The sequence below is a fragment of the Pseudomonas sp. yb_2 genome (assembly GCF_043103905.1).
In the GTDB taxonomy this organism is placed as follows: Bacteria; Pseudomonadota; Gammaproteobacteria; order Pseudomonadales; family Pseudomonadaceae; genus Aquipseudomonas; species Aquipseudomonas alloputida.
On the sequence record NZ_JBICKH010000066.1, the window covers coordinates 1 to 53,973 of the forward strand.

At 61.1% G+C, this 53,973-nt stretch carries 58 protein-coding genes, 6 tRNA genes and 3 pseudogenes (1 of these 67 only partly in view); 40 read left to right on the forward strand and 27 right to left on the reverse strand.

Annotated features, from left to right (window positions below; all coding sequences use genetic code 11):
* Positions 1–117 precede the first annotated feature (117 nt).
* Genes ACF8FB_RS16115 through ACF8FB_RS16125 form a run of 3 tightly spaced genes read left to right on the forward strand, consistent with a single transcriptional unit; the run spans position 118 to position 3,680 of the window.
* On the forward strand, positions 118–777 hold the full coding sequence (locus tag ACF8FB_RS16115; RefSeq protein WP_020190949.1) for a paraquat-inducible protein A: 660 nt from the start codon (positions 118–120) through the stop codon (positions 775–777).
* Positions 764–1,387 (forward strand): paraquat-inducible protein A, encoded by a 624-nt coding sequence (locus ACF8FB_RS16120; protein ID WP_049588113.1) that lies wholly within the window; start codon positions 764–766, stop codon positions 1,385–1,387. Before ACF8FB_RS16115 ends, ACF8FB_RS16120 begins: the two co-directional genes overlap by 14 nt.
* Entirely contained in the window at positions 1,380–3,680 is a 2,301-nt protein-coding gene (locus ACF8FB_RS16125; RefSeq protein ID WP_392510274.1) for an MlaD family protein, read from the forward strand. Before ACF8FB_RS16120 ends, ACF8FB_RS16125 begins: the two co-directional genes overlap by 8 nt.
* A gap of 245 nt (positions 3,681–3,925) precedes the next feature.
* On the opposite strand, the gene rpsT is transcribed toward ACF8FB_RS16125, so the two are convergent.
* A complete protein-coding gene (rpsT, locus tag ACF8FB_RS16130; protein ID WP_003247625.1) occupies positions 3,926–4,204 on the reverse strand; it encodes a 30S ribosomal protein S20 in 279 nt (92 codons plus the stop codon).
* Positions 4,205–4,454: 250 nt separating this feature from the next.
* Here rpsT and murJ point away from each other — a divergent pair, with 250 nt between their 5' ends.
* From murJ to ispH, 6 genes are all read left to right on the forward strand, one after another.
* Positions 4,455–5,993 carry a murein biosynthesis integral membrane protein MurJ gene (gene murJ / locus ACF8FB_RS16135; protein ID WP_004577288.1) on the forward strand — a complete coding sequence of 513 codons (1,539 nt, stop codon included), beginning with the start codon at positions 4,455–4,457 and terminating at the stop codon, positions 5,991–5,993.
* Between the two features lie 118 nt (positions 5,994–6,111).
* Positions 6,112–7,062, forward strand: a complete 951-nt coding sequence (ribF, locus tag ACF8FB_RS16140) for a bifunctional riboflavin kinase/FAD synthetase (protein WP_010951868.1) — start codon at positions 6,112–6,114, stop codon at positions 7,060–7,062.
* Positions 7,059–9,890, forward strand: coding sequence for an isoleucine--tRNA ligase (ileS, locus tag ACF8FB_RS16145; protein WP_392511556.1), 2,832 nt, complete (start codon positions 7,059–7,061; stop codon positions 9,888–9,890). Before ribF ends, ileS begins: the two co-directional genes overlap by 4 nt.
* Positions 9,883–10,398, forward strand: coding sequence for a signal peptidase II (lspA, locus tag ACF8FB_RS16150; RefSeq protein WP_003247609.1), 516 nt, complete (start codon positions 9,883–9,885; stop codon positions 10,396–10,398). The genes ileS and lspA overlap by 8 nt, the downstream gene beginning before the upstream one ends.
* The gene (fkpB, locus tag ACF8FB_RS16155; RefSeq protein ID WP_010951871.1) at positions 10,391–10,828 is read left to right on the forward strand and encodes an FKBP-type peptidyl-prolyl cis-trans isomerase; all 438 of its coding nucleotides are present in this window, start codon (positions 10,391–10,393) and stop codon (positions 10,826–10,828) included. Before lspA ends, fkpB begins: the two co-directional genes overlap by 8 nt.
* Before the next feature lie 14 nt (positions 10,829–10,842).
* Entirely contained in the window at positions 10,843–11,790 is a 948-nt protein-coding gene (gene ispH, locus ACF8FB_RS16160; RefSeq protein WP_010951872.1) for a 4-hydroxy-3-methylbut-2-enyl diphosphate reductase, read from the forward strand.
* Between the two features lie 76 nt (positions 11,791–11,866).
* Here ispH and ACF8FB_RS16165 read toward each other — a convergent pair whose 3' ends face one another.
* On the reverse strand, positions 11,867–12,349 hold the full coding sequence (locus ACF8FB_RS16165; protein WP_010951873.1) for a GspH/FimT family protein: 483 nt from the start codon (positions 12,347–12,349) through the stop codon (positions 11,867–11,869).
* Positions 12,350–12,458: 109 nt separating this feature from the next.
* On the opposite strand from ACF8FB_RS16165, the gene ACF8FB_RS16170 reads away from it, so the two are divergent.
* From ACF8FB_RS16170 to thiO, 5 genes are read left to right on the forward strand one after another with little or no spacing between them, the layout of a single operon-like run.
* Entirely contained in the window at positions 12,459–12,641 is a 183-nt protein-coding gene (locus tag ACF8FB_RS16170) for a prepilin-type N-terminal cleavage/methylation domain-containing protein (RefSeq protein ID WP_049588116.1), read from the forward strand.
* On the forward strand, positions 12,638–13,282 hold the full coding sequence (locus tag ACF8FB_RS16175) for a PilW family protein (RefSeq protein ID WP_392510271.1): 645 nt from the start codon (positions 12,638–12,640) through the stop codon (positions 13,280–13,282). The genes ACF8FB_RS16170 and ACF8FB_RS16175 overlap by 4 nt, the downstream gene beginning before the upstream one ends.
* Positions 13,279–13,743, forward strand: coding sequence for a hypothetical protein (locus ACF8FB_RS16180; protein ID WP_392511557.1), 465 nt, complete (start codon positions 13,279–13,281; stop codon positions 13,741–13,743). Before ACF8FB_RS16175 ends, ACF8FB_RS16180 begins: the two co-directional genes overlap by 4 nt.
* Position 13,744: 1 nt before the next feature.
* On the forward strand, positions 13,745–14,134 hold the full coding sequence (locus tag ACF8FB_RS16185; protein WP_010951877.1) for a type IV pilin protein: 390 nt from the start codon (positions 13,745–13,747) through the stop codon (positions 14,132–14,134).
* Positions 14,135–14,188: 54 nt separating this feature from the next.
* Positions 14,189–15,286, forward strand: coding sequence for a glycine oxidase ThiO (gene thiO / locus ACF8FB_RS16190; RefSeq protein WP_392511558.1), 1,098 nt, complete (start codon positions 14,189–14,191; stop codon positions 15,284–15,286).
* A 76-nt stretch (positions 15,287–15,362) separates the two neighbouring features.
* On the opposite strand, the gene ACF8FB_RS16195 is transcribed toward thiO, so the two are convergent.
* From ACF8FB_RS16195 to ACF8FB_RS16240, 10 genes are all read right to left on the reverse strand, one after another.
* The gene (locus tag ACF8FB_RS16195) at positions 15,363–16,772 is read right to left on the reverse strand and encodes an amidase (protein ID WP_392511559.1); all 1,410 of its coding nucleotides are present in this window, start codon (positions 16,770–16,772) and stop codon (positions 15,363–15,365) included.
* A gap of 1 nt (position 16,773) precedes the next feature.
* Positions 16,774–18,051, reverse strand: coding sequence for a Zn-dependent hydrolase (locus ACF8FB_RS16200; RefSeq protein WP_392511560.1), 1,278 nt, complete (start codon positions 18,049–18,051; stop codon positions 16,774–16,776).
* A gap of 106 nt (positions 18,052–18,157) precedes the next feature.
* On the reverse strand, positions 18,158–18,853 hold the full coding sequence (locus ACF8FB_RS16205; protein ID WP_012051120.1) for an ABC transporter ATP-binding protein: 696 nt from the start codon (positions 18,851–18,853) through the stop codon (positions 18,158–18,160).
* Positions 18,853–19,605 carry an ABC transporter ATP-binding protein gene (locus tag ACF8FB_RS16210; protein WP_010951882.1) on the reverse strand — a complete coding sequence of 251 codons (753 nt, stop codon included), beginning with the start codon at positions 19,603–19,605 and terminating at the stop codon, positions 18,853–18,855. The genes ACF8FB_RS16205 and ACF8FB_RS16210 overlap by 1 nt, the downstream gene beginning before the upstream one ends.
* A complete protein-coding gene (locus tag ACF8FB_RS16215; protein WP_198747350.1) occupies positions 19,605–20,624 on the reverse strand; it encodes a branched-chain amino acid ABC transporter permease in 1,020 nt (339 codons plus the stop codon). Before ACF8FB_RS16215 ends, ACF8FB_RS16210 begins: the two co-directional genes overlap by 1 nt.
* Position 20,625: 1 nt before the next feature.
* Positions 20,626–21,486, reverse strand: a complete 861-nt coding sequence (locus ACF8FB_RS16220; RefSeq protein WP_003247565.1) for a branched-chain amino acid ABC transporter permease — start codon at positions 21,484–21,486, stop codon at positions 20,626–20,628.
* A 65-nt stretch (positions 21,487–21,551) separates the two neighbouring features.
* Positions 21,552–22,754, reverse strand: coding sequence for an ABC transporter substrate-binding protein (locus ACF8FB_RS16225; RefSeq protein ID WP_003247562.1), 1,203 nt, complete (start codon positions 22,752–22,754; stop codon positions 21,552–21,554).
* Between the two features lie 90 nt (positions 22,755–22,844).
* Positions 22,845–23,609: a FadR/GntR family transcriptional regulator gene (locus tag ACF8FB_RS16230; RefSeq protein WP_010951884.1), complete on the reverse strand. Its 765-nt coding sequence runs from the start codon at positions 23,607–23,609 to the stop codon at positions 22,845–22,847.
* Between the two features lie 266 nt (positions 23,610–23,875).
* Positions 23,876–24,106 carry a PP0621 family protein gene (locus ACF8FB_RS16235; protein ID WP_014755231.1) on the reverse strand — a complete coding sequence of 77 codons (231 nt, stop codon included), beginning with the start codon at positions 24,104–24,106 and terminating at the stop codon, positions 23,876–23,878.
* A gap of 94 nt (positions 24,107–24,200) precedes the next feature.
* Positions 24,201–25,220 carry an outer membrane protein assembly factor BamD gene (locus tag ACF8FB_RS16240; RefSeq protein WP_004577276.1) on the reverse strand — a complete coding sequence of 340 codons (1,020 nt, stop codon included), beginning with the start codon at positions 25,218–25,220 and terminating at the stop codon, positions 24,201–24,203.
* Between the two features lie 147 nt (positions 25,221–25,367).
* On the opposite strand from ACF8FB_RS16240, the gene rluD reads away from it, so the two are divergent.
* The 8 genes from rluD to ACF8FB_RS16280 all read left to right on the forward strand — a co-directional run bounded on the left by rluD (position 25,368) and on the right by ACF8FB_RS16280 (position 30,686).
* Positions 25,368–26,330, forward strand: a complete 963-nt coding sequence (rluD, locus tag ACF8FB_RS16245) for a 23S rRNA pseudouridine(1911/1915/1917) synthase RluD (protein WP_049588123.1) — start codon at positions 25,368–25,370, stop codon at positions 26,328–26,330.
* Positions 26,327–27,067 carry a peptidoglycan editing factor PgeF gene (gene pgeF / locus ACF8FB_RS16250; RefSeq protein ID WP_010951886.1) on the forward strand — a complete coding sequence of 247 codons (741 nt, stop codon included), beginning with the start codon at positions 26,327–26,329 and terminating at the stop codon, positions 27,065–27,067. The genes rluD and pgeF overlap by 4 nt, the downstream gene beginning before the upstream one ends.
* Positions 27,068–27,316: 249 nt before the next feature.
* Positions 27,317–29,881, forward strand: coding sequence for an ATP-dependent chaperone ClpB (gene clpB / locus ACF8FB_RS16255; RefSeq protein ID WP_010951887.1), 2,565 nt, complete (start codon positions 27,317–27,319; stop codon positions 29,879–29,881).
* A 362-nt stretch (positions 29,882–30,243) separates the two neighbouring features.
* Positions 30,244–30,319 (forward strand) — tRNA-Asn (locus ACF8FB_RS16260).
* Positions 30,320–30,323: 4 nt separating this feature from the next.
* Positions 30,324–30,400 (forward strand) — tRNA-Pro (locus ACF8FB_RS16265).
* A gap of 6 nt (positions 30,401–30,406) precedes the next feature.
* Positions 30,407–30,482, forward strand: a tRNA-Lys gene (locus ACF8FB_RS16270).
* A 46-nt stretch (positions 30,483–30,528) separates the two neighbouring features.
* A tRNA-Pro gene (locus ACF8FB_RS16275) sits at positions 30,529–30,605 on the forward strand.
* Positions 30,606–30,610: 5 nt separating this feature from the next.
* A tRNA-Lys gene (locus ACF8FB_RS16280) sits at positions 30,611–30,686 on the forward strand.
* A 190-nt stretch (positions 30,687–30,876) separates the two neighbouring features.
* Here the strand turns inward: ACF8FB_RS16280 and ACF8FB_RS16285 are convergent.
* From ACF8FB_RS16285 to ACF8FB_RS16300, 4 genes are all read right to left on the reverse strand, one after another.
* Positions 30,877–32,172 carry an NAD(P)/FAD-dependent oxidoreductase gene (locus ACF8FB_RS16285; protein ID WP_392510267.1) on the reverse strand — a complete coding sequence of 432 codons (1,296 nt, stop codon included), beginning with the start codon at positions 32,170–32,172 and terminating at the stop codon, positions 30,877–30,879.
* A gap of 84 nt (positions 32,173–32,256) precedes the next feature.
* Positions 32,257–32,430, reverse strand: coding sequence for a DUF3094 domain-containing protein (locus ACF8FB_RS16290; protein WP_008091951.1), 174 nt, complete (start codon positions 32,428–32,430; stop codon positions 32,257–32,259).
* A 132-nt stretch (positions 32,431–32,562) separates the two neighbouring features.
* Positions 32,563–33,192, reverse strand: a complete 630-nt coding sequence (locus ACF8FB_RS16295) for a DUF1780 domain-containing protein (RefSeq protein WP_003247546.1) — start codon at positions 33,190–33,192, stop codon at positions 32,563–32,565.
* Between the two features lie 55 nt (positions 33,193–33,247).
* Positions 33,248–33,679, reverse strand: a complete 432-nt coding sequence (locus ACF8FB_RS16300; RefSeq protein ID WP_049588119.1) for a hypothetical protein — start codon at positions 33,677–33,679, stop codon at positions 33,248–33,250.
* A gap of 86 nt (positions 33,680–33,765) precedes the next feature.
* Here ACF8FB_RS16300 and ACF8FB_RS16305 point away from each other — a divergent pair, with 86 nt between their 5' ends.
* Positions 33,766–34,473 carry an energy-coupling factor ABC transporter permease gene (locus tag ACF8FB_RS16305; protein WP_049588121.1) on the forward strand — a complete coding sequence of 236 codons (708 nt, stop codon included), beginning with the start codon at positions 33,766–33,768 and terminating at the stop codon, positions 34,471–34,473.
* A gap of 111 nt (positions 34,474–34,584) precedes the next feature.
* On the opposite strand, the gene yacG is transcribed toward ACF8FB_RS16305, so the two are convergent.
* The 4 genes from yacG to ACF8FB_RS16325 are packed head-to-tail and all read right to left on the reverse strand — an operon-like array spanning position 34,585 to position 37,482.
* The gene (yacG, locus tag ACF8FB_RS16310; RefSeq protein WP_010951889.1) at positions 34,585–34,785 is read right to left on the reverse strand and encodes a DNA gyrase inhibitor YacG; all 201 of its coding nucleotides are present in this window, start codon (positions 34,783–34,785) and stop codon (positions 34,585–34,587) included.
* The gene (gene coaE, locus ACF8FB_RS16315; protein ID WP_004575721.1) at positions 34,782–35,405 is read right to left on the reverse strand and encodes a dephospho-CoA kinase; all 624 of its coding nucleotides are present in this window, start codon (positions 35,403–35,405) and stop codon (positions 34,782–34,784) included. The genes yacG and coaE overlap by 4 nt, the downstream gene beginning before the upstream one ends.
* Positions 35,405–36,271: an A24 family peptidase gene (locus ACF8FB_RS16320; protein ID WP_010951890.1), complete on the reverse strand. Its 867-nt coding sequence runs from the start codon at positions 36,269–36,271 to the stop codon at positions 35,405–35,407. Before ACF8FB_RS16320 ends, coaE begins: the two co-directional genes overlap by 1 nt.
* A gap of 2 nt (positions 36,272–36,273) precedes the next feature.
* A complete protein-coding gene (locus tag ACF8FB_RS16325; protein ID WP_392511561.1) occupies positions 36,274–37,482 on the reverse strand; it encodes a type II secretion system F family protein in 1,209 nt (402 codons plus the stop codon).
* A 216-nt stretch (positions 37,483–37,698) separates the two neighbouring features.
* On the opposite strand from ACF8FB_RS16325, the gene ACF8FB_RS16330 reads away from it, so the two are divergent.
* The 5 genes and pseudogenes from ACF8FB_RS16330 (at position 37,699) to ACF8FB_RS16350 (ending at position 41,337) form a co-directional block, all read left to right on the forward strand.
* Positions 37,699–38,109, forward strand: a complete 411-nt coding sequence (locus tag ACF8FB_RS16330; RefSeq protein ID WP_392510264.1) for a pilin — start codon at positions 37,699–37,701, stop codon at positions 38,107–38,109.
* A gap of 71 nt (positions 38,110–38,180) precedes the next feature.
* Positions 38,181–38,256: transfer RNA gene (locus tag ACF8FB_RS16335), tRNA-Thr, on the forward strand.
* A 251-nt stretch (positions 38,257–38,507) separates the two neighbouring features.
* Positions 38,508–39,663, forward strand: a pseudogene (locus tag ACF8FB_RS16340) (Fic family protein).
* 887 nt (positions 39,664–40,550) lie between these two features.
* Positions 40,551–40,733 carry a hypothetical protein gene (locus tag ACF8FB_RS16345; protein WP_049586345.1) on the forward strand — a complete coding sequence of 61 codons (183 nt, stop codon included), beginning with the start codon at positions 40,551–40,553 and terminating at the stop codon, positions 40,731–40,733.
* Positions 40,723–41,337 carry a YitT family protein gene (locus ACF8FB_RS16350; RefSeq protein ID WP_010951900.1) on the forward strand — a complete coding sequence of 205 codons (615 nt, stop codon included), beginning with the start codon at positions 40,723–40,725 and terminating at the stop codon, positions 41,335–41,337. Before ACF8FB_RS16345 ends, ACF8FB_RS16350 begins: the two co-directional genes overlap by 11 nt.
* 31 nt (positions 41,338–41,368) lie before the next feature.
* On the opposite strand, the gene ACF8FB_RS16355 is transcribed toward ACF8FB_RS16350, so the two are convergent.
* Positions 41,369–41,551, reverse strand: a complete 183-nt coding sequence (locus tag ACF8FB_RS16355; RefSeq protein WP_010951901.1) for a hypothetical protein — start codon at positions 41,549–41,551, stop codon at positions 41,369–41,371.
* A gap of 167 nt (positions 41,552–41,718) precedes the next feature.
* Positions 41,719–41,961 carry a hypothetical protein gene (locus ACF8FB_RS16360; RefSeq protein ID WP_051122507.1) on the reverse strand — a complete coding sequence of 81 codons (243 nt, stop codon included), beginning with the start codon at positions 41,959–41,961 and terminating at the stop codon, positions 41,719–41,721.
* A gap of 250 nt (positions 41,962–42,211) precedes the next feature.
* Here ACF8FB_RS16360 and ACF8FB_RS16365 point away from each other — a divergent pair.
* From ACF8FB_RS16365 to ACF8FB_RS16385, 5 genes and pseudogenes are all read left to right on the forward strand, one after another.
* A pseudogene (locus ACF8FB_RS16365) lies at positions 42,212–42,349 on the forward strand (PAAR domain-containing protein); the annotation flags it as partial.
* 697 nt (positions 42,350–43,046) lie between these two features.
* Complete coding sequence (locus tag ACF8FB_RS16370; protein WP_392511578.1) at positions 43,047–43,445, forward strand: HipA domain-containing protein; 399 nt, start codon at positions 43,047–43,049, stop codon at positions 43,443–43,445.
* Positions 43,442–43,912: a helix-turn-helix domain-containing protein gene (locus tag ACF8FB_RS16375; protein WP_392511562.1), complete on the forward strand. Its 471-nt coding sequence runs from the start codon at positions 43,442–43,444 to the stop codon at positions 43,910–43,912. The genes ACF8FB_RS16370 and ACF8FB_RS16375 overlap by 4 nt, the downstream gene beginning before the upstream one ends.
* Before the next feature lie 181 nt (positions 43,913–44,093).
* A complete protein-coding gene (locus ACF8FB_RS16380) occupies positions 44,094–44,549 on the forward strand; it encodes a GFA family protein (protein ID WP_010951906.1) in 456 nt (151 codons plus the stop codon).
* Positions 44,550–44,636: 87 nt separating this feature from the next.
* On the forward strand, positions 44,637–45,047 hold the full coding sequence (locus ACF8FB_RS16385; protein ID WP_010951907.1) for an NUDIX domain-containing protein: 411 nt from the start codon (positions 44,637–44,639) through the stop codon (positions 45,045–45,047).
* Positions 45,048–45,074: 27 nt separating this feature from the next.
* Here the strand turns inward: ACF8FB_RS16385 and ACF8FB_RS16390 are convergent.
* A pseudogene (locus ACF8FB_RS16390) lies at positions 45,075–45,227 on the reverse strand (transposase domain-containing protein); the annotation flags it as partial.
* A 66-nt stretch (positions 45,228–45,293) separates the two neighbouring features.
* Between ACF8FB_RS16390 and ACF8FB_RS16395 the strand changes: the two are divergent.
* Positions 45,294–45,743 (forward strand): GNAT family N-acetyltransferase, encoded by a 450-nt coding sequence (locus tag ACF8FB_RS16395; RefSeq protein ID WP_010951909.1) that lies wholly within the window; start codon positions 45,294–45,296, stop codon positions 45,741–45,743.
* Here the strand turns inward: ACF8FB_RS16395 and tnpB are convergent.
* Positions 45,724–46,029, reverse strand: coding sequence for an IS66 family insertion sequence element accessory protein TnpB (tnpB, locus tag ACF8FB_RS16400; protein WP_041167280.1), 306 nt, complete (start codon positions 46,027–46,029; stop codon positions 45,724–45,726). The genes ACF8FB_RS16395 and tnpB overlap by 20 nt on opposite strands.
* 152 nt (positions 46,030–46,181) lie before the next feature.
* Here tnpB and ACF8FB_RS16405 point away from each other — a divergent pair, with 152 nt between their 5' ends.
* On the forward strand, positions 46,182–46,544 hold the full coding sequence (locus tag ACF8FB_RS16405; protein WP_148661743.1) for a hypothetical protein: 363 nt from the start codon (positions 46,182–46,184) through the stop codon (positions 46,542–46,544).
* Between the two features lie 886 nt (positions 46,545–47,430).
* Entirely contained in the window at positions 47,431–47,658 is a 228-nt protein-coding gene (locus ACF8FB_RS16410) for a hypothetical protein (RefSeq protein ID WP_003247523.1), read from the forward strand.
* A 64-nt stretch (positions 47,659–47,722) separates the two neighbouring features.
* On the opposite strand, the gene ACF8FB_RS16415 is transcribed toward ACF8FB_RS16410, so the two are convergent.
* On the reverse strand, positions 47,723–49,108 hold the full coding sequence (locus tag ACF8FB_RS16415) for a GntP family permease (protein WP_392511563.1): 1,386 nt from the start codon (positions 49,106–49,108) through the stop codon (positions 47,723–47,725).
* A gap of 430 nt (positions 49,109–49,538) precedes the next feature.
* On the opposite strand from ACF8FB_RS16415, the gene ACF8FB_RS16420 reads away from it, so the two are divergent.
* From ACF8FB_RS16420 to ACF8FB_RS16435, 4 genes are all read left to right on the forward strand, one after another.
* A complete protein-coding gene (locus ACF8FB_RS16420) occupies positions 49,539–50,468 on the forward strand; it encodes a malate dehydrogenase (protein WP_392511564.1) in 930 nt (309 codons plus the stop codon).
* 118 nt (positions 50,469–50,586) lie between these two features.
* Positions 50,587–51,075, forward strand: coding sequence for a type VI secretion system tube protein Hcp (locus tag ACF8FB_RS16425; protein ID WP_047605116.1), 489 nt, complete (start codon positions 50,587–50,589; stop codon positions 51,073–51,075).
* A 9-nt stretch (positions 51,076–51,084) separates the two neighbouring features.
* Positions 51,085–52,062, forward strand: a complete 978-nt coding sequence (locus ACF8FB_RS16430; RefSeq protein ID WP_392511565.1) for a hypothetical protein — start codon at positions 51,085–51,087, stop codon at positions 52,060–52,062.
* On the forward strand, positions 52,059–52,418 hold the full coding sequence (locus tag ACF8FB_RS16435) for a hypothetical protein (RefSeq protein WP_392511566.1): 360 nt from the start codon (positions 52,059–52,061) through the stop codon (positions 52,416–52,418). The genes ACF8FB_RS16430 and ACF8FB_RS16435 overlap by 4 nt, the downstream gene beginning before the upstream one ends.
* A gap of 61 nt (positions 52,419–52,479) precedes the next feature.
* On the opposite strand, the gene ACF8FB_RS16440 is transcribed toward ACF8FB_RS16435, so the two are convergent.
* Positions 52,480–53,301 carry an amino acid ABC transporter permease gene (locus tag ACF8FB_RS16440; RefSeq protein WP_003247513.1) on the reverse strand — a complete coding sequence of 274 codons (822 nt, stop codon included), beginning with the start codon at positions 53,299–53,301 and terminating at the stop codon, positions 52,480–52,482.
* A protein-coding gene (locus tag ACF8FB_RS16445; protein ID WP_098089762.1) for an ABC transporter substrate-binding protein crosses the window boundary here: on the reverse strand, positions 53,298–53,973 show its 3' portion. It continues 146 nt past the right edge of the window; the window shows 676 of its 822 coding nt (coding positions 147–822); its start codon lies beyond the right edge, outside the window; it ends in the stop codon at positions 53,298–53,300. The genes ACF8FB_RS16440 and ACF8FB_RS16445 overlap by 4 nt, the downstream gene beginning before the upstream one ends.

A 53,973-nucleotide genomic window follows, 5' to 3' on the forward strand; every position in this document is an offset into this window, starting at 1 on the left:
GGATGGGTGCAACGCCAGGCAGGGGCGCACCCCCGCACACTCTTCAGGACAGCGTCGCCTCCCATAATTCGAGTCAGAACACTAGAATAGCCCCACGCACCTATACAGAAGCGCTCTATGTCCAATTCTGTCGAACCTGAAACCCTGGCCCAGCTGCCGTTGGACGAGCTTGTCGCCTGCCATGAATGCGACCTGCTGCTGCGCAAGCCCGTGCTGCAGCATGATGAGAAAGCCCAATGCCCGCGCTGCGGCTACGAGCTCTATGCCCACCGGCACAATGTGGTCAATCGCAGCCTGGCCTTGGTGCTGACGGCCCTTTTGCTGTTCGTGCCGGCCAATTTCCTGCCGATCATGCAGTTGCACCTGCTTGGCCAGACTTCGGACGATACGGTCTGGAGTGGCGTGCTAGGCCTGTACAACTCGGGAATGCGCGGTGTTGCCGTAGTGGTACTGCTCTGTAGCATGGTCATTCCGCTGGCGAAGCTGCTCTGTCAGCTGGCCGTGCTGTTGAGCATCCGCTTGAACTTCGGGCGTGACTACGGCCTGGTCTTCTACCGCATCTATCACCACCTGCGTGACTGGGGCATGCTCGAGGTCTATTTCATGGGGGTGCTGGTGGCCATCGTCAAACTGGTGGACCTGGCCGAACTGACCGTGGGCCTTGGGCTGTTCTGTTTCATCAGTCTGCTATTGATCCAGGTGTGGCTCGAAGTGGTGATGTCGCCCCACCAGATCTGGAGTGCGCTATCGGGGGAGGACCTGCATGCGGGCGATTGACGCAGGCATTGTTGTCTGCAATGAGTGTCACGAGCTGAACAGGCAGGAGCCAGACAGCACTTCGCAAACCTGCACACGTTGCGGCGCTATCGTGCATGCACGCCGGCCGAACAGTATCGTGCGCACCTGGGCGTTGCTGATTGCGGCGTCGATCCTCTACATCCCGGCCAACATACTGCCGATCATGACCGTGAGTACCCTCGGTCAGGGTAGCCCGGACACCATCATGTCCGGTGTCATCACCCTGCTCAAGCACGGCATGGTGCCCATTGCGGCTGTGGTGTTCATTGCCAGTATCCTGGTCCCCACGTTCAAGCTGGTGGGCATCGGCTTGCTGTTGTACTCCGTTCAGCGGCGGCAGCCGCTTTCGGCCCGGCAGCGGATATTGATGTACCGCTTCATCGAATTCATTGGGCGCTGGTCCATGCTGGACATCTTCGTCATTGCCATCCTGGTGGCAGTGGTGAATTTTGGCCGAATAGCCAGTGTCGAAGCCAACCTGGGCGCTGTCGCCTTCGCAACTGTGGTGATCCTGACAATGCTTGCCGCTTTAACTTTCGATCCCCGACTGATTTGGGATAACACGGAGTCGGAGGACGACCATGAGTGACCTGCCAACGGCTAAAACCCGCCCAGCCTCGAACTGGTCGGCCATCTGGATCCTGCCTTTGATTGCGCTGATGATCGGTGGCTGGCTCGCGTGGCAGGCCTACCGCGACGCTGGTGTGGAAATTGAAGTCCGCTTCGAGTCGGGAGAGGGTATCGTCGCCAACAAGACCGAGGTCATCTACAAAGGCATGCCGGTTGGCAAGGTGAAAAGCCTGGTGCTCGACGCCAAGGGCGACACGCAGGGGGTGATCGCTACCATCGAGATGAACAAGGCTGCCGAGCCCCATCTAACCAAAGGCACGCGTTTCTGGCTGGTGAAGCCGAGTGTCAGCCTGGCCGGTATATCTGGCCTTGAAACACTGGTGTCGGGTAACTACATCGCCGTTAGCCCGGGAGAGGGGGAACGTACCAAACGCTTTGTGGCATTGAAGGTGGCGCCACCGCTCTCGGATTCTGAACCAGGCCTGCACCTGACCCTCAAGGCCGACAGGCTGGGCTCGCTCAACCGTGACAGCCCGGTGTTCTACAAGCAGATTCAGGTAGGCCGGGTGAAAAGCTACCGCCTGTCCGAGGACCAGAGCACCGTAGAGGTGAAAGTCTTCATCGAGCCGGCCTACGCCAGCCTGGTGCGCAAGCACACGCGTTTCTGGAACGCCAGCGGTGTCAGCATCGATGCTTCGCTTTCGGGTGTGAAGGTGCGCAGTGAGTCGTTGTCGAGCATTGTGGCGGGTGGTATTGCCTTCGCCACGCCGGAGTACCGCAAGGACAGCCCTCCCACCGACCCGAGCCTGCCGTTCCGCCTGTACGAGGACTTCGATGCCGCCCAGGCGGGTATCCGGGTAAAAGTGAAGCTGAGCGATTATGAAGGCCTGCAGGCGGGTCGCACGCCGGTCATGTACAAGGGCATCCAGGTGGGTTCGCTGAAAGCCCTGAAGATGGAAGACAACCTGGCCAGCGCTTCGGCCGAGCTGACACTCGACCCACTGACCGAGGACTACCTGGTAGACGGGACACAGTTCTGGGTAGTCAAACCGTCGATTTCCCTGGCGGGAATCACTGGCCTGGAAGCCTTGGTCAAAGGTAACTACATTGCCATTCGTCCTGGTGAGAAGGGCGCACGGCCAGAGCGTGAGTTCGAGGCGCGTGCCAAGGCGCCGCCGCTCGACCTCAAAGCGCCGGGCCTGCACATGGTGTTGTTCGCCGACACCTTGGGTTCGCTGGAAATCGGCAGCCCGGTGACGTACCGCCAGGTGAAGGTGGGTAGCGTGCAGAGCTATCAGTTCGCCCGTAACAGCAACCGCATCCTGATCGGTGTGCATATCGAGAAGGAGTACGAGAAGCTGGTCAATGGTTCGTCGCGCTTCTGGAACGTCAGTGGGATCACCCTGACCGGCGGCCTGTCGGGCATCAAGATCAAGAGTGAGTCGCTGCAAACACTGATGGCCGGCGGTATTGCGTTCGATACGCCACGGCCCGATGTACCGCTGAAACGGCACATTCCACGCTTCCGCCTGCATGACAGCCAGGAAGCGGTGAACCGTGCGGGTACGTTGATCACCATCCGTGTAGAGCGTGCCGATGGCCTGAAACCGGGCACGGCCATCCGCTTCCGCGGCCTGGATGTGGGCAGCATCGAGAGCGTCGACCTCACCGATGACCTGCAGGCGGTGCTGCTAAGGGCGCGCATTACCGAATCGGCGGATCGCATTGCCCGTGCCGGTACGCAGTTCTGGGTGGTCAAGCCGGCCCTTGGCTTGGTGCGCACTGAAAACCTGGACACCTTGATAGGTGGGCAGTACCTGGAAGTGCAGCCAGCAGCCAAGAACCGTGGACCACAGCGCGATTTCATCGCCCTAACCGAGGCACCGGAGGTAGCAGGGCCAGAGGTCGGCCTGCCATTGACGCTCAGTGCGCCACGCCGCGGCTCGATCAAGCCGGGTGTGCCGGTTACCTATCGTGAGGTTACGGTGGGCAAGGTGACAGGCTTCGAGCTGGGCCAGAGCGCTGACCGCGTGCTGATTCATATCCTCATCGAGCCGCGCTATGCCGCCTTGGTGCGCAGCGGTAGCCGCTTCTGGAACAGCAGTGGTTTCGGTTTCGACTGGGGTCTGTTCAAGGGCGCTACAGTGCGTACCGAGTCGGTGGAAACCCTGATCGATGGCGGTATCGCCTTCGCAACGCCAGATGGCGAGCAGATGGGTAACCCGGCGCGGCCGCAGCAGACCTTTGCCTTGTTCGAAAAGGCCGAGGATGAATGGCTGCAGTGGGCACCGAAGATTCAGATCGCCAAGTGATGTAAAAGTAGGGCCGCCAAGCGCGGCCCTGCTTTTTTGTGGGAGCGGCCTTGCGTCGCGAAAGGGGCGCGTAGCGGCCCCTCGGTCTCAGCGCAGAAAGTGAGATTGCCGGGGCTGCCCCGCAGCCCTATCGCGACACAAGGCCGCTCCCACAGATCGAGTCCCGCATGGAACTGGGCCCGCAAGCATAAATCGCAGGCAACAAAAAACCGACCCTAGGGTCGGTTTTTCGACTAGCGCGTCGCTTAGGCAGCTGCAGCTTCTTTCAGCGCCTTGATGTGGCCATTCAGACGGCCTTTGTGACGAGCAGCCTTGTTCTTGTGGATGATACCCTTGTCGGCCATACGGTCGATTACAGGTACAGCCAGAACGTAAGCGGCTTGCGCTTTTTCGGCGTCTTTTGCGTCGATGGCTTTAACTACATTCTTGATGTAGGTGCGGACCATGGAACGCAGGCTGGCGTTGTGGCTGCGACGCTTCTCAGCCTGTTTTGCACGTTTCTTGGCGGAAGGTGTGTTGGCCACCGTCGAGCTCCTCGAAAGACTTTAGGTAAATAGCAAACAAAATAGGCCGCGAATCATGCCGATCAGTCGAGCGGATGTCAAGGCCACCTGCAAGGTTCCGCCGAGCGGTGCGCCAACAAGCGGGAAAGATTCCTTTATGCTGCGCGACCTGTACACTCGGGAATTTTTGGCTCCCCTGCGAAGGCGCGGGAGTATCGCACATTCGGACGCTGTCTGGCAGCGTCCTCTGTCATTGGCGTGAATCTTTTCGATGAACCTGCTCAAATCCCTGGCTGCAGTAAGCTCGATCACCATGATTTCGCGGGTGCTGGGCTTTGTTCGCGACACCATCCTGGCCCGCATCTTTGGTGCTGGTGTCGCTACCGATGCCTTCTTCATCGCGTTCAAACTGCCCAACCTGTTGCGGCGCATCTTCGCCGAAGGCGCATTCTCCCAGGCCTTCGTGCCGATTCTGGCCGAGTACAAGACCCAGCAGGGCGAGGAGGCGACGCGCACCTTCATTGCCTATGTCAGCGGCCTTCTGACCCTGGTGCTGGCCCTGGTGACCGCCATCGGCATCCTCGCTGCACCGTGGGTGGTGTGGGCCACGGCCCCGGGTTTTGTCGACAGCACCGAAAAATACGCGCTGACCACCGACCTGTTGCGGGTGACGTTTCCTTATATATTCCTGATCTCGCTGTCTTCCCTGGCCGGAGCGATCCTCAATACCTGGAACCGCTTTTCGGTGCCGGCCTTCACGCCTACCTTGCTGAACGTGGCGATGATCGCCTTCGCCGTGTTGCTGACGCCGTACTTCAACCCGCCAATCATGGCGTTGGCCTGGGGCGTGCTGGCGGGTGGCCTGGCGCAGTTGCTGTACCAGCTGCCAGCGCTGAAGAAGATCGGCATGCTCGTGTTGCCGCGCCTGAACCTCAAGGACGCGGGAGTGTGGCGGGTACTGAAACAGATGCTGCCGGCGATCCTGGGGGTGTCGGTGAGCCAGATCTCGCTGATCATCAACACCATCTTCGCTTCCTTCCTGGTGGCCGGCTCGGTGTCGTGGATGTACTACGCCGACCGCCTCATGGAGCTGCCTTCCGGTGTGCTGGGCGTTGCCCTGGGCACTATCCTGCTGCCGACACTGGCCAAGACCTACGCCAACAAGGACCGCGAGGAGTACTCGCGAATTCTCGACTGGGGCCTGCGCCTGTGCTTCCTGCTGGTACTGCCCTGCACCCTGGCGTTGGCCATTCTTGCCGAACCGCTGACCGTTGCTTTGTTTCAATATGGCAAGTTCAGCGCGTTTGATGCGGCGATGACCCAGCGAGCGTTGATCGCCTATTCCGTGGGCTTGCTGGCGATCATTCTGATCAAGGTACTGGCACCTGGCTTCTACGCGCAGCAGAATATCCGCACGCCGGTAAAGATCGCGGTCTTCACCCTGGTCTGCACTCAGCTGTTCAACCTTGCCCTGGTCGGCCCGCTTGCACATGCCGGCCTGGCATTGGCGATCAGCCTCGGTGCCTGCCTGAATGCCGGTTTGCTGTTCTGGAAGCTGCGCAGTCAGCAGCTGTTCGAGCCTCAGCCTGGCTGGGCAGTGTTCCTGCTCAAGCTTGTGTTGGCGGTGACGCTGATGTCGGCGGTACTGCTGGCGGGCATGCACTATATGCCGGCCTGGGAGCAGGGCATCATGCTTGAGCGCTTCCTGCGGCTTGGGGCGCTGATCCTGGCGGGCGTCGTGACGTATTTTGGCTGCCTGTACCTGTGTGGCTTCCGGCCCCGGCATTTCGCTCGCAAGGCCTTGCACTGAGGCTTTTGGCGGGTCAGGCGTCGGTTTTTCGCATTCCACGCCGCCCTTGGGCGCTGCTGCCTGTCACCAGCGCCCGGGTGTGGTTATAATCGGCCACTTTATGAGCAAGAAGCGCGTTATGCAGCTGGTTCGAGGTCTTCACAACCTGCGCCCCGAGCACCGGGGCTGTGTCGCCACCATTGGCAACTTCGACGGGGTTCACCGCGGCCACCAGGCAATCCTGGCGCGCCTGCGCGAGCGCGGTCAGGCCTTGGGCCTGCCGACCTGCGTGGTGATCTTCGAACCGCAACCACGCGAGTACTTCGCACCCGATACCGCGCCGGCACGTCTGGCCCGGCTGCGCGACAAGATCGAGCTGCTGGCGACCGAAGGCATCGACCGGGTGCTGTGCCTGGCGTTCAACCAGCGTCTGAGCAAGCTCAGTGCCGATGCCTTCGTCAAGGCCATCCTGGTCGACGGCCTGGGCGTGCGTCATCTCGAAGTGGGCGATGACTTCCGCTTCGGCTGCGACCGCGCTGGCGACTTCGCTTTCCTGGTCGAGGCCGGCAACGCGTACGGCTTTACCGTCGAGGCCGCCAACACGGTCATCCAGGACGGCCTGCGGGTCAGCAGCACCGAAGTGCGCAAGGCCTTGTCCGAGGGCGACTTCGAACTGGCCGAACACCTGCTGGGCCGCCCGTACCGCATTACAGGCCGCGTGCTGCACGGCCAGAAGCTGGCCCGCCAGCTCGGCACACCAACCGCCAACATCCAGCTCAAGCGCCGCCGCGTGCCGCTGTCCGGGGTATACCTGGCCAGCATCGTGATCGACGGCAAAGCTTGGCCGGGTGTCGGCAATATCGGCGTGCGCCCCACCGTTGCCGGTGATGGGCGCCCGCACCTGGAGATTCATCTTCTGGACTTTGCCGGCGATCTTTACGGCCGGCGCCTGACGGTGGAGTTCCACCACAAGCTGCGTGAAGAGCAGCGATTCGCCTCCCTGGAGGCGCTGAAGTCGGCGATCGATGCGGATATCGCCGCCGCACGTGCACATTGGCACGCTCAACCGCTAACGAAGAGCCTGAAATGACCGACTACAAAGCCACGCTTAACCTTCCGGACACCGCCTTCCCCATGAAGGCCGGCCTGCCTCAGCGCGAACCGCAGATCCTGCAGCGCTGGGACAGCATTGGCCTGTACCAGAAGCTGCGCGAAATTGGCAAGGATCGTCCCAAGTTCGTCCTGCACGACGGCCCGCCCTATGCCAACGGCAAGATTCACATCGGTCATGCGCTGAACAAGATCCTCAAGGACATGATCGTCCGTTCCAAGACCCTGGCCGGCTTCGATGCGCCGTACGTGCCAGGTTGGGACTGCCACGGCCTGCCGATCGAGCACAAGGTCGAGGTTACCCACGGCAAGCACCTCTCCGCCGACCGTACCCGCGAGCTGTGCCGCGAGTACGCTGCCGAGCAGATCGAAGGGCAGAAGACCGAGTTCATCCGCCTGGGCGTGCTGGGTGACTGGGACAACCCATACAAGACCATGAATTTCGCCAACGAGGCCGGTGAAATCCGCGCCCTGGCCGAGATGGTCAAGCAAGGCTTCGTGTTCAAGGGCCTGAAGCCGGTGAACTGGTGCTTTGATTGCGGTTCGGCGCTGGCTGAAGCGGAAGTCGAGTACGCCGACAAGAAGTCGCAGACCATCGACGTGGCCTTCCCGGTTGCCGATGAAGCCAAGCTGGCCGCCGCCTTCGGCCTGGCCTCTCTGGCCAAGCCGGCCGCCATCGTGATCTGGACCACCACCCCGTGGACCATCCCGGCCAACCAGGCCCTGAACATCCACCCGGAATTCAAGTACGCCCTGGTCGACACCGGCGAACGCCTGCTGGTGCTGGCTGAAGAGCTGGTCGAGTCGTGCCTGAAGCGCTACAACCTGGAAGGTTCGGTCGTTGCCACCGCCCAAGGTTCGGCGCTGGAGCTGATCAACTTCCGTCATCCGTTCTACGATCGCCTGTCGCCAATCTACCTGGCCGACTACGTCGAGCTGGGCGCCGGTACCGGCGTGGTGCATTCCTCGCCAGCCTACGGTGAAGACGACTTCGTCACCTGCAAGCGCTACGGCATGGTCAACGACGACATCCTTACCCCGGTGCAGAGCAACGGCGTGTATGTCGACTCGCTGCCATTCTTCGGCGGCCAGTTCATCTGGAAGGCCAACCCGGCCATCGTCGAGAAGCTGAGCGAAGTCGGTGCGCTGATGCACACCGAAACCATCAGCCACAGCTACATGCACTGCTGGCGCCACAAGACCCCGCTGATCTACCGCGCCACCGCGCAGTGGTTCGTGGGCATGGACAAGCAGCCGAGCACCGGCGAGCCGCTGCGTGAGCGTGCGCTGAAAGCCATCGAAGACACCAAGTTCGTCCCGGCCTGGGGCCAGGCGCGCCTGCACGCGATGATCGCCAACCGCCCGGACTGGTGCATCTCGCGTCAGCGCAACTGGGGTGTGCCGATCCCGTTCTTCCTGCACAAGCAGACCGGCGATCTGCATCCGCGCACTGTCGAACTGATGGAAGAAGTGGCCAAGCGTGTCGAGCAGCAAGGCATCGAGGCCTGGTTCAAGCTGGACGCCGCCGAACTGCTGGGCGCTGAAGCCGACCAGTACGACAAGATCGCCGACACCCTCGACGTGTGGTTCGACTCGGGCACCACTCACTGGCACGTACTGCGTGGCTCGCACGACATCGGCCACGCCACCGGCCCGCGCGCTGACCTGTACCTGGAAGGTTCCGACCAGCACCGCGGCTGGTTCCACTCGTCCTTGCTGACCGGTTGCGCCATCGATAACCATGCGCCATACCGCGAGCTGTTGACCCACGGCTTCACCGTGGACGAGAACGGCCGCAAGATGTCCAAGTCGCTGGGCAACACCATCGAACCGGAGAAGGTCAACAACACCCTGGGTGCCGATATCCTGCGCCTGTGGGTTTCGGCCACCGACTATTCCGGTGAAATGGCCGTTTCCGAGCAGATCCTGCAGCGCAGTGCCGACGCCTACCGGCGTATCCGCAATACCGCCCGCTTCCTGCTGTCCAACCTGTCCGGCTTCGACCCGGCCCGCGACCTGCTGGCACCGGAAGACATGCTGGCGCTGGACCGCTGGGCCGTGGACCGTACCCTGCTGCTGCAACGCGAACTGGAAGAGCACTACAGCGAGTACCGTTTCTGGAACGTCTACTCCAAGGTGCACAACTTCTGCGTACAGGAGCTGGGCGGCTTCTATCTCGACATCATCAAGGACCGCCAGTACACCACCGGCGCCAACAGTGTCGCCCGCCGTTCCTGCCAGACTGCGCTGTACCACATCAGCGAGGCGCTGGTGCGCTGGATCGCGCCGATCCTGGCATTCACCGCCGACGAAATCTGGCAGTACCTGCCGGGCGAGCGCAACGAGTCGGTAATGCTCAACGGCTGGTACCAAGGCCTGAGCGAGCTGCCGGAAGGCACCGAGTTGGACCGCGCCTACTGGGACCGCGTGATGGCAGTGAAGGCATCGGTCAACAAGGAGCTGGAAAACCAGCGCACCGCCAAGGTCATCGGCGGCAACCTGCAAGCCGAAGTGACCCTGTACGCCGACGAAGGCCTGAGTGCCGACCTGGGCAAGCTGGGTGACGAGTTGCGCTTCGTGCTGATCACCTCGGCCGCCAGCGTGGTGCCGTTCGCACAGGCGCCGGCCGAAGCGGTAGCCACCGAAGTCGAAGGCCTCAAGCTGCAAGTGGTCAAGTCCGGCCACACCAAGTGCGGCCGTTGCTGGCACTTCCGCGCCGACGTCGGCAGCCATCCGGAGCACCCGGAAATCTGCGGCCGTTGCGTCGACAACCTGACCGGCTCGGGTGAGGTGCGCCACTATGCCTAACCCTGCAGCGGGGCGCTTCGGGCGCCTTGCATGGCTGTGGCTGAGCTTGCTGGTCCTGGTCATCGACCAGGCCACCAAGCTGTACTTCAACAACGCCCTGACCATGTACCAGCAGATCGTGGTCATTCCTGACTACTTCAGCTGGACCCTGGCCTACAACACCGGTGCCGCGTTCAGCTTCCTGGCTGACGGAGCGGGTTGGCAGCGCTGGTTGTTCGCCCTGATCGCCGTGGTGGTCAGCGCGGTACTGGTCGTCTGGCTCAAGCGCCTGGGGCGCAACGAGACCTGGCTGGCCGTGGCGCTGGCGCTGGTGCTGGGTGGGGCGATTGGCAACCTGTACGACCGCATCGTGCTGGGCCATGTGGTCGACTTCATCCTGGTGCACTGGCAGAACCGCCATTACTTCCCGGCCTTCAACGTGGCCGACAGCGCCATCACCGTTGGTGCGGTGATGCTGGCGCTGGATATGTTCAAGAGCAAGAAGTCCGAGGATCCGGTCCATGACTGACACCCGTATCGGCCAGAACACCGAAGTCACCCTGCACTTCGCGCTGCACCTGGAAAACGGCGACACCGTCGACAGCACGTTCGATAAGGCCCCGGCTACTTTCAAAGTGGGTGATGGCAACCTGCTGCCGGGCTTTGAAAACGCCCTGTTCGGCTTCAAGGCCGGTGACAAGCGCACCGTGGCAGTGGCCCCGGAGAACGCGTTCGGCCAGCCTAACCCGCAGAACGTGCAGGTCATGCCGAGGTCCAACTTCGAAGGCATGGAGTTGTCCGAAGGGCTGCTGATCATCTTCAACGACGCCGCCAACACCGAGCTGCCGGGTGTGGTCAAAGCGTTCGATGACGACCAGGTCACCATCGACTTCAATCACCCACTGGCTGGCAAGACCCTGACCTTCGAGGTGGAGATCCTCGAGGTGAAGGCCCTGTAAGCCTGGAGCCGAGCATGCAAATCAAACTCGCCAACCCTCGCGGCTTCTGCGCCGGGGTCGACCGGGCGATCGAGATCGTCAACCGCGCGCTGGAAGTCTTCGGCCCGCCGATCTATGTGCGCCACGAAGTGGTGCACAACAAGTTCGTGGTGGAAGACTTGCGTAACCGCGGCGCCATCTTTGTCGAAGAGCTGGACCAGGTGCCGGACGATGTCATCGTCATCTTCAGTGCCCACGGTGTTTCCCAGGCCGTGCGGCAGGAAGCTGCTGGCCGTGGCCTGAAAGTGTTCGATGCCACTTGCCCGCTGGTGACCAAGGTTCACATCGAAGTGGCCAAGTACAGCCGCGATGGCCGTGAGTGCATTCTCATCGGCCACGAAGGGCACCCGGAAGTCGAAGGCACCATGGGCCAGTACGATGCCAGCAACGGTGGCGCCATCTACCTTGTCGAAGACGAGGAAGATGTGGCCAACCTGCAGGTGCGCGACCCGGACCACCTGGCTTTCGTCACCCAGACAACACTGTCGATGGACGACACCAGCCGCGTCATCGATGCGCTGCGTGCGCGCTTCCCGAACATCGGCGGCCCGCGCAAGGACGACATCTGCTACGCCACCCAGAACCGCCAGGATGCCGTCAAGCAACTGGCCGGCGAGAGCGACGTGGTGCTGGTGGTCGGCAGCCCGAACAGTTCCAACTCCAACCGTTTGCGTGAGCTGGCTGAGCGCATGGGCACCCCGGCCTACCTGATCGACGGTGCCGAGGACCTGCAACGCGGCTGGTTTGACCAGGCCGCGCGCATCGGCATCACCGCCGGTGCTTCTGCGCCCGAAGTGCTGGTGCGTGGCGTGATCGAACAGCTCAAGGCCTGGGGCGCCACTGGCGCTGAAGAGCTGGACGGGCGCGAAGAGAACATCACCTTTTCAATGCCCAAAGAGCTGCGGGTTCGCTCGCTGATCTGACGGGCAGTACCGCCGCCAATGCAGGGGCTGCTTTGCAGCCCTTGCGCGACACAAGACCGCTCCTGCAATGACCGCGCTAGCAGCGGTCATTGCTCAGGTCCTCCGTAAGCAACCTGACTCTGCCGCTTGATGCCAGCACCACCTGATATCGGCTGCGAGCAGCGGCGCGTTCGCACATTTCCAGTTTTGCGCCCAACCAGCTGTTGCCCGACGTCATGGGCACGCCCAGCGCACTGAATTTGAACTGCTCACCGCGATTGCTGGTTATTTTCAGCGGCTTTGAAAGGCGCTGTTCGCGCAGCACCTGCCGGTTATGCTCCAGCACGACCCGCCACCCATTCCCCCAATTACCGTCCAGCGCCAGCACCAGCACCGGCTGACCCTGCAACAGCGCATGGCTGCGTGCACTGCGCAGCGCCTGCGCCAGATCACGGGCAGCCGCCGCCCGGTGCAGGTCATCGCTCATTCTGGCGTAGGCCGGCATGCCCAGCTGGGTCAGCAAGACCGCCACGGCCAAGGCCGACAACATTTGTATCAGTGTTACGCCGCGTTGCTTCACCGTGCATTCCTCCCTGGACGTGCTTGGCTATAGCTTCCTGGCGGTTGGACAAGAGGTCCAGTCGCCCAAGTTGAAAGCAATGACGGGAAAAGTCGCAGGAGGTGCAGGGATGCACGCAAGGCAAGGGGGCATGACGCTTCTGGAAGTGTTGTTGGCGGTTGTGGTCGTGGCTGTGGGTATGTTCGCCGCAGCGGGGCTGCAATTGCAGGCATTGCAGGCTGTGGACAGTGCGCGGCGCAATGGGCAGGCGGCAATGGCGGCGCACAGCGAGCATGAACGGGGGCGTCGATGAGGCGCGGCCAACGTGGTTTTGGTTTGGTTGAGCTGATGTTGGCGCTGACTATCGGGTTGATGCTGTTGGCGGCCGCCAGTCAGCTCTTTGCATCGGCTCAACAGGCCTGGCGCCTGCAAAGTACTGCGCTGCGCATGCAGGATGAGGCGCGGCAGGCGTTGCTGCGCATGGCCCAGGATATTCGCATGGCCGGCATGTTTGGCTGTTTGCGCCTGAAACCTTCCGATTTCGATGACCCGGCATTACAGCAGGTCTTCGCTCGCCCCCTGGTGATCGAAGCGTCCACCCTCAGCCTGATCGTGGCGGAGTTGCCTGGGCAAGCTGGCCGACCTGACTGGTTTCTGCACACCAATTGCCTGACCGAAGTGTCTGTCGATGCAGCACGCAAGGCTGGGGACCTACTGGTGTACCCGGTCAGCAGGTATGTCTACCAGCTCCAGGACGATAAGCTGAGGTTCAAACGCGGAAACAGCAAATTTCAACCGTTGGTTGATAATGTGCAGGCGATGCGTGTGGAGCGTGTGCAGATGGTGGGGGGAGAACGGGTGGATATCAGCCTGACACTCTACGAACCCACGCTCAAGGTTCAGCAGCGCCATGAGTTGAGCGTCGCAATCCGCAACCCGGTCCCCGCTTCATGACTCACCAGCGTGGCGTGGTTCTTCTACTGGCCTTGGTCCTGAGCGTCCTGCTGGGCCTGCTTGCCACATCTGCCCTGCGCGACGCGCTGGTGGAAACGCGAATGACCGCCTACCTGAGCGATGGCCTGATGGCGCTGGAGGAGGCTGAGGCCACTTTGCTGGCCGGGGTACGCGAACTTGAACGGGCGCCCCCTGACGTTTGTAACGCGTGCCTGCCACCGCCCAGGCCGCACGATCTGATTGGGCAGTGGCAAAGTACCCAGACCGGCTTTTTCCAGCTGCAGAACCTGGGTGTCAGCGAACGTGCCGCGCACATGCCCGAAGGGCAGCCGGTTAGCCTGTTCCGGATTACCGCCGTCAGCAAGCAAAGCCGCTCACGGCATGTGCTGGAAGCGGTCTACGCCGTGGCCGGCAATCAAACCCAACGCATCACCTGGCGACAAAGATTGCGAGGAGACTGACATGCAGCAAGGCTTGAGCCTGATCGAGTTGTTGATTGTGCTGGCCGTGACCGGCATTCTGGCAGCCATTGCCTACCCCAGTTACAGCGACCAGCTTCGGCGAGCCGCGCGCAGCGAAGTGGTTGGCCTGCTGCATGATGCCGCCCTGCGCCTGGAGCGCCACCGCGTGCGCACTGGCCAATACGCCGAGGGCGACCTGGTCTTGCCCGAAGGTACCCGCTACTACAGCCTTCAGGCCCAGCGCGACAGTGACACCTTCACGCTGCGCGCCCGGCGGCTACCGCATGGGCTGATGGCACAGGATGGCTGTGGCGATTTCCAGCTCGACCAGGCTGGCGTGCAGCACAATCCGGGCGCCGTTGAGCACAGCACGCACTGTTGGGGAAGTTGAAGGTTCAATGATGCCCGGTGCATCGCGGTTTTACTTCAGGTGTTGGATCGACAGATGAGCAAGCAAGTAGTGGTGGTTGGCGGCGGGGTGATCGGCCTGCTGACGGCATTCAACCTGGCAGCCAAGGTCGGCCAGGTGGTGGTGTGCGATCAGGGGGAGGTTGGCCGAGAGTCGTCCTGGGCTGGCGGTGGCATTGTCTCGCCGTTGTACCCGTGGCGCTACAGCCCCGCAGTGACCGCTCTGGCGCACTGGTCGCAGGACTTTTATCCACAGCTGGGCGAGCGTCTGTTCGCCAGCACCGGTGTCGACCCGGAAGTTAACACCACCGGGCTGTACTGGCTCGACCTGGACGACGAGGCCGAAGCGTTGGCCTGGGCCGCGCGCGAGCAGCGGCCGCTCAGTGCCGTGGATATTTCGGCGGCCTACGATGCGGTGCCGGTGCTGGGCCCGGGCTTCAAGCACGCCATCTACATGGCTGGTGTGGCCAATGTGCGCAACCCACGCTTGGTCAAGTCGCTGAAGGCGGCGTTGCTGGCGCTGCCGAACGTGAGCTTGCGCGAACACTGCCAGATCACCGGCTTCGTGCAGGAAAAGGGGCGCGTGACTGGTGTACAGACGGCTGATGGCGTACTGGCGGCGGATGAGGTTGTGCTCAGCGCAGGCGCCTGGAGTGGCGACCTGTTGCGTACCCTTGGCCTTGAACTGCCGGTGGAGCCCGTGAAGGGCCAGATGATTCTGTTCAAGTGTGCTGAAGACTTCTTGCCGAGCATGGTGCTGGCCAAGGGGCGCTATGCAATCCCGCGACGTGACGGGCACATTCTGGTGGGGAGCACGCTGGAACACGCCGGGTATGACAAGACCCCGACCGGGGATGCGCTGGAAAGCCTGAGGGCATCGGCGGTGGAGTTGTTGCCAGAGCTTGAAGGCGCCACAATGGTGGCGCACTGGGCTGGACTGCGGCCGGGGTCGCCAGAAGGCATCCCTTACATTGGGCCTGTGCCAGGGCGTGAAGGGTTGTGGCTGAACTGTGGGCATTATCGCAATGGGCTGGTGCTGGCGCCGGCTTCGTGCCAGCTGTTTACCGATTTGCTGACAGGGGCCGAGCCGATTATCGACCCGGCGCCGTATGCGCCAGAAGGGCGTTTGGGCTGAGGACCTCTTAGCGGGTAAACCCGCTCCTACGCGAGCGGGTCTACCCGCAAAAGGGCCGCAGAAGCCAACACAGATTTCAGCCAGTAATCGGTGCTTGCAGGTGCCGGCTCGGATAATGCTGCTCATACACCTTGCACACCCGCAGCACTTGCTCATCAGCAAAGCGCCCGGCCACCACCTGCAGGCCCACCGGCAACCCCTCGCGGGTGAACCCGCAGGGCACCGAGGCCGCCGGCTGTTGGGTCAGGTTGAACGGATAGCTGAACGGCGTCCACTCCATCCATTGCGCCATCCCCGACCCAGGCGGCACGTTGTGTCCGGCCTCGAACGCCACCAACGGCAGCATCGGCGATACCAGCACGTCATATCGCTGATGAAAGGCATTCATCTTCGCAATCAATTCTGCCCGTGCCTCAAGCGCCTGGGTGTATTCGCCAAGGCTGATCTGTGCACCTTGTTCGGCAATCCAGCGCAGCCCCGGGTCAAGCAACGCTTTCTGCTCATCGCTCAAGGCACTGGCCAACCGCGCCGCGCCGGCAAACCACAGGGTGTTGAAGGTTTCCAGCGGGTCGCTGAAGCCCGGGTCCACTTCCTCTACCTGCGCACCCAGCCGCGCCAGGCGCTGCACCGCTTGCGCCACCAGTGCCTGGATCTGTGGGTCGACCTGCACGTAACCGAAGTTGGCGCTGTAGGCGATGCGTAGGCCGCTCAGATCTTGCTGCTGGCTGAGCCACGGCGCCTGCCGGGGTGCGCCGGCCAAACCGTCGCGGGCATCGGGGCGCGCTACGCAGTCGAGCATCAGCACCGAGTCGTCCACGGTACGCGTCATCGGCCCCAGGTGCGACAGCACGGTCATGGCGCTGGCCGGCCATTGCGGCACATAGCCGAAGGTCGGTTTGATGCCGAAGGTGCCGGTGAAGGCGCAAGGGATGCGAATCGAACCACCGGCATCGCTGCCCTGATGCAGCACCCCCAGGTTCAGCGCGGCGGCTGCCGCAGCACCACCAGACGAACCACCGGTAGTCAGCCTGGTGTCCCACGGGTTGCGAGTGATGCCGTACAGCGGGTTGTCGGTCACCCCTTTCCAGCCGAACTCTGGCGTGGTGGTCTTGCCCACCAGCACTGCACCGGCTTCACGCATGAAGGCGCTGAAGGGCGCATCGATTTCCCACGGCCCGGCACCCGAGGTAGTACGCGAGCCCTTGCGGGTAGGCATGCCGCGGGTCAGGGTCAGGTCCTTGATCGAGGCGGGTACGCCATCCAGTCGGCCACAGGGCTCGCCGCGCTGCCAGCGCTGTTCGCTGGCGCGGGCGGCGGCGCGGGCGCCTTCGCCGTCGACATGGCAGTAGGCGTTGACCGCCGGGTTATGCAGGTCGATGCGCGCCAGCACATCGTCGACCACCTCGACGGGTGACAACTGGCGGCGCTGGTACAGTTCGAGCAGTTCGACGGCGGTGAGTTCGCCAATCGCGGTTTTCTGGGTCATTTCAACGGGCTCCCGGGTTGGCGGCCTGGAACATGGCGCGCAACAGGACGTCGCAACCATCGGCCAGGTCCTGGGGCGCGGCATTTTCGATTTCGTTGTGGCTGATGCCGCCTTCGCATGGCACGAAGATCATCCCGGCCGGGCCCAGCTCGGCGAGGAAGATCGCATCGTGACCGGCGCCGCTGACGATATCCATGTGGCTCAGGCCCAGCGCACGCGCCCCCTGGCGCACGGCATCCACACACTGCTCGGCGAAGTACAGTGGCGGGAAGTCGGCTGTCGGGGTCAGCTGATAGCTCAGGCCATGTTTCGCCGTGCTGTTTTCGATGGCTGCGCGCACTTCGCTGACCATGGCGTCGAGGTGCCCAGGGTCGAGGTGGCGCAGGTCGATGGTCATGTGTACCTGGCCGGGGATAACGTTGCGCGAACCTGGATGCAGGGTCAGGCAGCCGACCGTGCCGCAGGCATGTGGCTGGTGCGCGTGAGCGACGCGGTTGACCGCAGCCACCACCTCGGCTGCGCCGACCAATGCGTCCTTGCGCAGGTGCATGGGTGTGGGGCCTGCATGCGCCTCGACGCCGGTAAGGGTCAGGTCGAACCATTTTTGCCCCAGGCAGCCCTGGACCACGCCGATGGTGGTGCGCTGGTCTTCCAGCACCGGGCCTTGCTCGATATGCGCTTCGAAGTAGGCGCCCACGGCATGCCCGGTGGGCACGCGCGGGCCGGCGTAGCCGATGCGCCGCAACTCAGCGCCGACCGACAGACCTTGGTCGTCGACCTTGTCCAGGGTTTCCTGCAGGCCGAACTTACCGGCAAACACGCCCGAGCCCATCATGCAGGGCGGGAAGCGCGAACCTTCTTCGTTGGTCCATACCACCACTTCCAGCGGGGCTTCGGTGGTCAGGTGCAGGTCGTTGAGCGTGCGCATCACTTCGAGGCCGGCCATGACGCCGTAGCAGCCATCGAACTTGCCGCCGGTGGGTTGGGTGTCGATGTGGCTGCCGGTCATGATGGGCGGCAGGGCAGGGTTGCGCCCGGGGCGGCGTGCGAAGATATTGCCGATGGCGTCGACGCTGACCGTGCAGCCGGCCTCCTCGCACCAATGGACGAACAGGTCGCGCGCCTGGCGGTCGAGGTCGGTCAGGGCCAGGCGGCATACGCCGCCCTTGGCGGTGGCGCCGAGTTGGGCCAGGTCCATCAATGATTGCCACAGGCGCTCGCGGTTGATCAGAGGGCCTTGGCCGAGCAGGTGCTGCGAGGGATCGATGCGGGTGTTCATGGTTCATCTCTCCTGAAATTACTGGGTTGCTTGTACCGGCCTATTCGCGGGTGAACCCGCTCCTACAAAGGCCTGGCAGTGGCCGGTACAGGTAAGCACGGTCGGGTCAGGCGCTAAGGGCCAGGTAACGGTTCTTGATGCTCGGGTCCTCGCGGAACTGCGCCGCACTGCCCTGGTAAGCGACGCGGCCCTGCTCCAGCACATAGTGGCGATCAGCAAGGGCATCGCAGACCATCAGATTCTGCTCTACCAGCAGGATCGACAGCCCTTCGTCCTTGATCCGTCGCAGGATCTTCACCAGTTCATCGACAATCACCGGGGCCAGGCCTTCGGTGGGCTCGTCGAGGATCAGCAGCTTGGGGCCGTTGAGCAGGGCGCGGGCGATGGCCAACATTTGCTGCTCGCCACCGGATAAGGCGAAACCACCGTTGCGGCGCCGCTCTTTCAGGCGCGGGAACATGCTGTACACGTCCTCCAGCTGCCAGCGGCTGGCCTTGCGCACGGCAATCTTCAGGTTCTCCTCCACGCTGAGCTGGCGGAAAATGCCGCGGTGTTCCGGCACCAGAGCAATGCCGAGCCGGGCGATATCGAAAATTTCGCGGCCGACCAACTGCTGGCCGTTGAAGCTGATCTGCCCCTGCCGTGGGCGGACGATGCCGAGGATGCTGCGCAAGGTGGTGGTCTTGCCTGCGCCGTTGCGCCCCAGCAGCGTTACCAGTTCGCCTGCCTCGACCTTGAGCGAGACACCTTCGAGCACATGGCTCTTGTCGTAGTAGGAATGGATCGAATCGACGTTGAGCATCAGGCGGCCTCTCCAAGATAGGCGGTGCGTACGCGCTCGTCGTTGCGCACCTGTTCAGGGGTACCCTCGACCAGGATCTGGCCGTGACTCATCACCGTGATGCGCTGGCTGATCGACATGACAATGCTCATGTTGTGCTCGATCAGTAGCACGGTATGGTCGCGGCCAAGGTCGCTGATCAGGTCGGTCATCACCGGGATGTCGTCGATGCCCATGCCCGAAGTGGGTTCGTCGAGCATCAGCAGGGTGGGCTTGGCGCAGATCGACATGCCCACTTCCAGCACCCTTTGCTGGCCGTGCGACAGTTCGCCCGCCAGGGTTTCGGCACGGGCGCTCAGCTTCAGGCGCTCCAGCACCTGGTCGGCGGTGTTCCAGTGGCTGCGCTTGTGCTCGACGCTGCGCCAGAAGTTCAGCGCGCCCAGGCCATCACGGCCCTGGGCGGCCAGGCGCAGGTTCTCGCGCACGGAAAGGTTCTGGAACAGGCTGGTGAGCTGAAACGAACGCGCCATGCCAAGCGCCACGCGCCCGTGGGACGGCTTGCGAATGATGTCCTGGCCATTGAACAGGATCTTGCCGGCCGTGGCCTGACGCTCGCCGGTCAGGCAGTGGAACAGGCTGGTCTTTCCGGCGCCGTTGGGGCCGATGATGGTGTGGATGGTGCCGGCGCGCACTTTGAGGTCAACACCGGCGACCGCCTTGAACGGCCCGTAGGCCAGCTCCAGGTGGCGGGTTTCCAGGAGGTAGTCGCTCATTACAGGGTCTCCTTGGTCTTGGCCTGGGGTTTGTCATCGGCATTGCGCGTGGCCAGCAGGCGCTTGCCCAGTTCGGTCAGGCCGCCCCACAGGCCGCCACGCATGAACACCACCACCAGAATCAGGATCACCCCCAGCAGCATCAGCCAGCGTGGCCAAAGCTCCGACAGCACGTCACCCAGCAGCACGATGGCGCCGGCCCCCAGCAGCGAGCCGAACAGTGAGCCGGTGCCGCCGACGATGGTCATGATCAGGATGTTCTCGCTCATCATCAGGTCGATGTTCGACAGCGGCGCAAAGTGCAGCAGCATGGCGTACAGCGCCCCGGCGATGCCGGTGATGGCGCCCGACAGCATGAACACCAGAATCTTGAAATGGCGGGTGTCGTAGCCGATGGCGGCGGCGCGGGTCTCGTTCTCGCGGATAGCCAGCAGGGTGCTGCCAAATGGCGAACGGATCACCCGCAGGGCTGCGGCGAAGATCAACAGGAACAGCACCGCGACGAACACATAAAAGTGCCGTGGGTCGGCCAGGTCGACCAGCACATGGCCGGCGACTTCGATATTCGGCCGTGGCACATCAAGCAGGCCATTGTCACCGCCGGTCCAGCCGCTGAGGGTATAGGCCAGGAAGTAGGCCATCTGGCTGAAAGCCAGGGTCAACATGACGAAGTAGATGCCCGTGCGACGGATCGCCAGTGCGCCCACCAGCAGCGCGAGGAGGGCGCCGAACACAGCTGCGCCAAGCAGCGCGGCGAACATGCCCCACTGCAGGTGGATCATCAGCAGCGCTGCGCCATAGGCGCCCACGCCAAAGAAGATGCCCTGGCCGAACGACAGCAGTCCGGTGTAGCCGAGCAGCAGGTTGCAGGCCAGTGCGGCCATGGCAAAGATCAGGATCTCGGTGGCCAGGGTGGCCGAGGGCAGCAACAGCGGCAGCGCCACCAGGCTGGCAACTACCAGCGACAGCAGCGCCGGGGCGCGGCCCTTGGCGACTGGCAATGGGTTTTTCTCGCTCATCTCAGGCTCTCCCGAACAGGCCGTAGGGACGGACCAGAATCACTGCTGCCATGGCGCCGTAGATCATCAGGCTGGCGCCTTGCGGCCAGAGACTGGTCATCATGCTTTGCACCACACCCACCAGCAGGCCGCCAACCAGCGCCCCGCCGAACGACCCCATGCCGCCAATCACCACCACCACGAAGGCAATGCCGAGGATTTCCGGGCCGACGAAGGGCTGGGCGCCCCGTAGCGGCGCAAATAGCACACCCGCCACACCTGCCAGGCCCACGCCCAGGGCGAATGTCAGGGAGAACAGGCGGAAAATGTTGGTGCCCAACAGCGACACGGTTTCGGTGCTTTCGCTACCGGCCCGCACCAGTGCGCCGAAACGGGTGCGTTCCAGCAGCAGCCACAGGCCAATACCGATCAGCGCTGCGAAGCCGATCAGGAACAAGCGGTAGTAGGGGTAGATGAAGTCGCCGAGTATCAGCACCCCACGCAGTTCGGGTGGCACGGCAATGTTCTTGCCCACCGGGCCCCAGATCAGCACCGACGCTTCCTGGATGATCAGCGCGATGCCGAGGGTGACGAGGATCTGGAAGGTGTGCGGCAGGTGGTAGATGCGTTTGATCAACAGGCGCTCGACCGCCCAGGCCAGCGCGGCCACCACCAGTGGCGCAATCAGCAGCGCCAGCCAGAAGTTGCCGGTGACGGCCACGGCGGTGTAGCACAGGTAGGCGCCCAGCAAGAAAAACGCGCCGTGGGCGAAGTTGACGAAGTTGAGCAGGCCGAAAATGATCGTCAGGCCTACGGCGATGAGGAAGTAGATCATCCCCAGGCCCAGGCCGTTGAGCAGTTGGAACAGGTACAAATCGAGCATGAGCGTGCCCTCGACAGCGCGCCGGGCGGCTGCCTGTACAAGTGTTTGTGACTAACGCCGCAGCTTCAGGCCAGGGCGCAACCGGTGTGATCGACCTCGACGAACGAGCGGCCCGAACTGATGACTTCGGCCAGGTCGTCCTCGTCGCGCATCTGCCCCTGGGGCTTGCCGCGCAGCAGGTAGTAGTCCTTGAGCACCTGGTGGTCCCCCGGACGGATCAGTTCTTCGCCGGTCGGGCCCTGGAAGCGCATGCCCTGCAATGCCGCAGACACGGCGGCCCCGTCCAGGCTGCCGGCCTTGACGATGGCTTCGAGCATCACCTTGGTGCCGATGTAGTCGGCGGCCAGCGGATAGTTGGGGTTGATGCCATAGGCCTTGCGGGTGGCGGCGACCAACTGTTTGTTCAGAGGGGTGTCGACCTGGTGCCAGTACTGCGCACCCAGGTACACGCCCTCGAGCACGTCGCTGCCCAGCTCCTGGAACTGGTCGAGGCCGGCAGACCACACCATCAGCACTTTCATGCGGTCCTTGATGCCGAAGTTGACCGCCTGGCGCAGGGCGTTGGAGGCCTGGCTACCGAAGTTGAGCAGCACCAGCACGTCGGGCTTGGCGGCGATGGCGTTGGTCAGGTAGCCGGAAAATTCCTGCTCCTGCAGCGAGTGGTAGCTGTTGCCGATGTGTTCCACGCCGAGCTCGGCGAACACTTTGCGGGCGTTGTCCAGCAGGGCATCGCCGAATACGTATTGCGGGGTGATGGTGTACCAGCGCTTGGCCTGGGGCAGCTGGCGGCTCATCGGCACCAGGGTTTCGCGGATGGCACCATAGGTGGGCACCGACCAGCGGAAGGTTGAGGCATTGCAGTCCTTGCCGGTGATTTCGTCGGCGCCCACAGGCGTCATGAACACGCCGCCGGCTTTGTGGATTTCCTTGGACACCGCCAGTGCCGAAGACGACAGGGTACACCCCTGGAAGAAGCGTGCACCATCCTGGCCGATGGCTTCCTGCACCTTGCGCACCGCCTTGCCGGCGTTGCCTTCGGTGTCGATGACTTTGTACTTGAGCGGGTGGCCGAGCAACTGCGGGTGCTCGGCGATGGCCAGGCGCGAGCCCATGTCGGCGTACTTGCCGTAGCTGGCGAAGGCGCCCGACATGGACTTGAGCCCATAGAAGGTCAGCGGTTGGTCGGCGAATGCCCGGTGTGCCCCCAAGGGGAGGCTACCTAAGGCACCCAGGGCAAGGCCTGCCTTGAGCAGGGTACGTCTTTGCATGAGTAACTCCTTGTTTGTGGTTATTAGGCAGGAGTGGCAATGACAAAGCGGGTACGGCCGGGCCTGTGTGCAGGCCTCTTTACAGGCGCATCAGTGGTGGTGATCGAACTCCAGCAGGAAGTTACGGGCAACCTCGCCTTCCAGCGCGGTCATGTGGTGCTCGGCGTCGCACATGTGTTCGTGCATCAGCCGGCGTACGGCGGGTTCGTCGCTGGCGCGCAAGGCGGTCAGCAGTTGCTTGTGGTAGCCGATGTTGGCGGCGGCGAACTGCTGGCGCTTGGGCAGGTAGGCCTTTTTTAGCACCACCAGGTCGCGCAGCAGGTCGTTGAGGAACACCGCCATGAAACGCAGCAACGGGTTGGGGCAGCGGTCGGCCAGCAGGGTGTGGAATTCAAGCTCCGCCAAGCGCTGCTCACGCTGGCCTTCTTCGCTGTCTTCCGGCGCGCTGCAGAAGTCGATGTTGGCCTGCAGCGCGGCGTAATCGGCTTCGCTCAGCTTGCCCATCACCGACACCGCCAGTTCTACCTCGATGACTTTGCGCAGCTGGTACACCTGTTCGCCGTCCAGGTGCTGAAAGTGCAGGTAGTTGCGCAGTGCGCGGCTGGCTGGTTCGGTGCCCACTTCGTTCAGATAGGCGCCCCCGGTCGGGCCGGTGCGGGTGCTCACCAGGCCTTCGACTTCGAGCGCCTTGAGGGCTTCGCGGGCGGTGCCCTTGGAGCATTCGAAATGCTCCATCAGCTCCCGCTCGGTAGGCAGGCGGTCGCCGGGGTGCAGCGCTTCGGTGACGATCGAGCGCTTGACTGATTCGACGATCACATCGGACAGCTTCTGGCGCTTGCGTTTGGGTTTGAGCATTTCGCTATTTTTCATATTTATGCGGATAAATAGGATTTAGCGAATTTTGCCCGGACGGGTCAATGCTGGCGGGGGGGAGGGGTCGTAAATGGTGTGAAAGGGTCGGGGAGGGATATGTGGAACACGAAATTGCAGATAAAAACTGTGGGAGCGGGCGTGCCCGCGAACACCGGCGAAGCCGGTGCCATACACCGTGGTGCCTGCTTCGCGGGCAAGCCCGCTCCCACAGATTTCGAATTGGTTTCAGGATTGAACAGACATCGTGTTCAGCCTTGGTGGCCAGGGCCCTGCTGCAGGTGGGCCTGGCTGCAATACCACTCATTGCCCTGCTGCAGCGCACGGTCGTTGGGCAGGTGCACGCCGCAATGGGCACAGCGCACCATCTTCAGCGGCGCATCCAGCTTCGCCTCGGGGTGCGACTGCTGGCTGACTTTGAACTTGCGCCACAGCCAGAACGCGGCGGCGATCAGGGCGATCCAGAAAAGTAGGCGAACCATGGTGTCCAGCTTGTCGATTGAAGAAGCCAACAGTCTAGGACGCGGCCAATAAAAAAGGGAGGCCCAAGGCCTCCCTTTCATTCACCACTGAAGGTCAGTCGAACAGACCAAAGGTCATGTAGCTGAACCAGGAACGGTCTTTCTCGGCTTCTTTCGGGCCTTCCGGCACGATCGGGTCGCCGTTCTCGTCTTTAGGCAGCAGCTCTCGCGGCATCTCGTCGCGCGCGTCCTGGAACTGCTTGACCACGTCCTGGTTGGCGCGGGTTTCGCCTGGCGGCAGCGGGGTATCGGTTTCGATCAGGCCCAAGGTGGCCTTGGACAGCCAGCCGCGGCCGTCAGACTCGGTCTGCTTGGGCTGGAACTCGCCATCGACCAGGCTCGGGTGATCCGGGTAGTTGAGCTTGAGGGTTTCCAGGCTCGTGGCGGCCAGTTCGTCCAGGTGCAGCTTCTGGTACGACTCGACCATCACCGCCAGGCCGTCACCGACAGACGGGGTTTCCTGGAAGTTTTCGACCACGTAGCGGCCACGGTTGGCAGCCGCTACATAAGCCTGGCGGCTCAGGTAGTAGTCGGCCACGTGGATTTCGTACGAAGCCAGCAGGTTGCGCAGGTAGATCATGCGCTGCTTGGCGTCTGGCGCGTAGCGGCTGTTGGGGAAGCGGCTGGTCAGCTGGGCGAACTCGTTGTACGAGTCGCGGGCGGCGCCCGGGTCACGCTTGGTCATGTCCAGCGGCAGGAAGCGCGCCAGCAGGCCACGGTCCTGGTCGAACGAGGTCAGGCCCTTGAGGTAGTAGGCGTAATCGACGTTCGGGTGCTGCGGGTGCAGGCGGATGAAGCGCTCGGCGGCCGACTTGGCGGCCTCGGGCTCGGAATTCTTGTAGTTGGCGTAGATCAGCTCGAGCTGCGCCTGATCGGCATAGCGGCCGAACGGGTAGCGCGACTCCAGGGCCTTGAGCTTGTTCACGGCGCTGGTGTAGCTGGAGTTGTCCAGATCAGCCTGGGCCTGCTGGTACAGTTCGGCCTCGCTGAGGTTCTCGTCAATGACCTCTTTATTAGAGGAACAGGCCGCGGTAAGCCCGAGGATGGCGATCAGCAGCAGGTGTTTCACTCGCATGGCGGCTTGCGTCCCTTTGACGGCCGCTGTCTTGGGCGGTGCCGTCCTGTTATGATGAGCGCCCCGGCCAACCCCGGGACAAAAGAAGCCGTATTTAACCACAAGCTCGCAGCCGAAACCAAAGGCTGTGCGCCCGCCGAATCGAGCATGTCCGAGATCATTCAACTTAGCGCAGAGGTACCGTCCGAACTGGGCGGCCAACGCCTCGACCAGGTCGCCGCCCAATTGTTCGCCGAGTACTCGCGTTCGCGGCTAACTTCGTGGATCAAAGAGGGCCGCCTGACGGTCGATGGTGCAGTCGTGCGCCCTCGAGACCTTGTTCATGGTGGCTCTCAGCTTGCCCTGGAGGCCGAACAAGAGGCCCAGGGCGAGTGGATCGCAGAAGATATCGAACTGGATATCGTCTACGAAGACGACCACATCCTGGTGATCAACAAGCCTGCCGGGCTGGTTGTGCACCCGGCGGCCGGGCATGCCAGCGGCACCCTGCTCAACGCGCTGCTGCACCATGTGCCAGACATCGTCAACGTGCCGCGCGCCGGTATCGTGCACCGCCTGGACAAGGACACCACCGGCCTGATGGTGGTGGCCAAGACCCTGCAGGCGCAGACCAAGCTGGTCGAGCAGATGCAGGCCCGCAAGGTCAGCCGCATCTACGAGTGCATCGTGATTGGCGTGGTGACTGCCGGTGGCAAGATCGACGCGCCCATCGGCCGCCACGGCGGCATGCGCCAGCGCATGGCTGTAACCGACGGCGGCAAGCCGGCGGTCAGCCACTACCGCGTACTCAAGCGCTTCCGCTCGCACACCCATGTGCGGGTCAAGCTGGAAACCGGCCGTACCCACCAGATTCGCGTGCACATGGCCCACGTGGGTTTCCCACTGGTTGGTGACCAGACGTACGGCGGGCGCTTCCGTATTCCGCCCGCTGCCAGCCCGACCATGGTCGAGGCGGTCAAGACCTTCCCGCGCCAGGCGCTGCATGCGCGTTTCCTCGCCTTGGCCCACCCGATTACCGGTGAAGTCATGAAGTGGGAATCGCCACTGCCGGATGACTTCGTCTGGTTGCTGTCGCTGCTGAACCAGGACCGCGAGAGCTTCATCGGATGAGTGACCTGACGCAGGCGTTGCTGTTCCCCGACTGGCCGGCCCCGGCTTCGGTCCGCGCCTGTGTCACCACCCGTCAGGGCGGCGTCAGCCTGCCGCCTTACGAAACCTTCAACCTCGGCGACCATGTTGGGGATGACCCTGCCGCGGTCGCCGAGAACCGCCGCCGCCTGAGCGAACAGTTCACCATCCAACCGGCCTGGCTCAAGCAGGTGCATGGGCGGGTGGTGGCGGATGCCGACCCGACCGTGGTGGCCGAGGCCGATGCCAGCTGGACCCGCCAGCCTGGCATTGCCTGCACCGTGATGACCGCCGATTGCCTGCCTGCGCTGTTCTGCGACCGCGCGGGCACCCGCGTGGCGGCGGCGCATGCTGGCTGGCGTGGGCTGGCGGGTGGCGTGCTGGAAGCCACGCTGGACCGGCTGGCGCTGCCGCCAGAAGAGGTGCTGGTGTGGTTGGGGCCTGCCATCGGCCCGCAAGCATTCGAAGTGGGGCTGGAAGTGCGTGATGCCTTTACCGCCGTGCACCCGCAAGCAGCTCGGGCATTCGTCGACGGCGAACGGCCAGGCAAGCTGTTGGCGGATATCTATGAGCTGGCGCGTATTCGCCTGGCTGCCCGTGGCGTGACTGCTGTTTATGGCGGTGGCTTGTGCACGGTCAGTGATGCGCGGTTCTTCTCCTATCGCCGTACCCCGCAGGGTGGGCGCTTCGCATCGTTGGTCTGGCTGGACCCGCGCTAGCCTGTACCGGCCTCTTCGCGGGCACGCCCGCTCCCACAGAGATTCCGCAAACGTTGAAACTGGTGGTGTACCTGTGGGGGCGAGCATGCCCGCGAATGGCCCCCGTTAATCCAACAGGTTGACTTTGGTCAACCCCGCTACGCTTGAATCTTCCAGAATCAGCCTTATCTATAAAGTCATCTCAGGCAGGTTTCTTTATAAACAGGCGCTGTCCATCGCTCCGACCTGCCCTTTAAAGGAAGGTACACCATGCGAATAGACCGTTTAACCAGCAAGCTGCAACTTGCAATATCCGATGCCCAGTCTTTGGCCGTTGGCATGGACCACCCTGCCATCGAGCCCGTGCACCTGTTACAGGCGCTGCTCGAACAGCAGGGTGGCTCCATCAAACCGCTGCTGATGCAGGTAGGCTTCGACATCAATGGCCTGCGCCAGGGGCTGGTGAAAGAACTCGACCAACTGCCGAAAATACAGAACCCTACCGGCGACGTGAACATGTCGCAGGACTTGGCACGCCTGCTTAACCAGGCAGACCGCCTGGCGCAGCAGAAGGGCGACCAGTTCATTTCCAGCGAGCTGGTGCTGTTGGCCGCCATGGACGAAAACAGCAAGCTCGGCAAGCTGCTGCTGAGCCAGGGCGTGAGCAAGAAAGCGCTGGAAAATGCCATCAACAACCTGCGTGGCGGCGCGGCAGTGAATGACGCCAACGCCGAGGAATCGCGCCAGGCGCTGGACAAATACACCGTCGACCTGACCAAGCGTGCCGAAGAGGGCAAGCTGGACCCGGTCATTGGCCGTGATGATGAAATCCGCCGTACCGTGCAGGTGCTGCAACGCCGTACCAAGAACAACCCGGTGCTGATCGGTGAGCCTGGCGTGGGTAAAACCGCCATCGCCGAAGGCCTGGCCCAGCGCATCATCAATGGTGAAGTGCCCGACGGCCTCAAAGGCAAGCGCCTGTTGGCGCTGGACATGGGCGCGCTAATTGCCGGTGCCAAGTACCGCGGTGAGTTCGAAGAGCGCTTGAAAAGCCTGCTGAACGAACTGTCCAAGCAGGAAGGCCAGATCATCCTGTTCATCGACGAACTGCACACCATGGTCGGCGCCGGCAAAGGCGAGGGCGCCATGGACGCCGGCAACATGCTCAAGCCGGCCCTGGCCCGCGGCGAGCTGCATTGCGTAGGTGCCACCACGCTGAACGAGTACCGCCAGTTCATCGAAAAGGACGCCGCCCTGGAGCGCCGTTTCCAGAAGGTGCTGGTCGAGGAGCCGAGCGAGGAAGACACCATCGCCATCCTGCGTGGCCTGAAAGAGCGCTATGAAGTGCACCACAAGGTGGCCATCACCGACGGTGCAATCATCGCTGCGGCCAAGCTCAGCCATCGCTACATCACCGACCGCCAGCTGCCGGACAAGGCCATTGACCTGATCGACGAAGCGGCCAGCCGCATCCGCATGGAGATCGACTCCAAGCCGGAAGTGCTCGACCGCCTTGATCGCCGCCTGATCCAGCTGAAGGTGGAGTCGCAGGCGCTGAAGAAAGAAGAAGACGAAGCGGCGAAAAAGCGCCTGGAGAAGCTGACCGAGGAAATCGAGCGGCTGGAGCGTGAGTATTCCGACCTGGAAGAAATCTGGGCTTCGGAGAAAGCTGAAGTGCAGGGCTCGGCGCAGATCCAGCAAAAGATCGAGCAGTCTCGCCAGGAGCTGGAAGCCGCCCGTCGCAAAGGCGACCTGAACCGCATGGCCGAACTGCAGTACGGGGTGATCCCGGACCTGGAGCGCAGCCTGCAGATGGTCGACCAGCACGGCAAGACCGACAACCAGTTGCTGCGCAACAAGGTCACCGAGGAAGAAATTGCCGAAGTGGTATCGAAATGGACCGGCATTCCTGTGGCCAAGATGCTCGAAGGCGAGCGTGAGAAGCTGCTGAAGATGGAAGAGCTGCTGCACCAGCGCGTGATTGGCCAGAGCGAGGCGGTAACCGCCGTAGCCAACGCCGTACGCCGCTCGCGTGCCGGGCTGTCCGACCCGAACCGGCCAAGTGGTTCGTTCCTGTTCCTCGGCCCGACCGGTGTGGGCAAGACCGAACTGTGCAAGGCGCTGGCCGAGTTCCTGTTCGACACCGAAGAGGCGATGGTGCGCATCGACATGTCCGAATTCATGGAGAAGCACTCCGTCGCGCGCCTGATCGGTGCACCACCAGGCTATGTAGGGTATGAAGAGGGCGGTTACCTGACCGAGGCCGTGCGGCGCAAGCCTTACTCGGTGGTGCTGCTGGACGAGGTGGAAAAAGCCCACCCGGATGTGTTCAACGTGCTGTTGCAGGTGCTGGAAGACGGCCGCCTGACCGACAGCCACGGGCGCACCGTGGACTTCCGCAACACCGTGATCGTGATGACCTCCAACCTGGGCTCGGCGCAGATTCAGGAACTGGTGGGTGACCGCGAGGCACAGCGTGCGGCAGTGATGGATGCGGTGGGGGCGCACTTCCGTCCGGAATTCATCAACCGCATCGACGAAGTGGTGGTGTTCGAGCCTTTGGGCCGCGAGCAGATTGCCGGTATTACAGAAATCCAGCTCGGCCGCCTGCGCAGCCGCCTGCTGGAGCGCGAACTGTCGCTGAGCCTGAGCCCAGAGGCGTTGGACAAGCTGATTGCCGTGGGTTACGACCCGGTGTACGGCGCGCGGCCGCTGAAGCGTGCGATCCAGCGCTGGATCGAGAACCCGCTGGCGCAGCTGATTCTGGCCGGCAAGTTCCTGCCCGGTACGGCGATCACCGCCAAGGTGGAAGGCGACGAAATCGTCTTCGGCTGATTGTGTTGCACCATGAGCCCCGCGTTTGCGGGGCTTTTTTTGCCTGTTGCCAATGCCGGCACAGCCCAGCTATTTCGGGCCTTTGCGCCAACCCGGGGTAACCGCCTGAAATTTTTGAAATTTTTGCTTGCATCAAATTTAGAGTGCCCCTAATATACGCCGCGTTGTCAGGCACTAAGCGAATCACCAGCAACATCGGTGATCGCAAAACAACTTACAAATCAGTAAGTTGAATGAAAAAAAGTGGTTGACAAGCAAAACGAAGAATGTAGAATAGCCGGCCTCAGCAGCGACAACGCGAAAGCGAAGAAGCTAAAGAGTCCGAAGCGAACACAGTCTTCGGAGTTGTACCGAAGTTCAGTTCCGCGATAGCTCAGTCGGTAGAGCAAATGACTGTTAATCATTGGGTCCCTGGTTCGAGTCCAGGTCGCGGAGCCAATCTCGGGGTGTAGCGCAGTCCGGTAGCGCGCCTGCTTTGGGAGCAGGATGTCAGGAGTTCGAATCCCCTCACCCCGACCATTTTCCGGGTCGTTAGCTCAGTTGGTAGAGCAGTTGGCTTTTAACCAATTGGTCGTAGGTTCGAATCCTACACGACCCACCATGTAGAAAAGGGCATCTCAAAGAGATGCCCTTTTTTTTGAAACACTCGGGGTGTAGCGCAGTCCGGTAGCGCGCCTGCTTTGGGAGCAGGATGTCAGGAGTTCGAATCCCCTCACCCCGACCATTTTTGGGTCGTTAGCTCAGTTGGTAGAGCAGTTGGCTTTTAACCAATTGGTCGTAGGTTCGAATCCTACACGACCCACCATGAACAAAGGGCATCTCGCATGAGATGCCCTTTTTCTTTTGCCTCGAAAAATGCGCCCATCGGCGCAATCCCACCTGCATCTATTTGCCACACCGCCCCTATGTAGGAGCGGGTTCACCCGCGAATGCGGCAGTGCAGCCACCATCGCATTCACAGGTAAACCCGCGCCTACAGGGCATGGGGGCGCCTGTTAGTGCAACTTCAGGCGCGGCTCGGTACCCCGGCCAATCTTGCTGCCCAGCATCATCAACGCCGTGCGGAAGAACCCGTACAGCGCCATCTGGTGCATGCGGTACAGCGACACATAGAACATGCGCGCCAGCCAGCCTTCCAGCTTCACGCTGCCCATCAGGTTACCCATCAGGTTGCCCACCGCCGAGAAGCGCGACAGCGACACCAGCGAGCCATAGTCCTTGTACTCGTACGTCGGCAGGGCCTTGTTCTCCAGGCGCGCCTTCAGGCTTTGCGCCAGCATCGAAGCCTGCTGGTGCGCCGCCTGTGCGCGCGGCGGCACGTTACGATCGCTGCCGGGTTGCGGGCAGGCGGCGCAGTCACCGAAGGCGAAGATGTTGTCGTCGCGGGTGGTTTGCAGGGTAGGGCGCACGACCAGCTGGTTGATGCGGTTGGTTTCCAGGCCATCGATGTCCTTGAGGAAACCTGGCGCGCGGATACCGGCTGCCCACACCTTCAGGCTGGCCTGGATCACTTCACCGTCCTTGGTTTTCAGGCCGTCCTCGGTCACTTCACTGACTGCGGCGTTGGTCATCACCTTCACCCCGAGTTTTTCCAGGGTCTTGTGAACCGGTACGCTGATGCGCTCCGGCAGCGCCGGCAGAACGCGCGGGCCCGCCTCGATAAGGGTGATGTGCATGTCCTTGGGCTGGATGCGGTCCAGGCCATAGGCCGCCAGCTCGTGGGCAGCGTGGTGCAGCTCGGCCGCCAGCTCTACACCGGTGGCACCGGCGCCGACAATGGCTACGCTGATTTTCTCGCTGGCCACGTCGCCGGCGTGGGCACGCAGGTAGTGGTTCAGCAGTTGCTGGTGGAAACGCTCGGCCTGCTTGCGGGTATCCAGGAACAGGCAGTGCTGCGCTGCGCCCAGGGTGCCGAAGTCGTTGGTGTTGGAGCCCACGGCAATCACCAGAGTGTCGTAGCCCAGGGTGCGCGCAGGCAGCAGCTCGCGGCCCTCTTCGTCGAGGGTGGCAGCCAGTTGAATCTGCTTGCCTTCACGGTCCAGGCCGCTCATGCGCCCCAGCTGGAAATTGAAGTGGTTCCACTTGGCCTGGGCCACGTAGTTCAGTTCGTCTTCCGAGGAGTTCAGCGAGCCGGCGGCCACTTCGTGCAGCAGTGGCTTCCAGATGTGCGTGAGGTTGGTGTCGACCAGGGTGATGTCGGCCTGCTTGCGCTTGCCTAGGCTTTTACCCAGGCGGGTCGCCAGTTCCAGGCCGCCGGCGCCGCCGCCGACAATCACGATGCGATGAGTCATGGGAATATCTCATAAGGTTTACGGAATGCGTGGCCCTGGGGGCCGGCCGCAAACTGCACGAGGGGAGGGCGAGCGCGAAGCAGCTCATAGCACCAGTCCACTCAGCAGGCGGCTGATGAGACCCAACCCGATGGTCACGGCCAGCACCAGCACAAGGAGCAGCCACGGCCGGAAGGGCCTGCGCTCGACTTGGTGCTGGGGGGCTCGCAGATACTCATCGACACGACGCTGATCTTCCGGGTTCAGGCGACTGGTCATGGTGGGCCTCGTCAGGTAGACGTTTGTGACTGCGCAAACGCTACAGCGTTCGCGCAGGCGCTTGAAACAAATGATAATGCTTTCTATCCCTGGCGCCGAGTGTACGCCATCGCAAACAGTCGCTGCACTGGATCAAAGACTGATGCCTACGTCGAAGACGATGCTGCGGCCAAGGTTGCCGCGCAGGAAATCCGGCGCATCGGGGTGGGCAAACAGTACCCGGGCAAAGGTTGGCCCGACCAGCGACAGCGAGCGCCAGCCCTGGCGCAGGTATTCGGTAGGCGGCGGGAAGTGGGTGTTGAGGTCGAGCACTTCGCGCTTGAGGCTGGAGAACGCGATGATGTCCAGCTCGTTCAGCTCCAGCCCGCGTTCCCGGTAATTGTGCGCCTTCTTGCGCAAGGTGGGCGCCAGGCGCCCCAGCAGTTCGGTGGCACTGATGCGCCGTGGGCGTGCTTCGCGGCGTACCAGCTGCGCCAGGGAAAACGCACTGCGTCGCCGCTGCAGCTCCTCGCGCCATTCATCGTTCAGCCGGCGGCCCTCGTCGAGCACGAAAAACACCTCGAAGGCGGCGTCGCGGAACAGCACGTCAGGTGGCTCCTGCCCCGCCGGGGTGAAGTCCTCGCTGCGGTAGGGAATGTTCAGCCCCTGCAACAGGCGCTGGCACACCCAACGCTCCCGCTCCCACTTACGGGCGTTGGAGAGAAAGGCATTGGCTTGTTCGGCCTGGATGGTAAGCAGGCGCAGGTAGTCTGAGTCATCCATGCAGACAAGCTTAGCCGCTAATCGATGACGGTAAGATGCTGTTTAAGCGTGAGAATCAGCCCAGCACTGGCCACTGCTGCACCAGCCCGACCAGATGTACCACGCCAAAGCCCAGGCAGATCAGCGAGCTGACCACGATAAAACGCTGCGAACGCCCGGTGCCCGCCAGCAATACTGGCCCCAGCAGGCCGCGTAGCAAGTACACCAGGGTGATCAGGCAAATGACTGGCAGCAGCAAGGGCAGCCGCCCGATCGCCCCGGCAGCCGACAGCGCATAGGCCGACCAGGCCAGCAACACGCAGGCGATGGCGGCGGTGATCAGCGCCGGGTAGCAGCGGCCCTTCTCGGCGGCCACCGCCATGCGCTCACCGGCCCCGAACAAACGGTACCAACGCGGCCCCACGGCGATGATGGCCAGGTGAATTACACCGATGATGGCGTTGAGTGCCGCTGCCAGTAGCAGGGCGGGGTTGGTTCCTTCCAGCATGACCAATGCTTCCTGCATCGAATGGAAGCGTCAGCCTACCGCAGCCGAAGGAATGGGAGAATGGGTGTAGACTCGGTTTTATCCACATGGCCGCAAAGGGTATTGTTCAGGTGATCAGCGCGCAGGTGTTATCCGGCACCACCCTTACCCTTGGCTGGCTGGGTTATGTGCCGTTGCTGATCTGGGCGGTCAGCCGGGTTCGCTGGGTGGAACTGTTTACCGACCGGCGCCGCCAGCATTTGCTGTTTGGCACGGTGTTCTGCCTGTTTGCGCTGTGGCTGGTGCGGCGCGACTTTGATACCGGGGTGTCGTACCACTTTATTGGCATGACGGCGGTCACCCTGTTGCTGGACTGGCCGCTGGCGGTGCTGGGTGGGTTCATGGCCCAGCTCGGCTTGCTGGCGCTTGGGCGACAAGACCTGGCGGCGTTGGGGGTGAACGGCTTGATGCTGATTGGTTTGCCGGTGCTGATTACTGAGGTGTGCGCGATAGTGGTCGAGCGCGCCCAGCCGCGAAACCTGTTCGTTTATATTTTTTGTTCGGGGTTCTTCCCGGCAGCGCTCACCGTGCTGGTTTGCGTACCGGCGGCGCTAGGGGTGTTGTGGCTCGACGGGCGGTTTGCCCTGCCGGAATGGCTCAGCGACTTTGTCGGCTACCTGTGGCTGATGATGTTCCCCGAGGCGTTCATCAACGGCATGGTGATAAGTGCGCTGGTGGTGTTTTGCCCCGAGTGGCTGGAAACCTTCAACCGGACGCGGTATTTGCAGGCGCCCTGGAAGGAAGATGAGCGGTGAATGTGTGGTGGCTGTGCCGGCCTCTTCGGGGGTAATGCACAGCACTCAGAGCTTGCCCGCTCCCACAGGTACCGCGCGGGTTGTGGGCCCGCGTTGTATTTGTGGATCAGCTCAATGCCGCGGCTCCAGGTCCCCCGAATACAGCTCATCTTCGGACTCTTCCGACCCCGCAATCTTGTGCTCCTCAGCCGCCCAGGCGCCCAGGTCGATCAGTTTGCAACGGTCCGAACAAAACGGCCGGAACGCGTTTTTTTCGCTCCATTCCACAGGCGCGCCGCAAGTTGGGCAATCGACGGTCAATGGCTGGCTCATGGCTGGCCTCCTTTCAAAGTCAGGTAAAAGTGGTGCAGGCGGTCAATCTGCTCATGCAGCGCGGCCAGGCCGCCGTCATTGACTACCACATCATCGGCATGGCGCAGGCGATCCTCACGGGCCAACTGCGCCTGCAAAATGGCCTGCACGTGCTCGGCACTGGTGTTGTCCCGCGCCAGGGTACGGGCTATTTGCAGGTCCTGCGGCGCATCGATCACCAGTACGCGTTGGGTCTTATGGTGCTGGCCCGATTCGATCAGCAGCGGCGACACATAGACCGCATAAGGCGACTGCGCCTTGGCCAGATAGCTGAAAATCTCCTGACCGATCAGCGGGTGCAGCAGTTGTTCCAGCCATTTGCGTTGCGCCGGGTCGGCGAATATCAGCTGGCGCAGGGCGGCGCGATCGAGCTGGCCGTCACCCTGCAGCACGCCCGGGCCGAAGCGCTCGACGATGCTGGCCAGGGCCGGGCGGCCAGGTTCGACAACCCAGCGCGCCGCCTGGTCCGCATCGACCAGGTGCACGCCAAGCTCGACAAAGCGCTCGGCAGCGGCGCTTTTACCGCTACCAATGCCGCCGGTCAGGCCGAGAATCCAGGGGGTAAAGGCCGCAGTGGTCATCAGTATCCAAGCAGTTGCATGTATGAGGCGTATATTTCATCACCCCAGAGCACGGCAATCCACCCCGCAATTGCCAGATAAGGGCCAAACGGGATTGCCGTGCCCATGGCATCCCGGCGAAAACGCAGCAGGCACAGGCCAAACAGCGCCCCCACCACCGACGACAACAGCAGCGTCAACGGCAGCACCTGCCAACCCCCCCACGCCCCGATCAGCGCCATCAGCTTGAAATCGCCATAGCCCATGCCTTCCTTGCCGGTGACCAGCCTGAACACCCAGTACACCGTCCACAGGCTGAGGTACCCGGCCACTGCGCCCCACAGTGCGTCGGCCAGGGGCACATGGATGCCAAAGGCATTGACGATCAGCCCTAGCCACATGGTCGGCAGCACCAGCACATCCGGCAGCAGCTGGTGGTCCGCATCGATCAGGCTCAGCGCCAGCAGGCACCAGGTCAGCGGCAGAGCCACCAACGCCTCTACCGAAGCGCCGAAGCGCCAGGCCACTACCAGCGACAGCAGCGCGCTGGCCACTTCCACTACCGGGTAACGCAGGCTGATGCGGTTTTTGCAGGACGAACAGCGCCCGCCCAAGGCCAGGTAGCTGATGACCGGAATGTTCTCCCACGCACGAATCCGGTGCGCGCAGTGTGGGCACCGGGAGGCGGGCAGGCACAGGTCGAAACGCGCGTGCTGCGTGGTCGGCAGCCCCAATACCTCTTGCGCCTCACGCTGCCATTGCCGCTCCAGCATGATCGGCAGGCGATACACCAGCACGTTGATAAAGCTGCCCACCAGCAGGCCGAGCACCGTAGCAAGGGTGAGGAAATACGCTGGCTGTTCAGCCAGCAAAGCCCATAAAGTCATGTTCAGATCAAACTACCCAACTGGAAGATCGGCAGGTACATCGCCACCACCAGGCCACCCACCAGCAAGCCCAGGATCAGCACGATGGCCGGCTCCAGCAGGCTGGTCAACTGGTCCAGCGCCTGGCTGACCTGTTCCTCGTAATGGCTGGCGGCTTTTTCCAGCATCTGGTCCAGCGTGCCGCTGGATTCACCGATGGCCGTCAACTGCACCAGCAAGGGGGGAAACAGCGGTTCACCGGCCATCGCCTGGTTTAACCCTTGCCCATTGGCCATGCCTTGGCGCAGCCGCAACACCGCCTGCTCGTGCAGGTCGCCACCCGTTACCCGCGCCACCGTACCCAGCGCATCCAGCAACGGCACCCCGGCGCCGTAGGACGTTGCCAGGCTGCGCGCAAACCGCGCCAGCGCGGCCTGCCCCAGCAACTTGCCAAACACGGGCAAGCCCAGCACCCGCCGAGATATCCACAGGCGCGCTGGCGCGTGCTGCCGGTAAAGCTGGCGCACGGCAACACCCAGCACCAAGCCCATCACCAGCAGCAGCGGCGCAAACTGTCTCAGCCCTGTGGACAAGTTGATCACCCATTGGGTAAATGCTGGCAACGCCGCGCCCATGCCCGAGAACATGCTCTCGAATTTAGGAATCACCTCCAGCAACAAGATTGCCGACACCCCCAGCCCGGTCAGCAACAGCAGCAGCGGGTAGATCATCGCCTTGCGCACCTTCTTGTGCAGCACCCGACGCTGCTCCAGCATGCCGGCCAGCTGCTCCAGCTGCCGGTCGAGCGTACCGGACTGCTCGCCCACCCGTACCAGGTTGCAATACAGCGCATCGAACCATGCCGGGTGACGCTGCAACGCATCCGCCAACCCCAGGCCCGAGGCCACATCCCGTTTCAATCTTTCCAGCAACGCCGCCTGCGCCGCATCGCAACCACTGCGGCCCATCACCTCGAACGCCTGCAGCAGCGGCACGCCGGCCTTGAGCAGCGTCGCCAATTGTCGGCTGAACCCCGCCGGGTCTGCCTTTTCGCGCCGCTTTGGCAAGCTGAACGCCAGCCCGCTGGCCGGCCGCAAACTCGCCACCGTGATGCCCTGGCGAATCAGCCCGGCGCGCACATAAGCCGGGCTGCGCCCGGGTGTTTGGCCGCTGACCGGCGCGCCATTGGCGTCGGTGCCGTGCCAGCGGTAGAGAAGTGAAGATGAAGTCATGCAAAGGTCCTTGTTCAGCCCCGGCGACAAGCCTGGAAACAGCTTGCCGCGTCCATGCAAGGGCACGCGTCCGTGATGCTCACTAGAGTAGTTCAGCGAAGATGACGCCCGTGCGGGCAGGGGTGACAAAAGGTGTCTGTTCAGGCCTACTGCGCCGCTGCCGGTTGGGGCGCAACTGACCTCAATGTGTAAGCGAATCAAAAAGGAACTACGTTCATGAAAGGGCAACGCGGTATCACCCTGATCGAACTGATGATCGTCGTCGCGATCATCGGCATTCTGGCGACCATCGCCTTACCGATGTACACCAACCACCAGGCACGCTCCAAGGCCGCGGCCGGGTTGCTGGAGATCAGCGCCCTGAAGACGGCGATGGATCTGCGGCTGAATGATGGAAAGGATGTAGCCGGTGTCTCCGAGCTGGGTGGCCAGCCGGCGACGGCGCATTGTGCGATCACGGCGAGCGGCAAGGCCGCAGATGGTAGCGGCAGCATTGTCTGCACCCTGGTGGATGCGCCTGCCAACGCACTGGGCAAGGCCCTGACCCTGACGCGTTCGGCCAGCGGCTGGGCGTGCACGACCGACATCGAAGAAGACCTGGCGCCCAAAGGGTGCAAGGGGGCTTGAGGGCAGGGCAATAAACCAGCGGAAACAGGGGTTTGCGTTACGGGTGTGAGCAGTGGTACGTTGCGCTACACGCCGGTGTAGCTCAGTCGGTAGAGCAGCGCACTCGTAACGCGAAGGTCGCAGGTTCGATTCCTGTCTCCGGCACCAGAATCAGTTGGCCTATGGCGATTTATCGCTACCTGGCACCAATAGAAGCCCGCCTTGTGCGGGTTTTTTTGTTCCCGCTTTTTTCCCCACGGATTTGCGTGTTTTTGACTTTATGGTTCGCAGTTTTACACTTAGGGTTGCACGTATTTTTAGATAGTGGTTAGCTGTCGATCAGGTTTTGGCCAGTGTTTACGGGGTGAGAACCGAAATTTTTCTAGATAATGATTTTCCCGTTTAGGGATAATTTTGAGATGCCCCAGTTTTCTCACCACGACTTGCAAGCTACTGAACCCGTCCTTCGACTCGCCGCTGGTTGACGTTCTGGCCGAGCTCGAGTTTCTGCGCAGGCTGAGGCTGGAAGGGGACACTCCACCTCAGGTGTTCTTTCAGTTGAAGGCGCTGTTCCACACGCTGGAGAGCTTGGGGTCTGCTCGAATCGAGGGCAACCACACCACACTGGCCGACTACATCGACAGCAAAGTCGAAGGGAAGGCCGAGAGCACCGATCAGTTGCTGGAAATTGCCAACATCGAAAAGGCGATGGATTACATCGAAGTGGTGATCAAGCCTGGTGCAGACCTGACAGAGCATACGATCCGAGAATTGCACGCCATGACCGTAATGGGGTTACGGCGTGAAGGCGATAAAACGCCAGGCGCCTACCGGGAAGGGGCGGTCAGGATCGCACAGGCGGAGCATCTGCCTCCAGAAGGTGTGCTGGTGCCGCAGTACATGCAGGAGTTGGTCAGCTTCATCAATCGCGACGATTCCCCTAAATACGCGCTGATGAAGGTCGCCCTGGCGCACCACCGTTTCGGTTGGATTCATCCATTCGGCAATGGCAATGGGCGGGTGGTAAGGTTGCTGACCTACGCGCTGTTGATGAAGTACGGCTTCAACGTGAACACGGGTGGTCGGGTGCTCAACCCTACTGCGGTGTTCTGCAATGACCGGGACAAGTACTACACCATGCTGGGGCTTGCCGATACTGGCGCCGCAGGAGGGCTGGAGGCATGGTGTACCTATGTGCTGCAGGGCATCCGCGACGAATTGGAGAAGGTGGACAAGCTCACCGACTATGGCTACCTCACGAAGTGCATTCTGTTGCCGGCGGTGAGTTTTGCACGCAGTCGGGAGTGGATTACCGACACCGAGGAACAGATTCTGGTCAGCGTCATAAAGATGAAGGTCGTGAAATCGAGTGACATTGCTCAGGCACTCCCCGCGCTCACGGCTAACCAACGGACTTATCAGATCAAGAACCTGGTAGAGCAAGGCATGCTTCTGCCAATCAACCCAAATTCGAGGCAATACACCATTGGCTTCTCCAACAATTACCTGGTGCGTGGGGTCATCAAGGCACTGAGGGAGCAGGGGTTCATTTCAGAGCCACTCGACAGGCCTTGAATGATTTCAAGATCGGCACTAATTCAGCTTGAATTCGTCTCCTTTCGTGAACATTAAGGCCCGTATGCAAGCGCGATGCTCGAATATTCCACGCCCTGTGTGGGAGCGGCCTTGTGTCGCGAAAGGGCCGCAAGGCGGCCCCCGCAATTCTTGCTCCACCGCTGAACTGTGCCCTGCAACACAGTTCACTCTCCCCACGAAACCCTTTAAAGCTACTTCGGAGCAGCTTTTCAAAGCATGCGCAGCCGGGCAGTCGAACAGGTATCGCCACCCGGAACATTACTCCGTACCTGTGTGAGCCAACTGGCTTGCTCAAATTCTAAAAGCTAGCGCGATCCCTGTGGGAGCGGGCAAGCCCGCGAAGGGCTGCAAAGCAGCCCCAATCAAGCCGGAAAACGTTAACTGACTGGCATTAGGGCTTGCCCGCGAACACGGGTGAAGCCCGTGCCATGCGCCGAGATACTGACCCGCCATACGCACGCACAAAAAACATGCCAATGCAATTTTCGTCGCTTTTCCGAGGATTTCACCAGCGGCGCCGACCGGGTGGCAGTAAACCCAAACCCCCACCTTTTGGTGGTATTTATCTCTGCGTCGCCCAAATCGCTTTAGATGTGGGAGTGTTTTCATGCAGCCAGCAGCGCGCCAGGATCGGATTTATTAGGCTCCTATCGAATCCGATCATTTTCGCGCCGGCGCATAGATTTTCTGAGTTTCTAACAGTCTGCGCATAGTCCATTCGCAAATACCCCCATACCCTGCAAAGTTAGAAAGCACTTTTCGCACAATCCGCGCCATCATTTCCCCTCGCCTTAGGCCTACCCTGGCCCACGGCGCCCCAGGTGAAACCCACCTTTCGAGCCACCCTCCCAAAAGGAACCCGCACCGTGCACCAGGTGAAATACGACCTGGCCGACGCTCAGTCGAGCCTTGAATTCATCCTCGAACAAGTGATCTATGGAACCGTGGTTATCATCGTTCGCCAGGGCATTGAGATTGCCCGCGTCACCGCAGTGGAAGGCCTGCGCCAGCGCGCTACGACGCTAATGGGGGCGCCCTATGAGCTGTGATACCCACGCCTTCTACCCGCGCCACAGCGCGCTAGATGACGCATACGGGCTGTTCACTGGCATCGCGCTGGCCGCGACCGGAATCGCCATCCTGGGCAAAAGCGGGCTGATCACCGGGGGCATTGCTGGAATGGCCCTGCTGGCCTCGTTCGTCACCCCCTACCCGTCGTCGATTCTGGTGCCGGCTATCAACGTGCCGTTCCTGCTGTTTGCGCTGTTCACGATGGGGCGGAACTTCACCCTGAAAAGCGTCCTGGTCAGCTTCGCCCTTGGCCTGGGCGTTAAGCTGGTTACCCCGGCGTTAAACGTTGCTGGCATCGACCCGGCGGTGGGGTGGGCGCTCGGCGGAACGCTCCTGGGAATGGGCATCCTTTGCCTGGCCAGGCACAACGCATCCATGGGCGGTACAGGCTCGATGGTTCTCTGGTTTCAGCGGAAATTCGGCGTTAACGCCGGCGTGGCGCAGCTCGCTTGCGATGCGGCGCTGTTCCTGGTCGCGGCCTTCTACCTGCCCGCCGACAAAATGGCCTGGTCGGCGGTCGGCACCGTCGCAATGAACCTGGTGCTGATCCGCTGGCACAAGCCTGGCCGGTATCGGGGCTGATTTGAATGTGATGCTGGGCACCGCCTGGAACTCAGATTTTCCGGGGCCTGGCGGTCATGGCCCGTGCAACAATCCAAAACCGAACGTGCAGCGGCAGCAGCCGGCGCGCGGTTTCGTCCGTCACCTGGCTGGATATCTTGGTGGCCAGCGACTTGGGCACGCCCGCGTTGCGCAGGTGCCGCTCCAGCGCGCGGACGGTCGCGAAATCACGCATTCAGCAGGGCGGCGAATTCATTCGCCGGGCTTTGCCTGTTGCCCCCGATGATCCGCGCATGGTTGGCCGGCTCCAGGCCCAACATCGAGCCGAAGCTGATCATCTGGCGCATAGCCTCATTGGTGGCGGCCAGGGCCAGGCCACCCCTGTGAAGCTCTGGCGCGCCGCTACAGCTGCAATTCCTTGATGATGCTGGCCACACTATCATCACGGGCTAGCGCGTCTCGCGCCTTGCCTGTGAGGCCGACAACGGCGCGGTGTTCATACTGCAATGCAAGGTCTTTGGCCTTGTTCATAATCCTGGCTGTCAGCTCCTGGCTAATCGTCATCGGGCCTTTTGTTGTCCGGTTGTGACGGTCTATGTGGTTGGCCATTTCGTAGGTCATGCCAGTGCGCCGTGCTTTGGTCATCGCTCTGCCTCCGACACAAAAAAAGGGCACCCGAAGCACGTTAAGTTAGTGCCATTCGGGTCTGTCCCCCTTTTTTTATTTGCGGGAGTGAACAAAAAGGGGGAGGGCTCTAGTTCCCAAACCGCTAGGTTGTGCTTAGTCCTAAATCCGCGTTGCTCGTAGGAATCGTCTCGTTAGCTGCTCGAGGCCTCATTTGCCCCTTCCTAGCTGTTAGGTTCTTTCGCTCCTACAGTTCGCAAGGGACTCTGAAATGCGCGTCAGTCTGGATGGGCTTGGCCAAGCAGTAGACGGTGATGTGACCACCACAGGTGCGATTTGCATCGCCACCGGGGAAGGTTACCTCGACGAAGGACGAATGGTCCTGAGGATGGGGGATCCCACCACACCTTGAACGTTGATGCCACGGCGGTCGTAGCTCTCACTGGATCCTTCGCAAGTCCCGATTCGATTCCACAGAAAGCCATAAATAGCTGATTTTTTTATAGATACCCTATTAGGTACGTCTATAAATCCACCAAATTCCAGCCCCGTGAAAACCGGGCCCTGACGCCCTACAACCGTCCGTCTGTCTCCGCACCAGACAATTTGGCCGATGGTGATTTTTGCTATCGGGCCATCAATGTAAGCCAGCCTAATGCGGGCTTTCTTAAGCCTGTCTTTTCTCATCAGGCCTGCAAACCTCGGACTTAGCCGTTCCCCCCCCCCTGTAGGAGCGGGTTTACCCGCGAACACGGGCGAAGCCCGTGCCATCCACCACCTACCCAGCGCAATTAAACATAGTCCTATAACCCAAAGGCCGAGTCACATGCAGTTCCTGCTTCCCAGACGCAGCAACGACCTCTAGCACCCACTGGCGCGCTGTGAATGCATAATCGGTAGTGTGGTGCCGGTTTTGCCCGTGCTTAAGCTTTTAATCGGCAAAATATTGCCGATTCCAGTCGTGCGCACTAGTTTAATCGGCATTAAAATGCTGATTAATGGTGTCGCGATGCCGCTCAGACTCACGATCCGGGCTTCTCCGATGGTGCATGGCGCGAGGTAGCGACACTCTCGGTTGAGAACCCTGAGCGTGTTGCTGATGGAAGCTGCCTTGTCGCCTACGACGACTACATCATCTCGATCTGCTGAACCGCATTCTAGGGAACACCGATAACCACGGCCGCAACACCTGCATCATGCGTGTGGGTGGGAGGTTTCGTTTGGCGCCAATCTATGACCTCGCGTCAATGATCCAGGATGAAGAGGGCATCACCCGGACGACGAAGTGGGCGGCAGAGCGCAAGGGGTCTTCCAATTGGCACGACAACTGCGCTGAGCTTGTTGGTTACACTGCTCCCGAGGTTCTGCTGCAACGGTTGATGCATGCGGCTGAGGCATTCAGGACGTTGCCCGATCTGCTGACCGATGCACCTGAATCGATGCGCAATGCCTCTCTACCCGTGAATAACCGGGACAAGCGACTCGTGGAGTGGGGACTGCGATGAAAAAACTACAGCCTGAAGAGCGCGCCCAGCTCGTAGAAGATATCGTCAAGCGCAACGCGGCGGGGCTCGATCCAATTGGGGCATCCATCCGCCGTCTACGGCTCGAAGTCACCGGGCTTGACCAAGAGACCTTCGCGGCCATGTGCAAGATGTCCACGAAAAGCCTGTACGAACTGGAAAGCGGGAAGTCGAATCCGAAGCTCAGCACTTTGGAGGGCGTGCTGCGTCTCTTTGGCGTGCGGATGGGTATGGTGATGACTGCCAAAGATAAGCCCACTGCAACGCTCGTCGGCAACACTGTCGGCCAGTTGAAGGCTGGTGGGGCAATCGCTGTGGCCGCGCCGCTGGCCAGTTCCTGCGTGGTGGCCGGACCGAAACGAGGGAAAAGCCCTCCGGCAGCCAAAGCGAAGAAGGCAGTGTCGAGGCCGGCATCGTCACGGGCACGGAAAAGCAGTCAGGAACAGTGAGATTGATGTGGTATGCAAATAAAGTCTCATACCATTTTTCTCTAACTCATTGGTTGCGGCATTAAGTCTGGTTCAGTTACACCACTTCCCGGGAGGCAATCATAGTGTCAGGCTAAAGTACATAGATTTGGGCCTTTGTCTCGTGGATATCCAGGTTGCCTTCTCAGGCCAGGGAAACGTTATGACTGATGAAAAAAAGGATGATCGCCCTGTTTACCAAGCAGCCTGCCATTGCGGGACTGTACGGTTTGAACTGCGTTTGACCGATGGTCTGCGTACCGCGCGCAGGTGCAACTGTTCGCTCTGCCGCATGCGCGGGGCCGTGGCCGTGTCAGCCAATCTAGGCGATATCACTGTGACGCAAGGGGAGGAGGCACTGACCCTTTATCAGTTCCATACACGGGAAGCTAAGCATTACTTCTGCTCGAGGTGCGGTATCTATACCTTCCACCAGCGGCGTTCTGCGCCGGATCAGTATGGTGTGAATGTTGCGTGTATTGAGGGGATGAGTCCGTTTGATTTTGCAGATGTGCCGGTTAGTGAAGGGCGTGTTCATCCTAAGGATCGGGTAGATGGGGGAGTGGGGGTTGCGGGGTGGCTGCGGTATGAAGGTAACCCGGAGTGGGGTCAAGGGTGAGGTTAAGATGAAGGCGGGCTCATCGGTCAGGCAGCTTGCTTCGCTTATGCTTCCCAACTCACGTGTAAGGATCGGAGGTGTGACGGCATGGAAGCAGAAAAATCTTGTCCTGTAGTTCTGCGAGGCCGGGAAACGCTGGAAATTTTAGCGTTCGAGCATCCATTAGCAGGCTTTCAGCTGGTCAAAGGCAGTGTCGAGCCAGGTGAGGCAACCGACCTGGCTGCGGTTCGAGAGCTGAAAGAAGAAGCAGGTATTCCGTCGACAGTTGGGCGACATTTGGGGGAGCGGCGTTTCATCGTAACTGGACACACATGGGCATTTCATGAATGTCATGTTGCCCAAGACCTTCCTGATACTTGGGTGCATTTTGCAGAAGATGATGGAGGCCATGAATTCAGATTCTTTTGGCATCCTCTCATGAGCGAGCCCTCTGAAAATTGGCATCAGGTTTTCAAGGATGCTTTGAGCTTTATTCGGAAAAGGCTCACTGAAGCCTAAGTGCGCTTACAGCTTTCCCTGGGGTAGTCAGGCCGGCATCCACTGATGTGGTAGTAGTTGCCCAATCACACTGGCCCGCTGCGTCGGAAGCCGCGTCAGCACCTCTTTGAGGTAGGCATACGGATCATGCCCATTCATGCGAGCCGATCAGATTAGGCTCATGACTGCAGCCGCCCGTTTGTAAGCGTCCGGGGAAGGCACATTGTAATGCACTAAGCTGGAGTCCTATAGGATTGAGGTATCAGCATGAAATGTCACGTTCGTCCCGCCACGAGCAGAGATGCAGCAGCGATAAGCCGCGTAATTATAGCCGCCCTGCGTGAGTCAAATTCACAGGACTATCCGCCTGATGTGATCGCTCAGGTTGAGCAGAGCTTTTCTCCTGAAGCCATCACCACACAGCTTACGAAGCGCAGGGTCTTTGTAGCCTTACTGGGCGAAAACATCGTTGGCACTGCCGGTCTCGACGGTGATGTGGTCAGAAGTGTTTTCGTTGACCCTGCTCACCAGAAAGGCGGTATCGGGCGGCATTTGATGGATGTCATTCATATAACTGCTGCCAGCGCAGGCGTTGGAGCTGTACGTGTGCCATCGTCGATTACAGCTGAAAGGTTTTATACCGCGTTGGGTTATCAAAAAATCCGCGACGAGTTTCATGGGGCGGAACGCACCATTGTTATGGAGAAGCTGCTGTAGGATAAGCCCAGACTATTAGTACGATGGCAACGTCAGCCGGATCGGGTGATGTTTTTAACCGTTCGGAGTCCAAGCGCTTGAGCCAGAGACAGAAGCCGTTACGCTCCCAATATGGGATCTTCACGCGGTTGCGCGGCTTGTTTAGGAAGACGAAAAGCACCGGGTCGAACTCCACCACCTTGATATCGAGTTCGACCAGCGCAGCCAGGCCATCGATGGACTTTCGGAAGTCGACGAGCTTTGGGTAGAGATACACTTTTTCGACTTCGGCGTCAGGTCGCATCATGTGGGCGGGCTCCAGAAAAATCGGAAGCACAGCATCAGGTATGAATTAGGTGCTTCGAATGTGGGGTTCATGGAGCGCTTACATTTTTCCGTTGCCCGATGCCGCGCATGCTATACTGGGTTAGTACTTTTTTCTTAATCTGGTAAACTTCGATGCCAGACTCAAAATCCATAAAAAGGGCTTATATGTTTTTCGGGCTTCAAGAATGGGAAGGCTCCACCTCGGCCTGGCGGATTATCGCTGGAGAATTCTCGGTATTTCTTAAAAGCCGTTCTCCACTTACACCCGGCATGACTGATTGTTTTAAGCGACAAATCCAGCGCTGGCTTGGAGATAACTATTTTGGTTTCTTTGATGATCTCGTTGATGAGTTGGTCCGTATGGGTACGTGGGCGAAACTGGATAATAAGCAATCACTAAAACTAATTCGAGAGGCTGCAGTGCACTTTCCAAAGCCGCCAAGGTTTAGTAACCAAACACTTGCTGAAATGTTTGAGCTCGATCTTGGACTTTAAGCTCCACCTTCGACAAACTCGCGAAAAGCTAGGCTCTGTACGAAAAGCCTTGATACTTGTTCATGCTGCGTTGAAAACAGCCTCGGAATGCTCATGTACTCCAGTACACTCCGCTTCCTCGGCTGTTTTCGCCTTGCCTGACCTGCGTCTCAAGACTTTTCGTACAGAGCCAGGCCGCAGTGGATCGTTTTCGCCGTTCTTCACGTAGCATTTGAAATGGGTGGGCGTAGCTCTCACTTGAGCCTCCGCAATTCCCGATTCGATTCCACTAAGAGCCATAACTAGCTGATCTTTTTATAGATTCCCTATGAGGTACATCAAAAAATCTACCAAATTCCAGTCCCGCGGAAACCGGGCCCCCACGGCCAACAACTGTCTGTCTGTCTGTCTCCCCCATTTGCGCCGCATCTAACCTTCAAGTCAATTTTGATCCCAGTCTGTGTTATCCGACTTTTCCTACAATCCCCAGCGTCCATTCGCATCCCCCCAAACCTTGCATTGCAGTCCCCACGACGCTACCGTGCTCCAGTCGCGGCCAACTCCGCGACCGGGTTTGGCGACCCGAACGAAAAGGCGCATCGGCGCCCCCGACCACGATTGCAGGCGCTTTTTTTGCGTCCGCAGTTTCGTGTAATGGCGGCTGTGCGTGGGAGACCTTCGGGTCTGCCGAGTTCCTTTTCCTCGGTTCGCCAACCTGCGTACAGCTGCCACCCTAATCGTTTGGCGACGGTCAGCGTGGTGCTTCAATCGAAAAGGACCGCATGCATGCTCATCTCAAGTCCATCCAGGATCCTCGCATCCGTTCTCCTCCGCCGTTCCGCAACGGCCCTCAGCTACTTCACTCTTAGCAACCTCCGCTTCGTCTCCACCCAACCGGAGGCCCGCCATGTCTGACCAAGAACGCCTCTCCACCATCCAAAGCTACGCCTGGACCCTGGAACTGCTAGGCGAGGCCCTGGTCCAGCACGACGAAATGCTCGAGTGCGAACACAACCCGCGGCTGAGTTTTCGCAACACGGCCGGTATCCATCAGGCGATCCGGATCATCAGCCGGTTGGCCAGTGAGCAGTGTGGGAAGGTAATGGAACGAAGCGAGCAGGATCTGGAGCGTTAGGCCAGTTCGTTGCTCGAGGGTGGGGCCAGATTGGGGCTGCTGCGCAGCCCCCGTTGACTCGAGTTCAACCTATGGTGATGGCCGCATTCAACATCAACACCACCATCAGCCCAACCACCGCCACGATGGACTGCACCACCGAGATGGTCTTGGTGGCTTCGCCCATGGTCATGCCAAAGGATTCTTTCACCATCCAGAAGCCTGCATGGTTCGCATAGTTGAAGAACAGCGAACCGCAGCCGATGGACAAGGCCAGCAAAGGCAGGTTGAGGCTGGGGTCTGCACCTGCCAGCGGTGCCAGCAAGCCGGCAGCACCCACGATGCCGACGGTGGCAGAGCCGGTAGACACCGAGAGCAACATCGCGATAAGCCACCCCAGAATCAGGGGAGGGAAGGCAGATTGCTGGGTCAGGTGCACAATGGCATCGCCAACCTTGGCGCTGGTCAGCATTTCCTGAAAGGCACCGCCACCGGCAATGATCATGATGATCGAGGCAATCGGCTTGAGGCTTTTGCCCAGTGCATCGCGCAGCTGTTCGGCGTCGCCGCCGCGCGCAAGCACCAGGCTGGCACCGGCGAACAGCACGCCCAGCAGCATGGCGATCAGCGGGTTGCCCAGGAAGCTGGCCATCTCCAGCAGCGCATTGCCTTTGGGCAGCAGCATCTCGGCGACGGCATGCACCAGCATCAGGATGGCCGGCAGCAATGCGGCCAGCATGCCGACCATTACCCCAGGGCGGGGTTGGCCGTCGGCTTTTTCAGCCAGCGTGAACTGGTCCAGCAATGCCTGATCGGGCCGCGTGTTCATGCGCGGTGAAATGAACATGCCGTACAGCGGGCCGCCCAGGATCATTGCCGGAATGGCGGCAAGGAAGCCATAGAGCATGGTGGGCCCCACCGAGGTCTTGAGCACGGCAATGGCGGTCAGGGGGCCTGGGTGCGGCGGTACCATGCCGTGCATGGCGGCAAGCGCCGAAATGACCGGCACACCTACATACACGTACGCCGAGCCTTTGAAGCGCGCCTTGCTTTCCAGTTTGCGCGCCACGCTGAATATCAGCGGCAGCATGATCACCAGGCCGACTTCGAAAAACATGGGGATGCCAATGACGAAGGCAACCAGCATCATGGCCCAAGGGATCATGCGGTCGGAGGTGCGCTTGAGGATGACATCCGCGACCTGTTCCGTGACGCCAGCGTCAGCCAGGATCTTGCCGAGCATCGCACCCAGCGCGATCACCACCCCCACTGCGCCCAGTGTCTTGCCGGCGCCGGTGAGCAGGTGGGCGACGACGCTGCCTGGCGCCATATGCGTCGCGAAGCCCACGCCAATGGACACCACCAGCAAGGCCAGCAGCGGGTGCATTTTCAGGCGCGAAACGATGAGCGCCACCAGCACCAGAACACTGGCCAATGCCGTCAGTAATAGCTGTATATCTAAGGGAGTCATTCAAGGAGTCTCGGTTGGGCTGGCGCTCGGCTGCACTCAGGGTTTGAAGGCGTGACGGGCGTTTCCACGGGGCATGCAGGTGGCTGCCGTTGGGGCTGCTGCTACGGTTTCGAGGAAGGGAACGCGGCTTTGCGCTAGCTGCCGCTCACAGGCGGGCGCCTGGTAACGGAAGGTGGGCAGCAGGGAGGCGTGGCGCTGAGGCCGGTGGGCGGTGGTGTGGCGACAGGGCGCTTGGGCAGCATGTTCATTGGTTGATTCACCTTGTTGTATGGTCATCTATATGAATCTGGCCAAAGTATTCGCGCTGCCATGGAATACTGTCAAGTGAAGGTAGTCGCATCGTCTTGGGTGGCCATTTAGCCCCGGCAGGCAATACTTCTCTGTATACGCAGGCGTGTTCCTGGTGGCGCGCGCCGCTGGGAGGTGTCTGGTGAACAAATTAACGATTGTGGGTGCCGGCCTGGTCGGCGAGGCGGCGGCGCAGATCATCGCCCGCGATGAGTTGTGCCGTGAGCTGGTGTTGATGGACGTGCAGGGTGAGCTGGCGCAGGGCAAGGCGCTGGACGTTTGGCAGGCGGCTGTGGATTCAGGTTCCGATACCCATGTTCACGGCGGGGCCAAAGCCGAAATGCTGGAGGGGTCCGAGCTGGTGGTGATCACGGCAGGCGTGCCGCGCAAGCCCGGCCAGTCGCGCCAGGATGTACTGAGTACCAACCTGCCAATCCTCGACAGCATCATGGCGGACATCAAACAACACGCGCCGACAGCGACGGTGCTGGTGGTGTCCAACCCGGTCGATGTGCTCACCTATCGCGCCTGGAGCGTCAGCGGGCAGGGGCGCGACAAGGTGTTTGGGCAGGCGGGGGTGCTGGATACCGCGCGCATGAAGTGTTTCATCGCCGAGCAAACCGGGTTTTCTGCACGAGATATCACGGCGCTGGTGTTGGGCGGGCATGGCGACAGCATGGTGCCGCTGATGCGCTACTGCCAGATTGGCTCGGTGCCGTTGTCGCACTTCCTGTCCAGCGAGCAGATCGAACAGATTGTCGAGCGCACCCGTAAGGGCGGCGGCGAGATTCTGGGGTTGAAGAAGATGGGGAGCGCCTGCGATGCACCGGGCGTGGCCATTGCGCAGATGGTTGATGCGATCGCCAACGGGCGGAACCGTATTTTGCCAGCGGTGGCGATTCTCGAGGGCGAGTATGGGCGAACGGATATCGCCATGGGGGTGCCCTGTGTATTGGCAGAGAAGGGGCTTGCGCGGGTGATCGAGTTGCCGCTGGATGCGCAGGAACAGGCGATGTTCGACCACTCTGCCGACCAGGTAGCGCGGGATATTGCAGAGATGAAGGCGTTGTAGGGCTTGAAGCGTCATGCATCGGGTGTGGCGGCTCGGGCAGTGGGGGAACATTTTGCCTCCGTACCTGTCACACCCGTTCATTGGGGTTCAGACCCACCATTACCAAGGAGAGGTAGGCATGGCTTTCGACGCTTTTATCCAAATCGACGACATCGCTGGCGAAGCGCTGGATGAGCAGTACACCAACTGGATCGAGATCAACGGCTACAACTTCGGTGTCAATCAAAGCACGTCCGCTACCGCAAGCTCTTCCGGCGGTGCAACATCGGGGCGTACCACCTTGACCAACTTTACATTCACCAAGTTTCTCGACAGCGCGAGCTGCAAGCTGCTGGAAGCCAGCTGCTCGGGCCAGCATCTCAAGGAAGTAAAACTTGCGCTTTGCCGGGCAGGCACCGACAAACTCAAATATTACGAGATCGTGCTGGAAGAGGTCATCATCGCCGACTACTCGCAGAATGCAAGCTCGGGCGTTCCCATCGAAATCGTCCAGTTGAACTATGGGCGTATCAAGACCACCTATACCCGCCAGAAACGTTCCGACGGCAGCGGTGGCGGGAATGTCGCCGGCGGTTGGGACCGGATCAACAACAAGAAGTACGCGTGAGGTAGGGCCATGTCCGAAGCACGCAGCTTCATCAACCCCAGAACCCAGTCTTATCAGTCGCTTAAAGCCAGCACACCGTTGTCGGGGTATGCCAAGAGCAAGTTCGATGTGTTGAATGCCCACATTGCCAACAGCGTGGTCATGGCCGGGGAGTTGGTCATCCTGGGTGACGCTGGTACTCCTTCCTGCACCAGCCACGAAGCATTACTGATGGCCAAAGCTGTCGAGGTGCACGCTGGCCTGCTAACTAGCGGCGTAGACGCGGATGATTTTTTTCTCGAGCACTTCGACTTGCTGCAGAGCTTGCTGGCTAACGCCTCGATTGGGGCGGGCGCCGCTAGCGAGGGCTGGAGCAAGCACCTGACCAATATCAAGACCACCCTTGAAGAAATCGAGAAACTGCACCGCGACTACCTCAGTTCTGGCACTCTCGCTGCCCGTGATGCTTTCTACGCCAAGCGCTCTGCACTTTTCATGAAGCTTGAAAAGCAATTGGGCAACGTTGCTGCGTATGGTTCTGGTTTACGCCGTCAGGGCAAGATCAAGCAGGCATTGGGCATCTCGACCCGCAGTTATCTGCATACCGGCGAGATTTCGGGTTATGCCGAAAAGGTGTCTGGCGTTGCCAGGGCGTCGAACTTGGTGAAAAGGGGCACTTATATCGGTACTGCGCTGGATATGGCGTCCACCGGCCTCTCAATTCATAAGGCCTGCACCACGGGCCGGGAGGATCAGTGTCGGCGCGCCAAGTATGTTGAAACCTCGACGTTGATGGGGAGCCTGGCGGGCGGCAGTGCCGGGGGCTATTTGGGGGGTATGGCAGGCACCGGTATTTGTGCCGTCGTTCTGGGGGTCACTACAGGCGGTCCCGGTGCACTTGCTTGTGCTGTCGTCGGAGGAGCAGTAGGCGGTAAAGTCCTCGGAGATGCCGGGGGCAAGGGGGGCGAGATATTTGGTGACTTTTTGTATGGCGAGGTATCGGAGTGAATGAAGTTGAGCCTGGGCTAATTGCGATTCTGATTCTTGCACCCATGATGCTGGCGATGGTCGTACAGTGTTTCATCGCACATAAATACACTGAGTACTACGAGTCGTTGCTAACGCGCTGTAGCTTCGTGACCGGCAATAAAATCACGTTTCAACATGCAGGCCTTCTGGGCAAGGTTATGCGTACGGGTTTGATCTCCATGGTGCTGGCTATACCGAGCCTCTTCGTGCGCAGGGGGTTGATTGACTTCGATGAAGTCAAACGTTTCCCCTCAAGCATGAGACGACTGCTGGTGAGCCTGTTGGTCATTCACATACTGCTGGCTACCGCGCTGATTATGTTCACTTACGCGTAGCCTGGCCGCTCCTGCATGGGGCGCGGTCAGGCCTGTCGGTTTTGCACCAGCCGTGCAGCCCTCAGCGCTGATAAGCCTTGCCAAAATGCCGTTCCAGGCGCGCCTGCAGCAGCTCCAGCAGTATCGACAGCACCCAGTAGATCACGGCGGCGGTGGTCAGCATTTCCAGGTAGCGATAGCTCGAACGCCCATACGACTGCGCCAGAAACATCACCTCCCAAACCCCCATCACGGAAATCAGCGACGAGTCCTTGAGCATCGAGATGAACTGGTTGGCGGTGGGCGGAATGATCACCCGCATGGCCTGGGGCAGGATGATGTGGCAGAAGATCTGCGGCGTGCGCATGCCCAGCGCCAATGCTGCTTCACGTTGCCCACGGGCCACCCCGAGGATGCCGGCGCGGAAGATCTCGCTCAGGTAGGCCCCGTAGTTCAGCGACAAGGCAATGATGCCGGCGCTGATGGCGCCGGGTACCAGGCCCACCTGCGGCAGCCCCAGGTAGATCAGCAGAATCTGGATCAGCAGCGGCGTGCCACGGAAGAACGAGGTGTAGAAGCTGGCCACACCCACCAGCACCGCGCTGTTGGATAACCGTGCCAGCGCGGCGGCAAAGCCGAGCAGCACGGATACCACCATCGAGCACAGGCACAGGAACAGGGTCAGTGCGGCGCCTTGCAGAAAACCATTGGGCCCCAGCTTGAAGCCGGCCAGGTTGGGAAACTTCTCCAGAATGATGGCGAACTTCAGGTCAAAGCTGAGGAAGAAGGCGACAAACAGCCCGAACAGCGCCAGCCAGGTCAGCAGTAACCGGGTGCGAAAGCCGAACAGGCCGGCGCCCGCAGGCTTTGCCACGGGCTTGGGGGAGGGAGGGAAGGTGCTCATTTGCTGATGTCGGCGCCAATCCATTTCTGCGACAGCTTGGCCAGGGTGCCATCAGCCTTCAGCTCGGCGAACACCTGGCGTACCTTGGCATCCCACTCAGGGTCGCCTTTTTCGATGGCCACCGCGTTGGGCTCTTCATACAGCGGCGCGCCGGCCAGCTTGAAGCGCTTGTCCTGCTGCAGGCGCGGCTGCGCGGTCACCAGGTTGGTAATGATGGCGTCCAGGCGCACGCCAGTGCCCAGGCCCAGGTCCTGGAAGGCGACGTTTTCAGTGTCGTAGGGGGCAGCCTGCACGAAGTCGAACGGGTAATTGATCTTCTGGTCTTCCTTGCCTTCAATGACCAGGTTCTTGTTCAGGTAGCTTTCGTAGCTCGATGCACTGATCGAACCCACCTTGCGGCCTTCCAGGTCTTTGGCGCCATGGATGCGCTCATCCGAGGCATTGACCACGATCACGGCGGGCGATGCGTAGTACTCCACAGGGAAGTCGAACACCTCGGCGCGCGCCTTGCTCGGGGTCATCGAGCAAATGCAGATGTCGTAGCGCCCGCTCCAGCGGCCAGCGGCAATCACGTCCCAGGACGGTGTTTCCAGGCGCAGTTTGACGCCGAGCTTGTCGGCCACTGCCTTGGCCACGTCCACGTCGTAACCGTCGAGCTGGTTGTGGTCATTG

Coding starts and splice junctions, on each gene's coding strand:
- ACF8FB_RS16115 (WP_020190949.1), top strand. CDS start 118: ATGTCCAATTCTGTCGAACCTGAAACCCTGGCCCAGCTGCCGTTGGAC.
- ACF8FB_RS16120 (WP_049588113.1), top strand. CDS start 764: ATGCGGGCGATTGACGCAGGCATTGTTGTCTGCAATGAGTGTCACGAG.
- ACF8FB_RS16125 (WP_392510274.1), top strand. CDS start 1,380: ATGAGTGACCTGCCAACGGCTAAAACCCGCCCAGCCTCGAACTGGTCG.
- murJ (WP_004577288.1), top strand. CDS start 4,455: ATGAACCTGCTCAAATCCCTGGCTGCAGTAAGCTCGATCACCATGATT.
- ribF (WP_010951868.1), top strand. CDS start 6,112: ATGCAGCTGGTTCGAGGTCTTCACAACCTGCGCCCCGAGCACCGGGGC.
- ileS (WP_392511556.1), top strand. CDS start 7,059: ATGACCGACTACAAAGCCACGCTTAACCTTCCGGACACCGCCTTCCCC.
- lspA (WP_003247609.1), top strand. CDS start 9,883: ATGCCTAACCCTGCAGCGGGGCGCTTCGGGCGCCTTGCATGGCTGTGG.
- fkpB (WP_010951871.1), top strand. CDS start 10,391: ATGACTGACACCCGTATCGGCCAGAACACCGAAGTCACCCTGCACTTC.
- ispH (WP_010951872.1), top strand. CDS start 10,843: ATGCAAATCAAACTCGCCAACCCTCGCGGCTTCTGCGCCGGGGTCGAC.
- ACF8FB_RS16170 (WP_049588116.1), top strand. CDS start 12,459: ATGCACGCAAGGCAAGGGGGCATGACGCTTCTGGAAGTGTTGTTGGCG.
- ACF8FB_RS16175 (WP_392510271.1), top strand. CDS start 12,638: ATGAGGCGCGGCCAACGTGGTTTTGGTTTGGTTGAGCTGATGTTGGCG.
- ACF8FB_RS16180 (WP_392511557.1), top strand. CDS start 13,279: ATGACTCACCAGCGTGGCGTGGTTCTTCTACTGGCCTTGGTCCTGAGC.
- ACF8FB_RS16185 (WP_010951877.1), top strand. CDS start 13,745: ATGCAGCAAGGCTTGAGCCTGATCGAGTTGTTGATTGTGCTGGCCGTG.
- thiO (WP_392511558.1), top strand. CDS start 14,189: ATGAGCAAGCAAGTAGTGGTGGTTGGCGGCGGGGTGATCGGCCTGCTG.
- ACF8FB_RS16195 (WP_392511559.1), bottom strand. CDS start 16,772: ATGACCCAGAAAACCGCGATTGGCGAACTCACCGCCGTCGAACTGCTC.
- ACF8FB_RS16200 (WP_392511560.1), bottom strand. CDS start 18,051: ATGAACACCCGCATCGATCCCTCGCAGCACCTGCTCGGCCAAGGCCCT.
- ACF8FB_RS16205 (WP_012051120.1), bottom strand. CDS start 18,853: ATGCTCAACGTCGATTCGATCCATTCCTACTACGACAAGAGCCATGTG.
- ACF8FB_RS16210 (WP_010951882.1), bottom strand. CDS start 19,605: ATGAGCGACTACCTCCTGGAAACCCGCCACCTGGAGCTGGCCTACGGG.
- ACF8FB_RS16215 (WP_198747350.1), bottom strand. CDS start 20,624: ATGAGCGAGAAAAACCCATTGCCAGTCGCCAAGGGCCGCGCCCCGGCG.
- ACF8FB_RS16220 (WP_003247565.1), bottom strand. CDS start 21,486: ATGCTCGATTTGTACCTGTTCCAACTGCTCAACGGCCTGGGCCTGGGG.
- ACF8FB_RS16225 (WP_003247562.1), bottom strand. CDS start 22,754: ATGCAAAGACGTACCCTGCTCAAGGCAGGCCTTGCCCTGGGTGCCTTA.
- ACF8FB_RS16230 (WP_010951884.1), bottom strand. CDS start 23,609: ATGCTCAAACCCAAACGCAAGCGCCAGAAGCTGTCCGATGTGATCGTC.
- ACF8FB_RS16235 (WP_014755231.1), bottom strand. CDS start 24,106: ATGGTTCGCCTACTTTTCTGGATCGCCCTGATCGCCGCCGCGTTCTGG.
- ACF8FB_RS16240 (WP_004577276.1), bottom strand. CDS start 25,220: ATGCGAGTGAAACACCTGCTGCTGATCGCCATCCTCGGGCTTACCGCG.
- rluD (WP_049588123.1), top strand. CDS start 25,368: ATGTCCGAGATCATTCAACTTAGCGCAGAGGTACCGTCCGAACTGGGC.
- pgeF (WP_010951886.1), top strand. CDS start 26,327: ATGAGTGACCTGACGCAGGCGTTGCTGTTCCCCGACTGGCCGGCCCCG.
- clpB (WP_010951887.1), top strand. CDS start 27,317: ATGCGAATAGACCGTTTAACCAGCAAGCTGCAACTTGCAATATCCGAT.
- ACF8FB_RS16285 (WP_392510267.1), bottom strand. CDS start 32,172: ATGACTCATCGCATCGTGATTGTCGGCGGCGGCGCCGGCGGCCTGGAA.
- ACF8FB_RS16290 (WP_008091951.1), bottom strand. CDS start 32,430: ATGACCAGTCGCCTGAACCCGGAAGATCAGCGTCGTGTCGATGAGTAT.
- ACF8FB_RS16295 (WP_003247546.1), bottom strand. CDS start 33,192: ATGGATGACTCAGACTACCTGCGCCTGCTTACCATCCAGGCCGAACAA.
- ACF8FB_RS16300 (WP_049588119.1), bottom strand. CDS start 33,679: ATGCTGGAAGGAACCAACCCCGCCCTGCTACTGGCAGCGGCACTCAAC.
- ACF8FB_RS16305 (WP_049588121.1), top strand. CDS start 33,766: ATGGCCGCAAAGGGTATTGTTCAGGTGATCAGCGCGCAGGTGTTATCC.
- yacG (WP_010951889.1), bottom strand. CDS start 34,785: ATGAGCCAGCCATTGACCGTCGATTGCCCAACTTGCGGCGCGCCTGTG.
- coaE (WP_004575721.1), bottom strand. CDS start 35,405: ATGACCACTGCGGCCTTTACCCCCTGGATTCTCGGCCTGACCGGCGGC.
- ACF8FB_RS16320 (WP_010951890.1), bottom strand. CDS start 36,271: ATGACTTTATGGGCTTTGCTGGCTGAACAGCCAGCGTATTTCCTCACC.
- ACF8FB_RS16325 (WP_392511561.1), bottom strand. CDS start 37,482: ATGACTTCATCTTCACTTCTCTACCGCTGGCACGGCACCGACGCCAAT.
- ACF8FB_RS16330 (WP_392510264.1), top strand. CDS start 37,699: ATGAAAGGGCAACGCGGTATCACCCTGATCGAACTGATGATCGTCGTC.
- ACF8FB_RS16350 (WP_010951900.1), top strand. CDS start 40,723: ATGAGCTGTGATACCCACGCCTTCTACCCGCGCCACAGCGCGCTAGAT.
- ACF8FB_RS16355 (WP_010951901.1), bottom strand. CDS start 41,551: ATGCGTGATTTCGCGACCGTCCGCGCGCTGGAGCGGCACCTGCGCAAC.
- ACF8FB_RS16360 (WP_051122507.1), bottom strand. CDS start 41,961: ATGACCAAAGCACGGCGCACTGGCATGACCTACGAAATGGCCAACCAC.
- ACF8FB_RS16375 (WP_392511562.1), top strand. CDS start 43,442: ATGAAAAAACTACAGCCTGAAGAGCGCGCCCAGCTCGTAGAAGATATC.
- ACF8FB_RS16380 (WP_010951906.1), top strand. CDS start 44,094: ATGACTGATGAAAAAAAGGATGATCGCCCTGTTTACCAAGCAGCCTGC.
- ACF8FB_RS16385 (WP_010951907.1), top strand. CDS start 44,637: ATGGAAGCAGAAAAATCTTGTCCTGTAGTTCTGCGAGGCCGGGAAACG.
- ACF8FB_RS16395 (WP_010951909.1), top strand. CDS start 45,294: ATGAAATGTCACGTTCGTCCCGCCACGAGCAGAGATGCAGCAGCGATA.
- tnpB (WP_041167280.1), bottom strand. CDS start 46,029: ATGATGCGACCTGACGCCGAAGTCGAAAAAGTGTATCTCTACCCAAAG.
- ACF8FB_RS16405 (WP_148661743.1), top strand. CDS start 46,182: ATGCCAGACTCAAAATCCATAAAAAGGGCTTATATGTTTTTCGGGCTT.
- ACF8FB_RS16410 (WP_003247523.1), top strand. CDS start 47,431: ATGTCTGACCAAGAACGCCTCTCCACCATCCAAAGCTACGCCTGGACC.
- ACF8FB_RS16415 (WP_392511563.1), bottom strand. CDS start 49,108: ATGACTCCCTTAGATATACAGCTATTACTGACGGCATTGGCCAGTGTT.
- ACF8FB_RS16425 (WP_047605116.1), top strand. CDS start 50,587: ATGGCTTTCGACGCTTTTATCCAAATCGACGACATCGCTGGCGAAGCG.
- ACF8FB_RS16430 (WP_392511565.1), top strand. CDS start 51,085: ATGTCCGAAGCACGCAGCTTCATCAACCCCAGAACCCAGTCTTATCAG.
- ACF8FB_RS16440 (WP_003247513.1), bottom strand. CDS start 53,301: ATGAGCACCTTCCCTCCCTCCCCCAAGCCCGTGGCAAAGCCTGCGGGC.